We start from the raw sequence: 56,789 nt of genomic DNA, 5'->3' as shown, positions 1-56,789 counted from the left end.
CAGCCGATGACGGCGCGCGGGCCGAAGAGCTCCTCGCGAAGCTGCTCGGACGTGGCCTTGCAGTGGGATTCGAGTCGCTCGTAGCGGGCGAGCGCATGAATGAGGCCGCATACGACCTCGACGTCCTCTTCTCGGACGGGGCGGATTTCCAAACTCATGAGGGAAAGCAATTCCTGCGATAGAAAAATGCGTCCGCGCCCGCTCGAAGGGGCTTGGGACATGCAGGAACATTCTAGAGGAAGGCGGAGGCGGGGTGACAAAAAAGGCGCGATTCGCCTTGAACCACGCCCGAACGCGTCCGCCACAACGGAGGCGGAGAAAAAATGAAAATGGCGAGCCTTGTCCTCGGCACTGCTGCTGACCAGTATGGCTGCTTCGTTCCCGACCTGACCAGGTTCCTGGGGACAGCATGCGAGGGGACCCGCCAAGCCCGATAGTCTACAGAAAGAAGCAGATTTTTGCAAAATATCCTTTTTCCGCCGTCCGAAGCCCCCTGCACGAGCGGCCTCTTGGTGCTACTATAGGTACACTTTCCGGCGCGGATTCCAATCCGCCGCCCTCATCCCTGGCACGGATTCGTTCTGCAGTCCTTCAAGTGCCGCTTTCCCGAACACAACATCTTGCACTCAGTCCTGCGGCATTTATGCCTGCTCCCCCGTGCGGCCCAAGGTCGACGGTCACATGACAGGCCCGCAGTCCGTCAGGACAGTTTCTCACACCGGAGTCATCATGAGCGAAATCATTCACGTCACCGACGAAAACTTCGAAGAAGTCGTCTCCCAGCCCAACGTCACGGTCCTCGTCGACTTCTGGGCTCCGTGGTGCGGTCCCTGCCGCATGCTCGCCCCGCGCCTCGAACAGGCTGCCGAAACCTTTGACGGCCGCGTCGTGATCGCCAAGTACAACTGCGACGAAGCCAGCCGCTTCGCCGGCGAGTACAACGTGCGCGGCATCCCGACCGTGATCGCCTTCAAGAACGGCCAGCACGTCGGTGAACGCACGGGCCTGTGCGATCAGGAAACGCTCAACGCCTTCATCGAAGCTCACCTCTAAGCCGCTTTGCGGCAGGCGGAGCCGCACGCCTCATGCGGCTCCATGCATTTCTCCCAACACGCCCCTCCGACGGGCCGTCTTCTCGGGCCGTCAAAATCCGCTATGCATCTTTCCGACCTCAAGTCCCTTCACATCTCGCAGCTGCTCGACATCGCCTACGCGCTCGAAATCGACAACGCCCAGCGCATGCGCAAGCAGGAGCTCATGTTCGCCATTCTCAAGAAGAAGGCCAAGAGCGGCGAGCAGATCTTCGGTGACGGCACGCTCGAAGTGCTTCCCGACGGCTTCGGCTTCCTTCGCAGCCCTGACACCTCCTATCTTGCGAGCACGGACGACATCTACATCTCGCCCTCCCAGATCCGCCGCTTCAATCTTCACACCGGCGACTCGATCGAAGGCGAGGTCCGCACGCCCAAGGACGGCGAACGCTACTTCGCACTCGTGCGCGTCGACTCCGTCAACGGCCTGCCGCCCGAGAGCATCAAGCACCGCATGCTGTTCGAGAACCTGACGCCGCTCTTCCCGAACGAGCATCTCGTGCTCGAGCGTGACATGCGCGGCGACGAGAACCTCACGGGCCGCATCATCGACATGATCGCCCCGATCGGCAAGGGCCAGCGCGCCCTGATCGTTGCTCCTCCGAAGTCCGGCAAAACGGTCCTGATGCAGCACATCGCCCACGCGATCATCGCCAACCACCCCGACGTCACTCTCTTCGTCCTCCTCATCGACGAACGTCCCGAGGAAGTGACCGAAATGCAGCGCTCCGTCAAGGCCGAGGTCGTCGCCTCCACCTTCGACGAACCCGCCGCCCGTCACGTCCAGGTGGCCGAAATGGTCATCGAGAAGGCCAAGCGCCTTGCCGAAAGCAAGCGCGACGTCGTCATCCTCCTCGACTCCATCACGCGTCTCGCCCGCGCCTACAACACCGTGATTCCGTCTTCGGGCAAGGTGCTCACGGGCGGCGTGGACGCCAACGCCCTGCAGCGCCCGAAGCGCATCTTCGGCGCCGCCCGCAACCTTGAGGAAGGCGGCTCGCTCACGATCATCGGCACCGCCCTCGTCGACACGGGCTCCCGCATGGACGACGTGATCTACGAAGAATTCAAGGGCACGGGCAACAACGAAATCCACCTCGAGCGCCGCATGGCCGAAAAGCGCGTCTACCCGGCCATCAACCTCAACCGCTCGGGCACCCGCCGCGAGGAACTCCTCCTCAAGCCGGACGTCCTGCAGAAGGTCTGGATCCTGCGCAAGTTCCTCTACGACATGGACGAACTCGAGGCAATGGAATTCCTGCTCGACAAGATGAAGGCCACGAAGAACAACGTCGAGTTCTTCGAGCTCATGAAGAAGTAAGTCCCGGAGGGACCGAAAACAAGAAAGGCACCGTCAAGATGGCGGTGCCTTTTCCTTTTCCGACTCAAGCCCGTCGGCCCGCGCCGAAGTTCACGTCAAAATTTAAGTCGACTTATGCAAAACCTTCCGTCAGGGCAGGTCTGCGCGGATGTGGGAGGCGACGACCTCGTCGTCCGTGCAGGTGACCTCGATGTGGTGGAAGCCCGCCTCCTGAAGTCGGCGGACGATGCGCGGATGGAGCGTGACGGCGACGCCGTTCGTCACCCAGTCGCGAACCTCCGAAACGGGGCGGATCGCATGGAAGAGCGCGTCGACGGCGTCCGTGCTCGTGATGTAGATGATCGGAGACGGACCGTGAGCGGCCATGAGGATGTCGCTGCGCTGTTCGGGCGTGAGCTCGAGCGGCACGCGGACGTAGATGCACATCGTGATGACGTCTGAGCCGATGCTCCTTAACTGCTCGGGCAGCCATTCGCGGCCGGTCTGGCCGCGCAGGAAGAGCACGCGCGAAGGAGCCCCCCTGTGCTTGAGGATCTCCCAGAGCGCCTCGCTGCCGGAATCCTCGGCGTCGCCCTCGGGGTAGATGAGCTTCACGTCGTCGCCCCAGGCGGCGCGGATCACCTTTGCGGTGCCCTCGCCTACCGTGGCGAGCGTGATGTGCTCGGGCCATGCCTTCACCCAATGGGCTGCGGCGGCAACCGATGCGGGGCTCGGAAGAATGACCATCTCGACGTCGTCAAGGTTGTCCAGGCGCTCCTGAACAAGATCGCAGTCCTCCTTGCCGGGCAGCTCGATCCTGAACGCCGGCCAGCGCCAGCACTCAATCCCCTCCTTGAGGAGCACGCCGGCGAGGCGGTTGTTCGCTTCGCCGGGTCGCATCAGAATGACGGGCCTTTGTAAAGCCATAAATCCCTCTTGACCTGAATTAACCGAGAACAGCCTTCAGTATAGCGTCTGCGCCCTGACGGCGGAGGTCCTCAACCACGCGCGCCGCAAGCGCTTCAGGCTCCGTCCAGGGACCGCGGGCCTCGCTGCGGATGGCTTCGCCGGTCTTGTGGTTGCCCACGAGGGCGCGCAGGTAAAGCTCCCCGCCCTCGATGATGCCGTAGGCGGCGAGCGGAACCTGGCAGGAGCCGCCGAGCGCGCGGGAGACGGCGCGTTCGGCCGTGCAGCAGGCGCGGGTGTGCGGGTCATTGAGGAAGGCGAGAGCCTCGTGCATGACGGCGTTGTCGGAGCGGATCTCGACGCCGAGGGCGCCCTGGCCCGGAGACGGCAGGCTCACTTCGGCCGGAATGATCGAGCGGATGCGGTCGTGGAGCTCAAGACGCTTGAGGCCGGCGGAGGCCATCACGAGGGCGTCGTATTCGCCGGCGTCGAGCTTGCGCAGGCGCGTGCCGACGTTGCCGCGAACGGGAAGCACTTCAAGGTGCGGATAGTTCATGCGGAGCATGAGCTCGCGGCGAAGGCTGGCAGTGCCCACGCGGGCGCCGGCGGGCATGTCGTCAAGGCTCGCGTACTTCGGGGAGACGAAGGCGTCGCGCGGATCCTCGCGTTCGCTCACGGCGACGAGGTCGAAGCCCTCGGGAAGCTCCATCGGAACGTCCTTGAGGGAGTGCACGGCGAGATCGGCCTCGCCCGCCTCCATGGCGACTTCAAGCTCCTTCACGAAGAGCCCCTTGCCGCCCACCTTGGAGAGCGTGCGGTCGAGGATCTGGTCGCCTCGCGTCGTCATGCCGAGGAGCTCCACGCTCGCGGACGGATAGCGGGCGCGCAGCACGGACTGGATGTGAAGGGCCTGCCACATGGCAAGGGGGCTTTCGCGGGTGGCGATGACGCAGCGTTCGAAATTGGACATGATGATGAATCTGAATGTCTGTGAATGTCCGTCGTCCAGACGTTGGCGGACGGCTCTAATAAAGGGAAAACCGAAAAGCGGCGGGCGCCTTCCGGTCATTTTCCTGATTGTAACAGTCGAACTTTGCTCGACGCTTAACAAGATCCGCCGTTCGTCCCGCACGGGACTCGAAAACCTCTCCCGCACGCTTGCACGCGACGGCGGGACGTGACATAATTTCGTCCTTTCCCAGTTGGCACGTGGACAGGCATGCCTGTCGTAAGACCCGACGAATTCGGGCGGACTCGCAAGGCCGTCAGGGCGACCGACAACCAAAACTAGGAATTACCTTAAAAATGAAGAAAGGCATTCATCCCGAATACCGCGAAGTCGCTTTCGTCGACCTCTCCATCAACCAGACGTTCATCATCCGTTCCGCCGCTCAGACGCGTGAAACGATCGAAATCGACGGCGTGACCTACCCGATGTACAAGCTTGATACGTCCTCCGCCAGCCACCCGTTCTACACGGGCGCTCAGACGCGCATCGTCGAAGCCGGCCGCGTTGAAAAGTTCCGCGCCAAGTTCGCCGCCAAGCAGCAGGCCATGAACGCCGCCGCCGAAGCCGCCAAGGCCGCCAAGTAATATTGCCGGTTCAGGCCCGTGCGGCCCGTCCGCACGTCGCTTCCAGAAAGGGCAGTCTCCGATTCGTCGGACTGCCCTTTTCATTTGCCCCGAAAAAACGGACAATGTCCGCAATGTCCGAAACGTCAACTTAGGAGCCCTCCGTGCTCAGCCAGCGATCCACTCCCGTCAAAATGTCCCAGGAAGCCGCCCGCAAGCTCCCTCGCTGGAGCCTTCTCGCGCTTCTGACCATCTTCGCCTTCAGCGGTTTCTGGGCGACAGGGCTCTGGACGCTTCGCGACGCACTGAGCTTCGGCACGGCCTCCGCCATGCTTGACGGCGGCGCATCCGCCTGGCTCATGCCCATGATGGCCGACTCTCCGATCACGGAGGCGGGTCCGCTCGCGGGCTGGCTCACCGCCGTCATCATCGCCTTCGGCCGCCTCACGGGACTCATGGGCGACATCGCCGCGGTGCGCTTCGCCGCGTGCCTTCTCTTCGCGCTCACCACGGCCGCCCTTTGGTACGGCACCTGGCACCTCGCCCGACGCCCTGAGGCGCAGCCCATCGCCTTCGCCTTCGGCGGCGAGGCGAGTCCTCGCGACTACAGCCGCGTCGTCGCCGACGTCGCCGTACTGCTCTTCGTCGCAACCTTCGGCATCCTCACCCGCCAACACGAGGCGCTTCCAGACACGACGCTCCTCACGATGGCCGCGCTGAGCTTCTACGGCCTCACGCTCGGCATCAGGCGCCCCGTTCCCGGCGCCTTCACCGCAGGTCTCGCAGCAGGTCTGGCCGTCGTCTCCTCGACGCTCTTCGCGAGCTGCTGGCTCCTCGTACTCGCCCTCATCACGATCCAGTGCCTCAAGGCCTTCTCGCACCATCGCCCGAAGCGCCTTCTCATCACGATCGCCGGCGCGCTCGCGGGCTTCCTGCCCTGGCCCCTGCTCGCCTTCGCCGTCGACCCCGCGCAGGCCGCGGTCTGGTTCGGCGAATGGCTGCCCGCCCAGCTCGCGCACTTCTCGCTGGCGGGCTCCGACACCTATCTCTGGTTCGCCCGCAACGCCCTCTGGTACCTCTGCCCCATCTGGCCCTTCGCCATCTGGGGACTCTACGTCTGGCGCCATCAGATCCGCCAGACGCACATCCTGCTGCCTGCGGCCGCGCTCATGGCAGGCATCCCCGCCGTGGTCTTCTCCTCCTTTCAGGCCTACGACACGGTCTTCCTCGCCTTCCTGCCAATGCTCTCCGTCACTGCGGCCTTCGGTCTCGTAACCGTCCGCCGCGGCTACGAGAACGTGCTCGACTGGTTCTCGCTCACGATCTTCACGCTCGGCCTGCTCGTGCTCTGGGCCTACTGGTTCGCCTGGCTCACGAGCTTCGCACCGAAGATGGCCGAGTCCCTGCAGATGCTCGCCCCCGGCAGCGCCCCCGTCTTCGACTCGGGCCTGGTGCTCGCCTGCCTCGTCTCCCTCGTCTGGTTCGTCTTCGTCGGCTGGCGCCTCACGCACCGCCCCGTCGTTGCATGGCGCGGTCCGTGGCTCGCCGCCGCAGGCATCACCGCCTTCTCCGCCTCGCTCGTGGGCCTCTACCACACGGCGCTCGACGTCAACCGCTCCTACGAGCCCGTCGTCAAGGCGGTCGCCCGCAACCTTGAGGCCAAGGGCATGCAGCCCGGCGACGTCGTATGCGGCACGGGCATGAACCACGGCCTGCAGGCGGTCTTCAAACACTACGCGGACCTCGACGTCCTCGTGCGCGCCCGCCTCGACGAGTGCCGCTTCACGATTGACAGGTCCAGAAGCGGCGCCCTCCTGCCCGACAGCTTCCGTCGTCCTCACACCGATGAAGCCTTCACCGTCATCCAAAACCGCTGAACTTAGCCCCTCATGACGACACTGACGCCTCCCAAGACATCGTTCGCAGCGCTCATGCGCCTTGCGGGCCCCATTTTCGTCGCCAACATCGCCATCGTCGGCAGCGGCACGATCGACACGATCATGGCCGGCCAGCTCGGCAAGAACCACCTTGCCGCCATCGCCGTCTCCATCGCCGCCACAATCTCCGTGGTGATGGGCCTTGCAGGCATCCTCCAGAGCCTCTCCCCGATTGCGGGCCACCACTACGGCGCCCGCAACTACAGGGCCGTGGGCGAGGAACTCGAGCAGAACTTCTGGCTCGGCGGCTTCCTCTGCCTCTTCGGCGTTCCGCTCCTCATGTACACGGACCTCTGGATCTCGCTCGGCAAGGTCGAGGGCGAGGTCGCGCGTATGGCCGCCGAATTCCTCTTCTTCACCGCGCTCGCGCTGCCCGCCTGCCTCTTCGCCCGAACCTTCATCTCGGTCAACGCGGCCCTCTCGCGCCCGCGCATCACGATGTGGGTCTCGCTTGCCATGCTCGCCCTCAAGGTGCCTCTCAACGGCATCTTCATGTACGGCTGGCTCGGCTTCCCCGCCATGGGCGGCTCGGGCGCAGGCGTCTCGTTCTGCATCCTCAACTACCTCGCCTTCCTCTGCTACCTCGCCATCTGGAAGCGCGACGCCTTCTACCGCACGATGCACGCCGAACGCATCTTCGGCCCGAGGTGGGCGCTGATGAAAGAGCAGCTCCACGTCGGCATTCCGATCGGCCTGAGCACCTTCTTCGAGGTCTCGAGCTTCACGCTGATGGCAATCTTCGTCGCACGCTTCGGCTCCGAGGCCGTTTCCGCCCACCAAATCGTGGCCAACATCACGAGCCTCTGCTACATGCTGCCCCTCTCGATCGGCATCGCCTCGTCCGTACTCATCTCCCAGTGCCTCGGTGCACGTTGGCCGGCCGTGGCCTACACGGTGCTCACGCGCACGCTCAAGGTCTCGGTGGCGAGCGCGACCTGCATCGTCACCATCCTCTTCTTCGCGCGCCACTGGCTCGTGACGCTCTACTCGTCCGACACGGGCGTGTGCGCGATGGCGGCCTCGCTCCTCATCTTCGGCTGCCTCTACCACGTCTTCGACGCCATGCAGTCCGTGAGCTCGTTCGCCCTTCGAGGCTACCGCGTCACGCGCCTGCCGATGATCATCTACGGCGTCATGCTCTGGGGCGTGGGCCTCGGCGGCGGCTACATGCTCGCCTTCGGCAACCCGATCACGGGCGAGCCGATGGGCGCCTACGGCTTCTGGAGCGCCACGGCCGCAGGCCTCTGGCTCACGGGCATCTCGCTCGCCTGCATGGCCATCTGGGTGGGCCGGCAGTTCGCCCGCGACGACAACCACACGCCCGAGGAGATCGAGGAGGCCGTCAAGGTCTCCAGAGCCTGACGACGGACTTCGGGTACACGGCACTGACAAAGGCGCGGGAGGCGGCTCCCGCGCCTTTTTTCCTGCCCGCAGGCCTTGCGCTATGATTGACGATCAGGTCCCCCCGTCAGGAGTTCGGCATGTCAACCATCCTCTTTCCCAGCCCGATTTTCGGTCCCGTGCACAGCCGCCGTCTAGGCGTTTCGCTCGGCGTCAACCTGCTGCCCGCCGACGGCAAGCTCTGCAGCTTCGACTGCATCTACTGCGAATGCGGCCTCAACGGCCAGCACCGTCCCGAGTTGAGGATGCCCACGCGTGAAGCCGTGCGCGAAGCCCTTCGCGCCAAGCTCGAGAGCATGAAGGCCGAAGGCGTCCTGCCCGACACGATCACCTTCTCGGGCAACGGCGAGCCCACCTCGCACTCCGACTTTGAGGGCATCATCGACGACACGCTCGCGCTTCGCGACGAGTACGCGCCTAAAAGCCAGGTGAGCGTCCTCACCAACGCCACCCACATCGTCAGGAACGGCGTCTTCCGCGCGCTCCTCAGGGTCGACAACGCGCTCCTCAAGCTCGACACCGTCGACGAGGACTACATTCACCTCGTCGACCGCCCCACGAGCCGCTACGACCTGCCGAAGCTCATCGAGCGCATGAAAGCCTTCGAAGGCCGCTGCATCATCCAGACGATGTTCATGAAGGGCGAATGGGAGGGCCGAAGCGTCGACAACACGGGGGACGAGTACGTCGACCCCTGGCTCGACGCCCTCAGGGAGATCGGCCCCAGACTCGTGACGATCTACACGCTCGACAGGGAGACGCCTGGCAAGAACCTCCTCAAGGCGCCCCGCGAGCGTCTCGACGAGATCGCCGCACGCGTGAACGCGCTCGGCATCCCGACCACCGTGAGCGGCTGAGTCCACAAAGCGCGAACAAAAAAACTCCGCCAGACCAGAAGTCGGCAGAGTTTTTTTTCATTGCTCGAGGAGCCGTCGCGGAGGACGGCCCTCAGAAGCTGCATCAGTAGCGGCGGCTTTCAAGCGCAGCGATGCGGTCCTCAATGGACGGATGGGTCGCGAAGAGCGAGCCGATGCCGCCCGAGATGCCGAAGCCCTTGACGGCCCCCGGAAGCTCGTTCTGGGCCTCCATGCCGCCAAGGCGGCGCAGGGCGTTGATCATGGGCTGGTTGGACTGCATGATCTCGGCGGCGCCGGCGTCGGCGTGGTATTCACGCCAGCGGGAGAAGTAGGCGACGACCATGCCGGCAAGGAAGCCAAGGCAGATGTCGAGAACAAGGCTCGTCACGTAGTAGCCGACACCCGGAGCATCGTCTTCGTTGCGGAGGATCTGACGGTCGACCACCCAGCCGATGATGCGGGAGAAGAACACGACGAAGGTGTTCATCACCCCCTGAAGCAGGGTCTGCGTGACCATGTCGCCGTTCTTGACGTGGGAGATCTCGTGGGCGAGCACGGCCTCGACTTCGTCGCGGTTCATGATGTTGAGAAGCCCCGTGGAGACGGCCACCATGGCGCTCGAGGCGGAGGCGCCGGTCGCGAAGGCGTTGGGCTCGCCTTCGTAGATGCCGACTTCAGGCATCGGGATGCCGGCCCTTTCGGCTTCGTGGCGCACGACGCCGACGAGGTAGGCTTCAAGACCGGGCTGGGGATTGTTCGTGTCGATCATCTGCACGCCCATGCTCATCTTGGCCATCTGCTTGCTCATGAGCAGCGAGATGATCGAGCCGCTGAAGCCGACGACCATCGAGAAGATGAAGAGGGCGGAAAGGTTGAGGGACGAGCCCGCCATGGTGCCGAAGTTGACGCCGAACACCATCTGCACGACCGTGAGGATCACGCTGAGCATGATGAAGACGGCGAGGTTGGCGAGCACCAACAGACCAATGCGCTTAAACATACTGTTCCAATTTCCTTTTTTTTCTGCGTGGACAGAATGAGCGATGCATGTTCAGGGAACGGCGGACGTTCCATCGCTCATGCAGCCGCCGTTCATTCATTGCTTAATTGTATGAAGACGCGACGTTCAATATGTTTGGCGTCATCACGACAATTGTAACAAAGGTCTCAAAATCACTTGGAGAAAGGCCTTGATGACCGATTCCCGTGCAGGATGCATGCCTCGCGCACGCACGAGGACTACTTGACGTCCTCGATGCGGCGCGGCGGGAAGCTGTCCCAGGCGCCGCAGCCGAGGCAGTGCCAGGAGAAGGACGAGGCAAGGAAGCCGCAGTTCGAGCACTGGTACTTCGTGAAGCGGCGGCCGTGGCGCTGCAGGAGCGTGGCGAGGAGCTTCGTCTCCTCGTCGTCGGGGCGCTCCTTCTGACGAAGCGTCATCATGGTCGAAAAGGCGGAGAGGCTAGGACGCCTGGCGAGCATCTCGACGACGCTCTCGCCCGCCTTTTCAAGGCCCTCCCAGGCGGCGAGGCGCTTGACGGCCTCCTCCATCACGTCGGCGCCGCCGTTGTCGGCGAGCGCCTTGTGCAGAAGCACGACGGCCTCATCCCTGCGGCCGAGCGCGTCGAGCGCATCGGCGACGCGGCCGACGACGAGCGGCAGGTAGGCGGGCGTGCGCTTCATGACGCCGTTCCAGCAGCGCAGGGCACGTTCGGCGTTGCCGAGCGAGAGCGCGACGGCGCCAGCGGCAATGCCCGCACGCGGAGACTCGGGGCACTTTTCAAGCGCATGACGAACGTGGTCGTCGGCAAGCTCGAAGTCCTTGCGGCGGACGGCCTCCTCGGCGAGCTCGCAGTAGTAGTGGGCGATCTCGGAAGCGAGATTTTCACCCGCCTGTACCTCGAGTTGGCGCGAGACGTCGATGGCGGAGGTCCACTCGTGCTCGATGCAGTAGATCTTAAGGAGCGCGCGCAGCGCGTCCAGATGTTCGGTGGGGTTGCGCAGGAGCCTGCGGTAGGTCTCCTCGGCGCGGTCGAAGAGGCCAGCGGTCATGTAGTCCTCGCCAAGAGCCTGGAGTGCCTTGACGCGGTCCTCCTCGGGGATATCCTCGCGGTTGACAAGGTGGTTGTGGAGCTTGATCGCGCGCTCGAACTCGCCGCGGCGGCGGAAGAGCGTGCCGAGCACGTGGTGGAGCTCGATGAGCTCGGGGTCGAGCCTGACGACTTCGATGAAGGGATCGATGGCCTTGTCGGGACGGTCGCTCATGAGCATGGCCACCCCGCGCGAATACGCCTCGGGGAGCCGCCTGGAATTCCGCTCGCGCTCGCCTGCGTCGAGCCCACGGGCCCACCAGCCAGCGGCGAAGAGCACGGGAATGAGGACCAGATACCAAAGTTCGGATTCCATAAAAGGCCTTTTCTTGTCGTTAGTCAGGATTCGGTGACATTGTGGCACGCGATGCGGGCTCGGGACAAATCCCGCGCTGTCATCACGAAAAAAGGCTGCCGGCATTTTCATGCCGCAGCCTTTTTTGTGTTCCTCTGGGGACCGTCGGACCGGAGCCCTTCGATCCCCGCGGATCAGCTTCGTTCAGAATTACCTCTGTTCGAGCTTGGCCTTGAGGAGAGCGCCGAGGTTGGTCGTGCCGGAGGCAGCCGTGGCATCGGCGTTGAGACGATCGAGAGCGTCACGGGCTTCAGCAGCGTCCTTCGCACGGATGGAGAGCTGGATGGAGCGGTTCTTGCGGTCGATGTTCGTGATGAGAGCTTCGACTTCGTCGCCGGCGGCGAGACGCGTCGTGGCGTCTTCAACGCGGTCGGCGGAGATTTCAGCAGCGCGGAGGTAGCCTTCGACGTCGTTGCCGAGGTCGATGACGGCGCCCTTGGCGTCAACGGACTTCACCGTACCCTTGACGAGCGTGTTCTTGTCGTGGGTGGAAGCGAAGTTGGAGAACGGATCGCCGCCCATCTGCTTGATGCCGAGGGAGATGCGTTCACGTTCCGTGTCGATCGCGAGAACGACGGCTTCGAGTTCGTCGCCCTTCTTGTACTTGCGAACGGCTTCTTCACCGGACTCATTCCAGGAAAGGTCGGAGAGGTGGACGAGACCGTCAATGCCGCCCGGGAGACCGATGAACACACCGAAGTCGGTGATGGACTTGATCTGGCCGGAGACCTTGTCGCCCTTCTTGTGGGACTGGGCGAAGTCTTCCCACGGATTCGGCTTGCACTGCTTCATGCCGAGGGAGATGCGGCGGCGTTCTTCGTCGATGTCGAGAACCATGACTTCGACTTCATCGCCGAGCGTGACGACCTTACGCGGATCAACGTTCTTGTTCGTCCAATCCATTTCGGAGACGTGGACGAGACCTTCGATGCCGGCTTCGACTTCAACGAAGGCACCGTAGTCGGTGATGTTCGTGACCTTGCCGAAGAGGCGGGTGCCCTGCGGGTAGCGGCGGGCGATGCCGACCCACGGGTCTTCGCCGAGCTGCTTGAGGCCGAGGGAGACGCGGTTCTTGTCCTGGTCGAACTTGAGAACCTTGGCTTCGAGTTCCTGACCAACCTGAACGACTTCGCTCGGGTGGCGGACGCGACGCCAGGCGAGGTCCGTGATGTGGAGGAGACCGTCGATGCCACCGAGGTCGACGAAGGCGCCGTAGTCGGTGATGTTCTTGACGATGCCCTTGACGATGGCGCCTTCCTTGAGCGTTTCGAGGAGCTTGGCGCGTTCTTCGCCCATGTTGGCTTCAACGACGGCACGGCGGGAAACCACGACGTTGTTGCGCTTGCGGTCGAGCTTGATAACCTTGAATTCGAAGGTCTTGCCTTCGTACGGCGTCGTGTCCTTGACCGGACGGGTGTCCACGAGGGAGCCCGGGAGGAAGGCGCGGATGCCGTTGGTCATGACGGTGAGACCGCCCTTGACCTTGCCCGTGACCGTACCGGTGACGAGTTCACCGGATTCGAGAGCCTGTTCGAGGTTCATCCAGGCGGCGAGGCGCTTGGCCTTGTCGCGGCTGAGGATCGTGTCGCCGTAGCCGTTTTCGACGGATTCGATGGCGACGGAGATGAAGTCGCCCGGCTGGACGGTCACTTCACCACGGTCATCCTTGAACTCTTCGATGGGCACATAGGCTTCGCTCTTGAGGCCGGCGTTGACGACGACGAAGTTGTAGTCGACGCGGACGACTTCAGCGGTGATGACTTCACCCTGACGCATTTCCTGGTGAGCGAGGCTTTCGGCAAAAAGCTCAGCGAAGGATTCGGGCTTGTTGGTTTCGTTGGTCATTGTTTGAAATAAAGATACACACCCGCAGCAGAAGGCCTTGGGCGGAGTTGATGAAAATGCAAGACGCCCCTTCGGGCGACCTGCGGAAAAAAATGAACGCTTATTCTACGACAACTTTTTGGTCTCGTCCCACCACTCGAGGACTTTTTTTACGACTTCCTCGATGCCCATGTAGGACGTGTCGAGAAGGCGTGCGTCCTCGGCGGGCTTCAGAGGCGCCGTGGCCCTCTGGCTGTCGCGACGGTCGCGCTCCTCAAGATCGGCAGTAAGCGCCTCGAGGTCGGCCGTTTCGCCACGTTCGAGCAGCTGGCAGTACCTGCGCTCGGCGCGGACCCTGGCCGTTGCGGTCATGAAGACCTTGAGCGGAGCCTCGGGGAAGACCACCGTGCCCATGTCCCTGCCGTCGGCGACGAGACCGGGCAGGCGGGCGGCGTTCTTCTGCAGCGCAAAGAGCGCGGCTCGAACGCCGGGCACCACGGCCACGCGGCTCGTGGCGGAGCTCACTTCCTCGGCACGGATGGCCGTCGTCACGTCGCGACCGTCGAGAAGGATGCGGCCGCCCTCGAACACGGGGGAGAGCCCTTGGGCCGCCGCCGTGAGCGCCTGCGCGTCGTCAAGGTCGATCCCCTTCGAAAGGGCGTCGAGGGTCGCGATGCGGTAGAGCGCGCCGCTGTCGAGGTAGTGGAAGCCAAGCGCGTCGGCGACTCGGGACGCGATCGTGCCCTTGCCGCTCGCGGCGGGGCCGTCAAGCGTAATAACCGGAATGCAGTCTGTCATGAAATCTCTCGTCTGTTGGCTCGCCCAGCGGATCTCTTCGCGCTGGCGAGGCCATCAGTCTACAACAGGGTAAGATCCGAGAAGGCGCCAGTGCTCGGTCCTCGCCTCCATGGCCGCAAGCGCTTCGCGAACGCCGGGGGTCTCGACCGAGCCCTCGACGTCGATGAAGAAGTTGTAGTCCCAGAAGCCGTTGCGGGCGGGACGGCTCTCGATGCGGACCATCTGCACGCCGTTCTCGGCCATCGGCGTCATCATGTCGTAGAGCGAGCCCGGCACGTTGGGCACCGAGAAGACGATGCTCGTCTTGAAGGCCTTCGGAGTTTCGAGGATCATCTCGGGCTCGCGCGCCATCACGAGGAAGCGCGTGCGGTTGCCCTCGCCGTCCTGAATGCTCTTGGCTGCGGCGCGCAGGCCGTAGATGTCGGCCGCCACGATCGCGGCAATCCCCGCCGCGCCCCGCTCGATCGAGGCCCTGCGGGCCCCTTCGGCATTGGACGAGACGGCGATGCGCTCGGCGTCGGGCATGTGACGCGAGAGCCACCCCCTGCACTGCGCGAGCGCCTGCGCATGCGCGTAGACACGCCTGACGTCCTCGAGACGCTTCTCGAGCGTGAGCAGATTGTGGACGACGGGCACGGACACCTCGCCCACGATGCAGAGGCGGCGCTCGAGCAACAAGTCGAGCGCGTGCGTGACCGTGCCGTTCGTGTTGTTTTCAATCGCAATGACGCCGAAACGCGCCTCACCGCTCTCGACCGCATCGAGAACGGCGTCGAAGTCGGGTTCGGCGATCGCCTTCGCCTCACGTCCGAAGACGGCCCTGACGGCCTGCTCGGAGAAGGTCCCCGCAGGCCCGAGAAAGGCGACGACGCCGTCAGTGACGCTCGACATGGCGCCCCGCGAAGTCGCGCATGAAGGCGGTGAGCCTCTCGACGCCCTCCATGGGCATCACGTTGTAGAGCGACGCGCGCAGGCCGCCCACGGAGCGGTGGCCGGCGAGATTCGTCAGGCCCTGCGCCTCGGCCTCCTTCACGAAGACGGGCAGGAGCGTCTCGTCGGCGAGCGTGAAGACGACGTTCATGCGGCTGCGGGCTTCGGGCGCGATGCGGCTCACGTAGAAGTCGCCCATGCTGTCGATGGTGTCGTAGAGAAGGGCCGAGCGCTCCTTCGCGCGACGGTCCATCTCGGCGACGCCGCCCTGCTCGTCGACCCAGCGGGCCATCAGCATGGCGGTGTAGAACTGAAGCACGGGCGGCGTGTTCTGCAGACTGTTGTTCCTGGCGTAGACGCTCCAGTCGAGCATCTGCGGCACGGTTTCGGCGGCGCAGCCGAGCTGGTCGCGGCGCACGATCACGCAAGCGAGGCCCGCGGTGCCGAAGTTCTTCTGAACGCCGGCCCAGACGGCCGCATAGCGGGTCCAGTCGACGGGACGGCTCATGAAGTTACTCGACATGTCGGAGACGAAGAGAGCGTCGTTGTCGTCAACGGCGGGCAGGCCCTTGAATTCGGTGCCGTCGACCGTTTCGTTGTCGCAGAAGTAGACGTACTCGACGTCGCGCGGAACATGGATCACGTTCGCCGGCAGCTCGCGGTTGTTGCCAGCCCAGAGCGTCGTCTCGCGGGAGACGCGGCGGCACTCCTCGCTCGCCATGCGCGACCAGGTGCCCGTGACGACGTAGCCGCCGCGGCACCCCTGGGTGACGAGGTTGAGCGGCACCATGGCGAACTGCGTCTTGCCGCCGCCCGGGCAGAAGAGGATCTCGAAGTCGTCGGGCACGGCCAGAAGCGACTTCACGCGGCTCTTGAGCTCGAGAAGGATCGCCTCGAAGGGCGGCTTGCGGTGCATCATCTCGAGAATGGAGTAGCCGTGCCCCTCGTAGTCGATGACGGCGTCGGAAACGCTTTTGAGAACGGACTCAGGCAGCATGCTCGGACCGGCGGCGAAGTTGAAGGGACGACCCATGACTATCTCCAGACAAAAAAACGGCGGAACCATGAAAAAACGGATGCGCTGCAAAAAAGCGGCGCATCCGTTTATCTTAGGCGATCTCGTCAGCAATTGCCGACTGCAGAATCCTGCATCAGTTTTGATCCTGATCATCTCCGTCGACATCGACGGCGTTGTCGGAATCGGTCTCGGGAGTCTCGGACTCGTCGTCGGCGGGATCCTCATCAACGAGCAGGTCCTCGTCGGAGACCTCGATGTTGAGCTTCTCGAGTTCGTCGTCGGCGCTCTTGACTGCGACTCGGCGCACCGAGGCGAGCGTGTCGTCGCCGGGGTTGATGAGACGCACGCCCATGGCTGCGCGGTTCACGATGCTGACTTCACTGGCGCTCGTGCGCACGACTTTGCCGCCCGTGGTGAGCATCATGATCTCGTCGTCGGGATCCGTGAGGACGGCGGAGACCATGCGGCCGTTGCGCTCCTTCGTGGAGATGGTGATCACACCTCGGATGCCGCGGCCCTTGCGCTGATACTCGCTAACGAGGGTGCGCTTGCCGTAGCCGTGCTCGGTGGCGGCGAGCACGTACTTCTGCTCGTCGTTCGTGACAATGAGGGAGATGACGGACTGGCCTTCGTCGAGACGCATGCCGATCACCCCGTGGGCCGCACGCCCCATCGGACGGAGGACGCTCTCGGAGAAGCGGGCGCACTTGCCCGCATCGCTGAAGAGCATGATGTCGTCGCCGCCGTCGGAGACGGCCACGCCGACGAGCGTTTCGCCCTCGTCGAGCGTCGTGGCGATGATGCCCTTGAGGCGGGCGTTCCTGAAGGCGGAGAGCGGCGTCTTCTTGATCGTGCCGCGGTTCGTGGCCATCACGATGTAGTGCTCGTTGTCAAAGCCCTGAATCGGCAGCATGAAGGAGATCTGCTCGCCCTCTTCGAGCGGAAGCAGGTTGACGATCGGACGTCCGCGGGTGTTGGACTTGCCCTCGGGCAGCTCGAAGACGTCGATAGGATAGACCCTGCCCGCCGTGGAAAAGCACATGATCACGTCGTGCGAGTTGGCGATGAAGAGCTCGGCGACCTCGTCATCCTTCGTCATCTCCTGAACCTTGCGGCCCTTGCCGCCGCGCGTCTGGGCGTCGTAGTCGGCGAGGTCCTGGCTCTTGATGTAGCCGCCGCGCGAGAGCGTGACGACCATGTCGCGGCGCGGAATCAGGTCGCGCTTGTTGAAGTTCGGATCGCCCATGAGGTCGATCGTCGAGCGGCGCTCGTCGCCGTACTCCTCGCGGATGTTCTCGAGCTCCTCGCCGATGATCGCGTTGACGCGTTCGGGACGGGCGAGAATGTCGAGGCAGTCGGCGATGTTGGCCATCATGGCGGCGTAGTCGGCGCGGACCTTGTCCTGCTCGAGGCCGGTCAGGCGACGCAGGCTCATCGCAAGGATGTTGTCGATCTGAACCCTGGTGAGGTAGTAGAGACCGTCCTGCTGGATGCCGCGGACGGGGTCCATGTCCTCGGGATAGTAGCGGTGCATGTCCTCAACGCTGCGGCTGGCAAGCTCTTGGGCCATGGCCGTGGGCCAGCCGCGGCCGTAGAGCTCGTCGGCGGCGTCGGCCGGCGTTTTGGCGTTGCGGATGATGCGGATGAACTCGTCAAGGTTCGAGAGCGCAACCGTCTGGCCTTCTAGCAGATGGCCCTGGGCGCGGTACTTGCCGAGGCGGAAGACCGTGCGGCGCGTCACAACTTCGCGGCGGTGCGACAGGAAGTGCACGATCATCTGCTGCAGGTTGAGCAGCGTCGGCTGGCCGTCCACGAGGGCGACCATGTTCATGCCGAAGCTCTCCTGCATCTGCGTCATCTTGAAGAGGTTGTTGAGCACGACCTCGGGCATGGCGCCCTGCTTGAGGTCGATGCAGATGCGGATCTCCTTCGAGGACTCGTCGCGCATTTCGGCGATGCCCTCGATCTTCTTCTCGCGCATGAGCTCGTGCATCTTCTCGTACATGACGCGCTTGTTGACCATGTACGGAATCTCGTCGACGATGATGCGGACGCGGTCGCGGCCGAATTCCTCAAGATGCGTGCGGGCGCGCATGACCACGCGGCCGCGGCCCGTGCGGTAGCCCTGATGGACGTCGGAGATGCCGAAGATGATGCCACCTGTCGGGAAATCGGGAGCGGGCATCAGGCGAATGAGGTCCTCGATCGAGCACTCGGGATTGCGGAGCTGGTGCAGGCAGGCGTCGATCGTCTCGCCGAGATTGTGCGGCGGGATGTTCGTGGCCATGCCCACGGCGATGCCGGAGGAGCCGTTGATGAGAAGCTGAGGCAGACGGGTCGGCAGGACGACGGGCTCCCTTTCGGAGTTGTCGAAGTTCGGAACGAAGTCGACCGTGTCCTCGTTGATGTCGGCGAGCATTTCACCGGCGATCTTCTCAAGGCGCACTTCCGTGTAACGCATGGCGGCGGGGCTGTCGCCGTCGATCGAGCCGAAGTTGCCCTGACCGAAGATGAGCGGATAGCGCAGCGAGAAGGGCTGGGCCATGCGCACGATCGTCATGTAGGCGGCGGAGTCGCCGTGCGGGTGGTACTTGCCGAGCACTTCACCCACAACGCGCGCGGCCTTCTTGGTCGGGTTGTTGTGGGTGTTTTTGATCTCGTTCATGGCATGAAGAACGCGGCGGTGCACCGGCTTCAAGCCGTCGCGCACATCGGGAAGCGCGCGGCCCACGATCACGCTCATGGCGTAGTCGAGATAAGAGCGCTTCATTTCCGATTCAAGCGAAATCGGAAGGAGCTCGTGCGCGACGCTCAGGGCGGATCCCTGAAGCGGGGCGTCGTCTTCCGCATCCTCGGCGGCTTCCGGGCCCTGCACCTGCGGCTCTTCCTTATTGTCTTTTTCGTCCATGCCGTTTATTCCTCTGGGTAAGGCCGGCGCCCCGTCCCTGATCCCGGACGAAGCCTTCCGGCTCTTCTTTCCTTAAGTCTGTCTGACTGATGCGCGCAGGGTCCGGAGACCCGCCGCGACGACCGCTTCGCTGCCCGCCCTCTCGTGCGTGACCGCGTCGGTCCAAACAATCTATTTTACCAGTTATTCGCCGATTCAAACCCGAATACAATTGGCTGAAGTCCCGCACGGCGACAGGTTCCCGACACCGTCCGAAACCCTGTCGGCCCGCGCCGTTTTCGAGTCAAAAATCATGAGGTTGCGCATGACCGCCGACACGCTCGTCGAGGCCCGCTGGGTCATTCCCGTCATTCCCCGAAACACCGTTCTGAAGAATCACACCGTCGTCTTCTCGGGCGGCCGCATCGCAGACATTCTTCCGACCGAGGCCGCCAGAGTCCGCTACGCGGGTCTCGAGGCGAAGACGATGCGCCTGCCCGCAGGCGTCGTCATGCCCGGCCTCATCAACCTTCACACGCACGCGGCCATGAACCTGCTTCGCGGCAGGGGCGCCGACCTTCCCCTCATGGACTGGCTCACCAAGGAGATCTGGCCCGCCGAGGGACGCCTCATGAGTGCGGAATTCGTGCACGACGGCAGCCTGATCGCGGGCGTCGAAATGATCCGCTCGGGCGTCACCTGCTGTTCGGACCTCTACTTCTTCCCCGAAGCCGCCGCTGAAGGCCTTCGCGAGGCGGGGCTGCGCTGCGCGACCGCAGGCATCGTCATCGGCTTCCCGTCCGCCTGGGCCGCGAACGACGACGAGTACATCAGCAAGTGCGAGGCGCTCATCGAGCGTTACAGCGGCGACCCGTTCGTGCGCGTGACCGTCGGGCCGCACGCGCCCTATACGGTGAGCGACGCCTCCCTTGCGCGATGCGCCGCCCTGAGCGAGCGCCACGACCTGCCCGTGCACATCCACGTCAATGAAACCGCAGGCGAGGTGGAGACCTCCCTCAAGGACCACGGCGAGCGCCCCGTCGCCCGCCTTGCCCGCCTCGGACTTCTCAACGAGCGCCTCATCTCCGTGCACAGCGTGCACACGAGCAACGAGGACATCCGCATGCTCGCCGAGGCACGCGCATCCGTCTGCCACTGTCCGTCCTCCAACCTCAAACTCGCCTCGGGCTTCGCGCCCGTCGCGAAGATGATGAAGGCGGGCATCAACCTCGGCATCGGCACCGACGGAGCGGCAAGCAACGACAAGCTCGACATGCTCGGCGAGACCCGCCTCGCGGCCATGCTCGCCAAGGCCGTCGCGGGCGGCACCACCTGCGCGAAGGTCTTCGACATGCTCGAGGCCGCGACGCTCGGCGGCGCGCGCGCCCTTCACTGGGACGATGAAATCGGTTCTCTGGAAATCGGAAAATGCGCCGACATGATCGCGGTCGACCTCTCGGGCATCGAATGCGGTCCCGTCACCGACCCAGCCGCCCAACTTCTTTATTCGGCGGGCCGTGAACACGTGACCCACGTCTGGGTTGCAGGCAGGCTTGCCGCAGGCGAAGGCACGGAGCCGAGAGACGACACTGCTCGCACGCTGCTCGAAAAGTGGGCGCCCCTCATTTGAGTCCCCGCGCGGTCACAGCGGCGACCAGGCGTTTTTTTTCCCTCCCCGATAAATCGGCTTTAGGTGTAATACGGGATGTCCAGCGGTGGAAATCGTTGCGGAAATCTGACAGAATGAACCTAGATATTTAGCCATTTGACCCCGCAGGACAGCACTGACCTTCGCACGCTTGACGTGTTCGGTGTATCCTGTCCGAGTTAACGGGCAAGACATCTGGGTGATCTGTTTGTAGCCGGCAGTCCTGTTGGTGACAAATCGTCCATCCCGTTTAAGCTTCCTGAACTTTTTGAGGATAACAACAATGAAGACTTCTCTGAAGATTGGCGGCCTTGTGGCCGCTATGATGCTGGCGGTGTCGGGCGCTTCCTTCGCTGCCGACCAGGTCAGCCCTTATGTCCACTCCGCTGACGGTCAGATCGTCAAGAGCGGCTTTGGTCTCTGCTGGCGCACCAACTTCTGGACGCCCGCTCTCGCCGAAGCCTCCGGTGAAGGTTGCCAGTGCGACGCCGATGTTCTCCCTGCCGAAGCCTGCCAGCCGAAGCAGGCCGCCGCTCCGGTTGCTCCCGCTGCCGAAAAGGTGACCTTCTCCGCCGACATGCTCTTCAACTTCGACAAGTCCACCCTCAAGGATGAAGGCAAGGCCGTTCTCGACGACCTCGTCTCCCGTCTCGCCGGCGTGAACGTTGAAGTCATCCTCTCCACCGGCTATGCCGACCGTCTCGGCAAGGACGCCTACAACGAAAAGCTCTCCGCTGCTCGTGCTGAATCCGTCAAGACCTACCTCGTCTCCAAGGGCGTGGACGCCAACCTGATCCAGACCGAAGGCCGCGGTGAGGCCGATCCGGTTGTTGACTGCCCGAACCCCTCCGCCAAGGGCCAGGTCAAGAACTTCCGCGAACTCGTTCAGTGCCTCGCTCCGAACCGCCGCGCCGTGGTTGAAGTCGTCGGTACGCGTCAGTAATTCCTGACTGAAGTTCCGTGAGGGCGCGCTCAAGCGCCCTCGGCAAGCCCTCGAATGCCAGACGTTCGAGGGCTTTCTTTATTCCTCCTCTCAGGACAGCACGACCATGACCATCAGGCTTTTTCTCTTCGACCTTGACGGCACCCTCGTCGACACCGCACCCGACCTTGCGCTCGCCGTCAACATGGTGAGGACCGCCAGGGGCATCGCCCCGCTTCCCGAAGAGGAGCTCCGTCCCTACGCGAGCAGGGGCGCCCCCGGCCTTCTCGGCAAGGCCATGGGCATCGGCAGGGACGATCCCGCCTTCCTCGCCCTCAGGACCGAATTCCTCGACAACTACGCCGCCCACATGACGGACCGCTCCCGTCCCTTCGAGGGCGTCCCCGTCATGCTCGAGGCTCTCCGGGCCGCAGGCATCCGGACGGGCGTCGTCACCAATAAGGTCGAGCACCTTGCACTCAGGCTCACGGACAACCTCGGACTCGACGGACAGCTTGACGTCGTGCTCGGCAGCGACTCCGAAGGCTGCGCGATGAAGCCTGCGCCCGACTCCCTGCTGACGGCCGCCCGACTCACGGGCGTTCACGTCACGGACATCCTCTACGCAGGCGACGACCCGAGAGACGTGGCAGCGGCGCATGCGGCGGGCATGCCCTGCGCGGCCTGCACCTGGGGCTATGCAGTCACGCCGCCCGAAAGCTGGGGTGCGGATCTTGTTGCACATTCGCCCGCCGAACTCGCGACATGGGCCGTGCAGCTCAACGCTCATGCGTTATAATGGTCATCCTTCATACAGGGGGCGCCTTGGCTTCGACGGGGACGCGGACGCTGTATGGGGCATGTCGAGGTGCAGTCACCTCGTAAATCCGCTGCAAACAATTAAACGCCAACAACAAGCGTTTCGCTCTCGCTGCTTAATGCGAGATGCTGCACCGGTTTGTCTCTGGGCCGGGTCGAGCAATCGACAGCAGTATCATTTGACAGAGTCTAGGATGTGCGGGCGTCACCGACGCGCTTCCGAAATCAAGGTGACTGGCTGGATGCCGGCCCGCCGCTCGGCAGGGCATCCGGTGAGATTCAAATCATGCGGCTAAGCATGTAGACCCAACAGAAAAAGGTTTCCGGACGCGGGTTCAACTCCCGCCGCCTCCACCATATTCAGGGCCTGAGATTGTTCTGCACGATCTCAGGCCCTTCTGCTTTCAGGCACCCCGCTCCGCCGTCCCTTCCTGCGCATCACACCCCGCCCTTTCGCTTCCCTACGTCGTGCACGGCGCCCCGCGGAAACAAAATGTCGAAATATCGCAAAACCCGCTGAACTTCCTCGGGCAGAAGCGTTGGCGGTGTTTTCACCCCCATCGTGCCAATCGGAGCCTCTGAACTGGCACCTATAATGTACAGAACAGGGGAACCTAGTCAGGGAGGGCAGGACATGGCCAGCATTTTCAAGATCACGGCAGGCGCGGCCGTCGTCGCCACGGCGCTTTACGCAGCCGCCGGCTATCTCGCGGTGCCCACGCTCGTCAAGTCGACGCTCGCCGACACGCTCGGCAAGCAGCTCGGACGCAGCGTGACCGTCACAAATGTCGCCTTCAATCCGTGGACCTGGGAGTTCACGCTCGAGGGGCTCACGGTTGCAGGCAAGAACAACAACCCTCCGCTTCTCTCGCTCGACCGCTTCTACGTGAATGCGTCGGCCCAGACGCTCGTCGAGCTTGCGCCCGTCATTGACGAAGTGACCGTCGACGGGCTCAACGCCGTCGTCGCACTCGATGACGAGGACATGCGCAGGCTCATGAACGGCCACGGTTCGGCCGAAGGCGGATCGTCGGAAAAGGCCTCCTCGGAAAGCAGCAGCCTTCCCTCCTTCGCGGTCTACAACATCAGCGTCAAAAACTCCTCCCTTCAGGTCCTCGACCGCGCACGCGCCATCGACCAGTCGGTCACCGACTTCAACCTCGAGCTTCCGTTCGTGAGCACGCTCGCCAACTCCAAGAGCAGCCTCGTCACGCCCAAGCTCTCCATGAAGCTCAACGGCACGCCGATCTTCGCCACGGGCTCCACGCAGCCCTTCGGCACCACGCTCTCGGCGCGCCTCAACATGAAGATCTCGAATCTGGACCTCGCCCCCGTCTTCAAGCTCGTGCCCGCGCTCAATACGCCGAGCCTCATGCTTGAAAACGGCCGTCTCTCGACCGAGGTCAACGTCGTCTTCCGCAATGCTACGAGCGGCAAGCCCGGCAAGATGCTCGTCTCGGGCACCGTGAACGTCAACGACCTCACCGCCGTCCAGCAGGTCAGCAACCGCGTCCAGCCGCTCGCCTCCTTCAAGAAGGCGAGCCTGCAGCTCACCGAGTTGGACCTTCTCGAACATCAGGCCTCCGTCGGCAGCATCGTCATTCAGGATCCGAAGGTCCACTTCGTCAACACGCCCTCCGGCCTCAACGTCTCCCAGACCGCCCAAGGCTTCTCGTCGGGCGCCGCTGCGGACTCGGGCAAGGATTCCGGCAGCAACTCCGGCTGGCACTGGCGCGTGGACTCCGTGCAGATCCGCAACGGCAACGCCACCTGGAACGACTCGACCGTCAGGCCCGCCGCCAAAATCAACGTCACGGCCCTCAACGCCACGGTCACGGGCCTGACGAACGCAGCGAACGCCAAGCCCGCGAAGGCCGAAGCGGGCGCAAAGGTTTTCGGCGGCATGCTCTCGCTTGCGGCGGACGTCACGCCTGCACCGCTCGTGGTCAACGCCACCCTCAAGGCCAGCGGCCTGCAGGCCGCACAGCTCGCCTCCTACATCAGGAACGCAACGGGCTTCGATGCCTCGGGCGCCGTTAGCCTCAACGTCAAGGCAGCCGTCAAGGGCTCCGCCGTCACGGGCAGCGGCACCGCCTCCCTTACCAACCTTCAGGTGAAACAGGGCAAGTCGACGCTCGTCTCCGCCAGAACCGCCTCCGTCAAGCTCGGCAGCCTTGACACGGCGAAGCAGTCCGTCAACGTCGACAGCATCCTGCTCGACACGGCCGTCGTCAACGCCGTCATGACCTCCGCCGGCCTCAATCTCATGCCCTCCAAGGCAGGCGCAGCCAAGAAGGCGGCCCAGAAGGACGCCGATGCGAAGACCACCGAAAAGGCGGGCAAGCCCTGGCAGTGGAAGGTCGCTTCGGCCGACGTGAAGAACTCCAGATTCAACTTCCGCGACACGAGCGTCAAGCCCAACGCCGCCATCACGGTCTCCGACATCAACGCCTCGGTGAAGAACCTCTCCTCGGCCGAAGGCGCTGCCGCCACCGTGAAGATGTCCGCAGGCACTGCGGGCGGCACCCTTGCGGCAGACGGCACCGTGACGCTCTCGCCCATGACCGCCGACGTCTCGACGACGCTGTCGGGCATCAACATGAAGTCGCTCTCCTCCGTCATGACGGCCTACGCCGGCATCGGCGCGCAGAGCGGCACGCTCGAGAGCAAGGGCAGGTTCGGCCTTGCGTCCGAAAAGGACAAGCAGGTTGCGAGCTGGGCGGGCGACATCAGCATGGCGAAGTTCAACATGCTCAACGCCAAGGGCCGCAGCCTCATGACATGGAACAACGCCGCCCTCACGGGCCTTGCAGTCAAGACGACCGACCCGGTCACGCTTTGCGTCAAGAAGGCCGAAATCGACCAGCCCGGCACCAGGGAGACGAAGGCCATACGCGAGCTTTCTGGCCTCGCCAGCCTGTTGACGGGCAAGGACAAGTACGCCAAGAAGACCGAGAAGTACCTCGGCGGCAGCATCGTCCTCAACGGCGTGCGCTATGAAAACGGCAGGTTCTCCGCCGAAGGCATTGACGGAAACGCCGTCGCCACGGCGCTCCTCACCAAGCTTTCAGGCGCCATGAGCACGAAGCTCCAGTGATCGCCGCCCAATCGGATAGGGGTGAGGACTTTTGATCCTCAGCCCCTTCCACACCACCCACCGTGCGGATCCGCAGTGGGCGGTTATCAATAACCTCAGAGAACTTCCTACTTGTAGACGTCCCCCAGGCACGTCCATCCCAATTCTCGGAGTCAGCCATTTGTCAGCGAGGTCGAGAGTATCCAACTGTTTGCCGTATGCCAGTACGACTTGCGGGTATTGGCCCACTTCCAAGTCACCTTGTCGTCTAGGCCCAGTTTCCTGAGCTCCGCAAACTTTGTCCGAACCTTCTTCCACTGTTTCCAGTAGATCTGTCGGATGCGTCTGCGCAACCATTCATCGGTGCTTCTGACGAATATCGCCATCGACGACTCCGCGAAATAGTTGGCCCATCCGCAGACGAAAGCCTTCAGCTCCTTCCTGTACGCTTCAAGGCTTCTGCCTCGACTGCGTGAGGTAATGGTCTTCAGGCGCTGTCTGCATTTGGCCTTGGACTTCTGATGCGGTCGTGCTTTCACGATGCCTCGGCTTTGCCAAAAGCCAACCCCAAGGAACTTCAGGTTCGGATCCGTCATGCGGCAGATCTTCGTCTTCTGTTCGTCGAGTTTCAGAAACAGCTTTCCCTCCACGTAGGGCTTGAGGTGTCTGAGAGTCCGCTCCGCCGCCTTCCTGCTCCTGCAGAAGATCATCATGTCGTCGGCGTACCGAACGAAACGGTGCCCTCTGCGTTCGAGCTCATGGTCGAGCTCGTTGAGCATGATGTTGGCGAGAACGGGGCTGACCGGACCGCCTTGCGGCGTTCCTATTTCGCATGGCGTGATCTTGTCCCCTTCTTGTATCGGTGCTCTCAGGATCTTGTGGATGAGTGAGACTACTCGTCCGTCCTTGAGCTTGTCCGACAAGAGTTGCAGGAGCTTGGAGTGGTTGACCGTGTCGAAGAACTTCGACAGGTCGAGGTCCACGACCCAGACGTAACCCTGATTTGCGATATCGAGGGCCTCGTCAATGGCCGTCCGGCAACTCCTGCACGGGCGAAAGCCATGACTGTGCAAACTGAATACTGGTTCGTATTCGTCGCTCAGTTTCTGCGCTATCGCCTGTTGGATGACTCGATCGACAGCAGTTGGAATTTCCAACGGTCTGAACTTGCCTTTCTCCTCCTTCGGGATCATGACTCGGCGTACGGGCTGAGGTTTGTATTTCCCCGCCTTCACGGTTTCCACTATCTCGACGGCGTGCGCACGCAGATAGTCCAAGAGCTCGTCTACGGTCATGCCGTCGACGCCCGGACCGCCTCTGTTTGCCTTGACCTGCTTATAAGCTCGGTTCAAGTTGTTCCGTTCAAGGATGGCTTCTAGGGTTACCATTCGTTGCCTTCGCATGTGGCGGCGTTTGTTCTTTCTCGTCCTTCTTCCCTTTGCTCCCCTCCGATCCTCCCCTGTTCCGCAGGGGTCCCCCTTCGGGATTTTTCAGCAATAAACGGGTTGTCGGCTACGTCGGACGCCTCCTGTTATTGATTTCAGCCCTTCCCGAGCACCATCCCGCTCGGTACTATGGCCTCTGCTGACTTCTCACGACAAGCTTTACTCCGACGCTCCGAATGGAACGGCATCCGTGAGACCTCCTCGGGTAAGAAACACGCTCTTTCCCCTCATGTAGCAGCCTCATTTACACCAACGGCTCCGTGCAGTTATCGGACTTCACTCTGCCTTGCGAGCTTATCCGCCGTCGTATGCCTGATGAGGTTCTTGTTCATCAGCTCAAGGGTTTGCCTCCAGCTTCTTTCAGCCTACGCCTCGCGACGCACACCTTGCTTTTGGCTATGAGGTTGCCACTGCCGGCCCCTCTCGGAACTCTCACCCGTTAGAACGTGCCCATGCCGAGCACACAAGGAAAAGGCCCGCAGATCGACATGATGTGCGGGCCTTTTTCCGTACCTTTCCCGAGCCCTCCCTGCATTGAGGAAGGTGGCGCCCGGCCTACTTCGGCATGCCGACCACGACGTTCATGATCGGCACGGCTCCCTTCGGGAGCGAGAGCGCCTGTGCAAGTCCGTCCACGTTCATCGTGGCGCGCGGCACGCAGGCAAGCCCCGCCGCAGAGCAGTAGAGAAGTGCATTCTGAACGGCAATGCCCGCGTCAACTGCGGCCATCTGGGCGCCGCGCTCTCCGGGCAGCTTGGTCAGATCGCCCACATAGACGAGTGCCAGCGGCGCCGTGTTGACGAAGTCCTGCTGCATCGCGACGAGCGGCATCAGGTTTTTGTCCGTGAGCTTCACGAGCTCGTGCCCTTCGTGCCTGTAGGAAAAGGCCCCCTTGGCGGTCACGACGTAGACGCCGATTTCCTGGAGGTTGAGCGCCGTGGGCGCCGTTCGGCGTCCGTCGGGACGATTGACGCCCGCCGTCGCCCAGAGAAGATTGGAGAGATCCGCGCCCGTCAGGTCCTTCGCCGCGTACTCGCGAGTCGAGTGACGGTTCTTGAGCGCCGTCATCAGCGAGCCCTCCATGGCGAGGTCGGGTTCAGCGAGCCTGACCGTTTCGGACGCCTGGGCCAGTGCGGGAAGCATGGCCGCAACCGAGCCCAGCACGATGATGCCCGTCTTTTGCATAATTCGGTTCCTCCTTTGCAAGAGAGATGTTTTCACCGAATGAGACTAGCACCGCGCCCCGTCCGAGCGCAAGATTCGAAGCGGTCAGGCCGCCTGCCGGAACTTGAAAAAAGGCCGGCGGAAATGAAAAAAGGACCTGTACAATGCTGTACAGATCCTTTCTGAATTCTCGTGGTGCCGGAGAAGAGATTCGAACTCCCGACCTTCGCATTACGAATGCGCTGCTCTACCAGCTGAGCTACACCGGCCACCATCTGTCAGTCGATCGGAGCAAGTCGCGTTCGACTGAGGATTTGAATTATGAGGGACTTCATTCGCTTTGGCAAGAGCGAATTACATTTCGTTACATTATTCCGCGGAAGGCTGTTTTTGGCTTGCATGCCGCAACGATTCCCTCGTCCGAGCAGGCTCCCGTCATGGGCTAAAATCAAAGTTTTGGCTCCACGGCTCAGAAGGACCGACATGGCATCCCTTACTTTTGAAGCGTCTCTTCCCCATCCCGACGACACCGACAAGCTCGGCGCCCGTCTTGCCGACGCCGTCTCGAAGGAAGCGGGCGCGGTTGCCGGGCACGGTCTGGCCGTGCGCCTTGAGGGCAACCTCGGTGCAGGCAAGACGTCGCTCGTTCGCGCCATGCTGCGCCGCCTCGGCTTTGCCGGCCCCGTGAAGAGCCCCACCTTCTCGCTCGTCGAGACCTATCCCGTCGCGGGCCTCACGCTCAATCACTTCGACTTCTACCGCTTTGAGGAGCCCGAGGAGTTCGAGGATGCGGGCTTTCGCGACCTCTTCGGTCCGGGCTTCGTGTCCGCGACCGAATGGACAGAAAAGGCGTCGCCCTACGTGCCCGACGCGGACCTCGTCATCGAGCTCGCCCTCGAGGGTCTCGGCCGCCGCGCCGTCCTGAAGGGACTCACCCCGCTCGGCGAAGCGCTCGTCGCCCACGTTTTGGAGGCGGGCGAATGATCGACCGACGCCGCCTCGTGCTCGGCTCTGCGAGCACGCTCCTTCTCAGCCTTGCGCCGTGGCAGATCGCCAGAGGCGCCCGCATGGTCGACGTTCGCATGTGGCCCGCCGAGGAGTACACCCGAGTCACGCTCGAGTACGACTCCCCGCTCAACTTCAAGTACTTCTTCGTCCGCTCGTCGAAGCCGCTGCGCCTCGTCGTCGACATCAAGGGGCTCGAGCTCACCGTCGCGCTGCAGAAGCAGATTGCCGCCGTCAAGCCCGACGATCCCTACATCGCCGCCATGCGCATCGGGCAGTTCCAGCCCGACACGGTCCGTCTCGTGATGGACCTCAAGACCGACGTCAAGCCCGAGGTCTTCCAGCTCCAGCCCTTTGCGAACTACAAGTACCGTCTCGTCTTCGACATCTATCCCGCGCATCCGACCGACGAGATCAGTCGTCTGCTCAACGGCCTCGAGGAAGGTAGCGAGGCACCCGACGGCGACCCGCTCGGCTCACTGCTCGCAGGCCTCGACAAGGGCGCGGCCGAATCCCCCGTCAAGCCTCCCCTCGAGGAGCCTGAGCCGAAGGAGCCCGTCCGCCCCTCCAGACCATCCAAGCCGAAGAAGCCCTCGAAGTCCATCAAGCCCAAGCTCATCATCGTGGTCGACCCCGGCCACGGCGGCGAGGACCCTGGCGCCATCGGCCGCGGACGCAACCGAGAGAAGACGGTCGTGCTCCAGATCGCCAAGCGCCTCGCCGCGCTCATCAACGACGATCCCGGCATGAAGGCCATCATGACCCGCAACACGGACCACTTCGTGAGCCTCGGCGGCCGCGTGGCCATCGCCCGCCGCGCCAAGGCGCACCTGCTCGTGAGCATTCACGCCGACGCCTGGATCAAGGCCAGCGCCCGAGGTTCGAGCGTCTTCTGCCTTTCCGAACGCGGCGCAACGTCCGCCGCCGCCCGCTGGCTCGCCAAGAACCAGAACGAGTCCGACCTGATCGGCGGCGTCAACATCGCCAGCGTCGACCGCCAGGTAGCGAGCGTGCTCGTCGACATGACCTCGAGCTGGACCATCAGCTACAGCCTCGGCCTTGGCGCCTCCGTCCTCAATGAGATGAAGAGCGTCAACCGCCTGCACAAGAAGCACGTCGAACAGGCGGGCTTCGCGGTCCTCAAGGGTCAGGGCATTCCGTCGATCCTCGTCGAGACGGCCTTCATCTCGAACCCGACCGAGGAAAAGCTCCTCATCAACGGCAGGCACCAGCAGAAGATCGCCCAGGCCATCTACGATGGCATCCGCAAGCAGGTGGCCGCGAATCCGTCCCTGCTGACGGGCTGACGGGAGGACGCGTTTTTTGTGTCCCTTCGCCCCTCAGGCAGGGATAAACCTCTTTCCCTAGACGCATTGTCCCTATACAATGCATCTGATCAGTTTCGGGCGGCCCGAAGACGGCCCGCAAGGCCTGCGCCGCCCTTTTGTTTTTCCCTTTCATCAGATTCGGAGTTCATCGTCATGGCACTCGTCTCCATGCGTCAGCTGCTCGATCACGCCGCCGAAAACGGCTACGGCGTTCCTGCTTTCAATGTCAACAACCTCGAACAGGTTCAGGCCATCATGGCCGCCGCGAGCGAAGTCGGCGCCCCCGTGATCATGCAGGCCTCCGCCGGCGCCCGCAAGTATGCCGGCGAGCACTTCCTTCGCCATCTGATCTCTGCCGCCGTCGAGGCCTATCCGGACATCCCCGTGTGCATGCATCAGGACCACGGCCAGAGCCCGTCCGTCTGCCAGGGCGCCATCCGCATGGGCTTCACCTCCGTCATGATGGACGGCTCCCTCATGGCCGACGGCAAGACGATCTCCACCTACGACTACAACGTCGAAGTCACCCGTCGCGTGGTTGAAATGTCCCACTGCATCGGCGTCTCCGTCGAAGGCGAACTCGGCTGCCTCGGCTCCCTCGAAACGATGAAGGGCGACAAGGAAGACGGCCATGGCACCGACGCCGTCATGACGCGCGAACAGCTCCTCACGGACCCGGATCAGGCCGCCGACTTCGTCAAGGCCACGCAGCTCGACGCCCTCGCCATCGCCATCGGCACGTCCCACGGCGCCTACAAGTTCACGCGCAAGCCCACCGGCGAAACGCTCTCCATCCAGCGCGTCAAGGAAATCCACGAACGCCTGCCGAACACCCATCTCGTAATGCACGGCTCCTCCTCCGTTCCGCAGGAATACCTCGCCACGATCCGCCAGTTCGGCGGCGACATGCGCGAAACGTACGGCGTGCCCGTCGAGGAAATCCAGGAAGCCATCAAACACGGCGTGCGCAAGGTCAACATCGACACGGACATCCGTCTCGCCATGACGGCCGCCACCCGCCAGTACCTCTTCGAGAACCCCTCCAAGTTCGACCCGCGCGACTTCCTGAAGGTCGCCCGCAAGGCCGCCACGGAGCTCTGCAAGCAGCGCTACCTCCAGTTCGGTTGCGAAGGCATGGCCTCCCGCATCAAGCCGCTCCCGCTCGACGTCGTGGCCGCCCGCTACGCCGACGGCACGCTTCGCCAGAACGTGCTCTAACCGAGAGTCCGAATTGATCGGCTGAACCACACGTCGCCCGCCCGACCACGCGTCAGGGCGGGCGCGCTTTTACCCAATTGCGGCGTAAAGCTCCGTTCAGGGCGGAGATATAAGAGCGCGGACGAAGCTCGTTAGCCTGTAGGGATTCTGAGAAAAACTCTCAGGCTCAAGTGAATTCGGAACGATCTAAAAAAGCTGGCGCCGAATCAGCAGCAGGAATCCACCGAAGTGATCAGCAGCGCAAGCTGCTGACTCAGTAGAGAATCTCTGTCGTTCACGGCGGAGAGAACGTCAACTGCATCATGACCACACCCAACTCCCAAGACAAGAACGCCACGGACCTCAAGGGCAAGAAGGGCCTGCGCCGACTCATCAACGCCACGGGCTACTCCATGAAGGGCCTCTCGGCCGCCTACAGGAACGAGGCCGCCTTCCGCGAGGAGGTACTCCTCGCCTGCGTGCTCATTCCCTGCGCGCTCCTGCTCGGCCTACCCGCCGTCGAGACGGTGCTCCTCATCGGCTCCGTCCTTCTCCTGATGCTCGTCGAGATCCTCAACTCCGCCATTGAGGCGGTCGTGGACCGCATCGGCCCCGAGCTTCACCCCTTGAGCGGACGCGCCAAGGACCTCGGCAGCGCAGCGGTCTTCATCGCGATGATCATCCTCGGCGTCACCTGGCTTCTGATCGCAGCGCCTGCGCTCTGGGCGTTTTTGGCAGGCTGACCAAACATTGCCGATCCTCATGCCGACCTAGCCAAATCTACTAGTCAAAAAGCGTAGTGAACGGATGATCGGCATTACAATGACGGCACCACATTTCAGTTAACCATCTCTCAAAGGGAGATTTCAACATGGCTGGTCTTTCCCAGATCAACATTCCCTCCTTGAAGAAGCTCTACTCCGGCAAGGTGCGCGATACGTTCGCCGTCGGCGATGACAAGCTGCTCATCGTCGCGAGCGACCGCATTTCCGCATTCGACGTCATTCTGGGCGACCCGATTCCGGGCAAGGGCAAGGTGCTCACCTCTCTCACCGACTTCTGGTTCAAGCAGCTCGAAGGCGTCTGCCCGAACCACCTCACCGGCATTGATCCCGAATCCGTCGTCAAGCCTGAGGAAGTGCCTATGGTCAAGGGCCGCTCCTGCGTCGCCATGCGCCTCAAGCCCATCCTGATCGAGTGCGTCGCCCGAGGCTACCTGATCGGCGGCGGCTGGAAGGACTACTGCGCCACCGGCTGCGTCTGCGGCATCAAGCTTCCCGAAGGTCTCCAGATGGGCCAGAAGCTCCCCGAACCGATCTTCACGCCGGCCGCCAAGGCCGAAGTCGGCACGCATGACGAAAACATCTCGTTCGAACGCGTCGTCGAGCTCTACGGCGAGGAAATCGCCGAGAAGATCCGCAGCTACACGCTCGAGCTCTATCGCCGCGCCTCCGAATACGCCGCCACGAAGGGCATCATTATCGCCGACACGAAGTTCGAGTTCGGCATTGACGAGGAAGGCACCATCCGCCTGATGGACGAAGTGTGCACGCCCGACTCCAGCCGCTTCTGGCCGGCCGACCAGTACAACGTCGGCGTCTCGCCCCCGAGCTACGACAAGCAGTTCATCCGCGACTGGCTCGAAGCCCAGCCCTGGGACAAGACCCCGCCCGCTCCGAAGGTTCCGGACGAAGTCATTGAAAAGACTTCCGACAAGTACCGCGAAGCCCTGCGCCGCCTTGCCGAAACGGACATCGAACAGTAATCCGCATCCCCTGTGATGCCCCTGAAAGGACCGACAGTCTTCATGCCTGCCGGTCCTTTCTTGTCTATACTCATAGATTCTGAGGAACGAGAGGAAAGCACGGCTTTCCTGTCGTTCTTTTATGTTTTTGTTTTTTGATTTTTACAGCGAGGTTTTCCAATGACTGACGCCGTTAAGCCGATCGTCGGCATCGTGATGGGCAGCAACTCCGACTGGGAGGTGATGAAGAACGCCGCCGAAATGCTCAAGGCATTCGACATTCCGTTCGAAGCCCGCGTCGTGAGCGCTCACCGCATGCCCGACGAAATGTTCGACTACGCCGAAACCGCCCGTGACCGCGGCATCCGCGTCATCATCGCGGGCGCAGGCGGCGCCGCCCACCTGCCCGGCATGATCGCCGCCAAGTGCACGATCCCCGTCTGCGGCGTGCCCGTTCCGTCCAAGTACCTCCGCGGCCAGGACAGCCTCTACTCCATCGTCCAGATGCCCAAGGGCGTGCCCGTCGCCACCTTCGCCATCGGCGAAGCGGGCGCCGCCAACGCCGCGCTCTACGCCGCCCAGATCCTCTCCGTCACGGACGCCGGCCTCGCCCAGAAGCTCGCCGACTTCCGCGCCGCCCAGAACGCCAAGGCCCGCGCCATGGAACTCCCGCTCTAACGAGGAAATTCCGTCATATGAACGCCAATGAAGTGCTGATGCCGGGCGAAACGCTCGGCCTGATGGGCGGCGGCCAGCTCGGCCGCATGTTCGCCCAGGCCGCCGCGACGATGGGCTACCACGTCGCCGTGCTCGAACCCGGCAAGGCCTGCCCCGCGGGCGAAGTCTCCCGCGAGCAGATCGAAACGAAGTACGACGACGTGGCCGGCCTCGCCGCGCTCGCAGGCAGGGTGAAGGCCGTCACGACCGAGTTCGAGAACGTCCCCGCCCCCTCGCTCGAATACCTCGAGAAGGCGGGCCTGCGCGTCTGCCCGCCGTCCGCCGCCGTCGCCGTCACCCAGGACCGCAACGTCGAGAAGCACTTCGTCTCCGAAGTGGCCGGCGTGCCCGTCGCCCCGCATGCCGCCGTGCGCAGCGAAGCCGACGTCGACGCCCTCGACGCCTCGCTCCTGCCCGGCATTCTCAAGACCGCCCGCCTCGGCTATGACGGCAAAGGCCAGGCCCGAGTCGCCACGATCGAGGACGTCCGCAAGGCCTTCCGCGACTTCGGCGGCGTGGACTGCGTGCTCGAAAAGCGCCTCTCCCTCAAGCTTGAGGTCTCCGTCATCGTCGCGCGCAACTCGCACGGCGAAACGGCCACGTTCCCCGTTTCCGAGAACTTCCACCGCAACGGCATCCTCGCGGTCTCCGTCCTTCCCGCCCGCATCGACGAGGATACGGCCTCCCGCGCCCGCGGCTATGCCGCCAAGATCGCCCAGGCGCTCAACTACGTCGGCGTCCTCTGCGTCGAGCTCTTCATCCTTGAAGACGGCACGATCCTCGTCAACGAGCTTGCTCCCCGTCCGCACAACTCCGGCCACGCCACGATCGACGCGTGCGTCACGAGCCAGTACGAACAGCAGGTCCGCACGATGGCCGGCCTTCCGCTCGGCTCCACGGAGCAACACTCCCACGCCGTGATGCTCAACATCCTCGGCGACGAGTGGTTCGACGAGGAAGGCGTCAAGCGCGAGCCCGACTGGGCCGGCGTCACCGCCATTCCCGGCGCCAAGCTCCACATCTACGGCAAGGCCGACGCCCGCCGCGCCCGCAAGATGGGCCACGTGACCTGCATCGGCAGGACCGCCGAAGAAGCCATGGAGCGCGCCCGCGAAGCCGCCCGCATCCTTCATCTTCCGGAACCGAACTGAGATGACCCAGACTCCTCCCGTCGACGAAGTCAGAATCGCCGAAGCCGTCCGCGTCCTTGAGGCGGGCGGCCTCGTCGCCATGCCGACCGAAACTGTCTACGGCCTCGCCGCCGACGCCGACAACGAATCCGCAGTGCTCTCCACCTACGCGGCCAAGGGCCGCCCGGCGGACCATCCGCTGATCGTCCACGTCGCAGGCATCGACGCCATCTCCCACTGGGCCGAGGACGTTCCGCCCGAAGCCTGGCTGTTGGCCAAGAAGTACTGGCCGGGCCCGCTCACGCTCGTTCTCAAGAAGAAGGCGCGCTGCGGACTCTGGGTGACGGGAGGACAGGACACGGTGGCGCTCCGCTGCCCGTCCCATCCCTGGGCTCATGCGCTCATCTCGGCCTTCTCGGGTCCGACCTGGCGCGGCCTCACGGCGCCTTCGGCCAACACATTCGGGCGCATCAGCCCGTCGTGCGCCGCACACATCGCCGAAGACCTCGGCGTCAAGCCCGAAGGCAAGCTCGACATGATCCTCGACGGCGGCAGCTGCGAGTTCGGCATCGAGTCCACGATGATCAACCTCTCGCAGGGACGCCCCACGCTCCTGCGCCACGGCGTCGTCACCCGCGAGATGCTCGAGGAGACGCTCGGCTTTGCAGTGCCCGACGCAGGCAAGGATGCGCCCCGCGCCTCCGGCCGCCTCAAGAGCCACTATGCGCCCCGCACTAAGCTCGAGCTCGTGTCCGCCGAAGCCCTGCCCGCCCGATTCGCCGAAATGGGCGCCGCTCCGGTCGCCGTCATGGCCTCCGGCGAGGTGCTTGACCGCCTCGAGGGCACGCCCGTCCTCGCGATCAAGGCCCCCGCCGACCTTCACGGCTACGGACGCGACCTCTACGAAAACCTGCACAGGCTCGACCGCGCAGGCGCCGAACGCATCCTCGTCGAACTGCCGCCCCAGTCGCCCGACTGGGCCGCAGTCAACGACCGCCTCGGCCGCGCCGCAGCCTGAGGAGAACGCGACATGAACAAGATCTACGGCATCAAGAACTGCGGCTCCGTCAAGAAGGCCCTCGAATGGTTCGTCGCCCGAGACCTCCCGTTCGAGTTCCACGACTTCAGGAAGGAGGGGATCGATCCCGTCCTCCTTGACGAGTGGATCGCGAAGACCTCCTGCGACGTGCTCCTCAACCGCAAGGGCCTGCTCTGGCGCAAGCTTGACAAAGCCAGACGCGAGGCTGTGTGCGACAATCCCGAAGGCATGCGCGCCCTGATGCTCGAGAACCCCGTCATCATCAAGCGTCCCGTGATCGTCCATCCCGACGGCAGCGTGACCGTCGGCGTTGACGAGGAAGCCTGGGAAAGGCTCGCCGGCTGACGCGAGCCACCGACAATCCGAACGACGGCCGCCGGCAACAGCGGCCTTTTTTCTGAAAGATGCATAAGTCGACATTGGAAACCCACCACCAGCCGATCATGCCCGTGCTGGCGCTCGTCCTCGCCACCTTCTTCTGGGGGAGCTCCTTCATCACGGTCGGCTCCGCGCTCGAGTACACGAACCCGCTCACGCTCGTGATGCTCAGGTTTGGCGTGGCCGCCTTCTTCGTCCTGCTCATGCTCAAGGGGCGGATTGCGGACATTCCCAAGCGCACCTGGAAGGCGGGGGCGGCCTGCGCCTTCCTCATCTATCTGGGCTACACGACGAACGCCGCGGGCCTCATGACCCTGCAGAGCTCCGAGTCTGGCTTTCTCACGGCGCTCTACGTGCCGATCACGCCGCTTCTCGTCTGGGTGGTCTTCGGCAAGGCGCCCACTAAGGGAGCCGTCTTCGGCGTGATGATGGCGTTTGCGGGCCTCGTCCTGCTCGCCAACCCCTTCACGCTCAGCTTCTCGAACAACTGGGGCGAGTGGGTCACGATTCTCTCGGCCCTCATCTCCGCTGTCGAAATCATGGTGGTGGGCCGCGTCGCGCCGGGCACTCAGGCGAGGCAGCTCGCATTCACCCAGCTTTTCTTCACCGCCGTCTTTGCAGCCGTCGGCCTGGCCGTCGCCACAGCGGCAGGCGTCCCGCTCAAGGAGACGACCTTCAACACGACGGTGGTGGGCGGCATCCTCTGGCTTGCCGTCATCGTCGCCTTCGTGCAGGTGCTGCTCTCCTGGGCGCAGCGCTACGTACCTGCGAGCCGCGCGGCCGTCATCTTCGCCATGGAGAGCGTCTTTGCCGCCATCATCGGTTGGTTCGCAGGCGAAAGCCTCGGAACGGCGGGCATCATCGGCGGCGTCCTGATCGTGGGCGGCATTCTCTGCGGCGAAATCAGGCCTCCGCGCAGGAAGGCCGCACCCAAGGAGCTTTCGTCATGACGGACACCCGTCCCGTCGGCATTCTCGACTCGGGCTTCGGAGGCCTCTCCGTCGCCCGCGCCGTCGCCGAGCTGCTTCCGCAGGAAAACCTCGTCTACGCCGCCGACTGCGGCTTCGCCCCCTGGGGCGACAGAACGGACGACTTCATTCTCGAGCGCACGCATGCGCTCGTCTCACACCTTCTCAGGAAGGACGTGAAGGCCATCGTCATCGCCTGCAACACGGCCACGGCCGTCTGTGCGGAAAGCCTGCGCGCCGAGCTCTCCATGCCCGTCGTGGGCATCGAGCCCGCCGTGCTTCCCGGCGCCCGCACGACCAGGACGGGCATCATCGGCGTGATGGCGACGACGAAGACGCTCGCAAGCGCCAAATACCGCCACCTCAAGTCCATCGCCCCCAAGGAGGTCAGGATCATTGACTGTCCGTGCCCCGGCCTCATGGACTGCGTGGAAGCGGGCGAATTCCGCACGCCGCACACGATGGCCCTTCTCAGGGAGTACGTGGAGCCGCTCGTCGAGGCGGGCGCCGATACGCTCGTTCTCGGCTGCACGCACTATCCCTTCCTCTCCGATGCCATCCGCCTCACTGCGGGACCGGGCATCAGGCTCATCGATCCCGCCCCCGCCGTCGCGCGTCAGCTCAAGCGCCGCCTTGACGAGCCGGGCCTCCTCAACGACACGAAAAAGGCGCCCGCGCGCATCTTCTGCACGACGGACGCCAATGAGGCGCGCGAGCGCATTCTCAGGCTCCTCTGGACGGACAACGCCGTCCTGCAGAAGCTCGACGGGAGCGTCAGGCCCTGAGGGCCAGCTCCGGAACTTCAGGCGCCTTGAGATACTCCTCGAGGCGCCCTCTCATTTCGCCGGGAATCGGACGCTTGACGACGGCGTCGCCCTCGCGTGCGGCGCAGACCGCCGTCTCGATGCAGGCGAGCCTGCATTCGTCGCCCGCGTGGATCGTCATGGCGAAGCGCACGGACGTCGTGCCGATGCTCTCGATCCACATGCGCAGCACGCAGTCATCCCCGCATCGGCTCGGAGCGCAGAAGTCGCACCGGATCCCCGCGATCGGGAACCCGTAGCCCTCGACGAGGCTCTCCTCGTAGCTCAGGCCCGCACACTCGCGGAAGAAGTCCTCCATGGCGTTGTTGAGCATCACGAAGTACTGGGGATGGTAGACGATGCCCGCCGGATCACAGTGGTTCCAGCGAATGCGAAGGGGCTGCTCAAAAACCTTTCCGCTCATGACGCCACCTCATCGATGTGCAACGGAGCGCAGGACGGCGCGCACGGGACTGGCCTCGACGCCCTCGAGCTTGAGGGGCAGCGCAATGAGCTCGTAATCGCCCGCCTCGACCTGGCTCAGGTCGAGGTTCTCGATGATGGAGATGCCGCCCTGAAGGGCCACGCGGTGCGAAAGCAGGAGCGTGCTGTCGGCGGGGTCGATGCTCGGGGTGTCGAGCCCTATGAGCATCACGCCCGACTCGAGGAGCATGCGCACGGCGCCGGGAGAGACGGACCTGAAGTCCTCCGTCCAACGCTCGGGCGCGGTCCTGCGGGTCTTGATGAGGACGCGCTCGTGGAAGCAGGCGCTCGAGAGTTCCTCGCGGCTGACGGGCTCTGTCGTGTCCGCACCGCTCAGGTCGATGACGCGGCAGCGGCCGATGAAGCGCTCGAGCCTGAGCGTGGCGACGTCCACGGCGCCGCTGTCGAGATGCATCGGGGCGTCGACATGCGCGCCCACGTGCGGCGACATGTGGATCGTCGAGATGTTGGCAACTCCGCCGTCGTTGATGCGCTCGTTCCAGAGGACCTGGAACGGCGTGTCGCCCGGGAATACGGGCGCTCGGGTGCTTACGGAAGGGGAAATGTCCCAAAGGCTGCGCATGCAGTGGCCTCCTGAATGTTCTTGTCTTCATAGCATAATATTCTGCGTGTCCGGCCGCACGTTTTCCAGCCGGCAATGTCGGAGATTTACGCCGTGAATGAAAGTTTCTTCAAAATGATCCTGTCGCGCCACTCCCTTGGCGCCAAGCATCTCGTCATTCCCGCCCCTGACGTGGGCGCCCTGCGTCTGGCCGTGACGGCCGCCTGCCGCGTGCCCTGCCATCAGGAGACGCTTCCCTTCCGCTGGGTCGAGATCTCCTCCCGCGACCGTCTCGCCGACCTCTTCGAATCGGTTCTGCCTGCGGACGCCGACGAGGAGATGCGCGCCAAGGCCCGCGGCAAGGCCCTGAAGGCGCCGATGTGCATGGCGCTCGTGGGCACGGGCCTCTCCCCCGACTCCCAGGACCGAGACGCCGACGAACGCCTGATGACGGCAGGCGCCTCGCTCATGAACTTCCTTGCAGGCCTGCATGCCCAGGGCTTTGCCGCGAAGGCAGTCTCCGCCAAGGACTTCCCCGCCCCCGACGGCCTTTACGATCCGACCTGCGAGCGCCTGCTCTGCTTCGTGCTCGTGGGAACGCCCGACACGCCCGTCAACTATCAGGACATCGGCATGGGCAACGACGAACGCCAGCCGCTCTCCCGCTGGTAGGACGTCAGCGCCTGAGCCCGGCGGCGCGCATGCCGTCGAGCGAGGCCAGGATGTCCAGAAGCGTGCGCGGCGCATCGCCTTCGGCATCGTCGCCCGCCAGCACGTAGGCGGGCACGCCGCTGCGAACGGCGCGCATGACGAGGGATGCAATCAGAGTGCGGGTGACGGGGTCGCCCGCACTTTTGCTTTCCGGGTCCCTCACGAAGACAGGCGAAAGCGGGCCCGAACGATGCCAACGCACGAAGAGCGGCCCCGAAAGCCTCCAGTCGGGATCCGAGGGATCCTGCGCGTCGCAGGCGGCAAGCGCCCGCATCTGGCGCTGCAGTCCGGGCATGCCCTCATTGAGTCCCATCACGGGCCTGATGCCGAAGTTTCTCAGGAGCGCCATGAGGCGCGGCGTGAGCAGCGTCGGATTTCTCACCTCGAAGGCGAGCACGGGGGCGGCGTCCGCAGAGCCCAGCTCCCGCACCAGCCCCTCTGCGAAGGCACCCAGCTCCTCCACGGCCTTCTGCCTGCCCTGAAGCGTCTTCATCTGCGAGGACGGATAGGGCCCGAAGTCGAAGAGCACGCCGCCGAGCTTCTCGCCGAGTCCGTCCGTGCAGCTTCTCACGAAGGCTGCGGCGGCCGCCACGTTGAGGAACTCCCTGTTGAGGCCGCCTGCACGGCCGCGTCTGTCGTGCACGAAGACGCTCGTCACGAGCGCGGGCGCGCGCACGATGAAGCGGAAGTCGGCGGGAACGGCGGACGCCAGAACGGCAAGCTCCGCCTGTGAATGGGGATGGAGGTATCCGCGCTCGAGGCAGACGCAGCCCAGCCAGGGCGTTCGCGCGAGCACGGACAGGCCGTCTAGTCCCTTCATGCGGAGCGCGCCGCTCGAGGCCGAGTATATGGTGCCGCGCCAGTACGGCCGCCCGAAGCCGAGCGTGCCCAGACGCACGAGCCTCGAAAGACGTGCCGAAGCCTCGAGCACGCTCCTGCGGGGCGGCTCGCCCGAGACGGGCGCGTCCGGACGCGGCGCATCGTCAAAGAGCGGCTCCCTGCTTCTCTCAATCATCGGCTTGCCCTTCATCATGGCGTTTTCGTCCTGACATGCTCTCGCGTACGTGCGTCCTGACATCGCAGGCATCCCAGCGAGGGCACTCAGACGACCTCTTTTTTGGTAGCATTGAATGATATTCGCGGCCGCGTTCGTCTCCCGTACATCCGTACGCCGCAGGCCTGCTCAAGCGATATTAATTGAAATATGCCCATCACTGATAGTTCCGAAGAGAAGGCCATGAAGAAGGACCTGACGCAGGAGGAAATCCCCGTCTGGGTCGTCGACGACGACGAGGTCCGCTATTCGATCCGCTTTGCTCTTGCGACGCACGGCATCGATGCACGCACCTACGCCAGCGGCGAAGACTTCTTCAACCTCGTCGAAACGGACCAGCCCGGCTGCCTCGTCGTCGACCTGACCATGCCCGGCATGAGCGGCATCGAGGTTCTGAAGCGCCTTCGCGATCTCGACAGCCCCATCAAGGTCATCGTGCTTTCCGGCCACGGCACTATCCGCACGGCCGTCGAAGCCATGGAGAACGGCGCGATCTCCTTCATGGAGAAGCCCGTCGATCCTGACGACCTTCTCGTGAAGATCAACGCCGCACGAGACGCCTCCCTTCTCGAGGTCTGCAAGACGCGCGTGCGCCACATGCTCCGCCAGTTCTCCAAGCGCGAGACACAGATCTTCGATCTGGTCTGTCAGGGCCTGAAGAACGGCGAGATCGCCGAAAAGCTCTTTCTTTCGACGCGAACGGTCGAATCTCACCGCGCCAACATCACGAAGCGCCTTGAAGACCGCGCGCCGATCGGCATCCTCTACGAACTCGCGCGCACCAAACTCGACACGAGCCCCGTGCAGTTCTGCAAGCTCCAGCCCGCCCGCGGTAAGCAGAGCAAGAAGAGCGAAGAGAAAAGCGAGAAGAAGGCCAAAGAGAAGACCGAGGACTAACCTCCCCCCTGCCTCACAGAGGTTTTTGCGCCAAATTTCCATGAAAAAACGGGAGTCCGCAAACGGACTCCCGTTTTTTTTTCATTCGCGGCTGCCCCGCTCCGATCAATCCTTGAAGAGCTCGTGCGCGAGCTTCATCGGACAGAACTTCGGGCCGCACATGCTGCAGAAGTGAGCCTTCTGGGCGGCGGCCCCGGGAAGCGTCTCGTCATGGAAGGCACGGGCCCTGGCGGGATCCACGGCAAGGGCGAACTGGTCGGGCCAGCGGAATTCAAAGCGGGCCATGCTCATGAGGTGGTCGCGCAGGATCGCACCGGGCACGCCTCGGGCGATGTCGGCCGCATGGGCCGCGATGCGGAATGCGGCCATGCCCTCGCGCACGTCGTTCGCATCGGGAAGGCCGAGATGCTCCTTGGGCGTCACGTAGCAGAGCATCGCCGTGCCCGCCCCCGCGATCATGGCGCCGCCGATGGCGGCCGTGATGTGGTCGTAGCCCGCACCGACGTCGCTCACGAGCGGCCCGAGCGTGTAGAAGGGCGCGTCATCGCACCACTCGCGCTCATTGAGCTGGTTGAGCTCGACGCCGGGCATCGGAATGTGGCCGGGCCCCTCGATCATCACTTGCACGTCGCGAGCACCCGCCCTGCGGTTGAGCTCCCCGAGCGTCCTGAGTTCGGCGAACTGCGCCGCATCGTTGCCGTCGTAGAGGCTGCCCGAGCGCAGGCCGTCGCCGAGCGAGAGCGTCAGGTCGTAGTGCGCCGCAATGTCGAGGATCTCGTCAAAGTGCTCGTAGAGGAAGTTCTCCCTGCCGAAGGCCTTCATCCACCTGGCCATCATGCCGCCTCCTCGGGAGACGATGCCCGTCAGGCGGCTGCGCGTAAGCTCGACGTGGGGCAGGAGGAGCCCAGCGTGGATCGTCATGTAGTCGACGCCCGCCCTGGCCTGGTCCTCCAGGACGTCCCTGAAGATCTCCCAGGAGAGCGCGAGCGGATCGCCGCCTGCGCGCTCGAGCGTTTCGTAAAGCGGCACGGTGCCGACGGGCACGGGCGAGCCGCGCAGGATCATCTCGCGGGTCTCGCGGATGCACCTGCCGGTCGAGAGGTCCATCACGGTGTCCGCGCCTCTGGCGAGCGCCTCCTGCATCTTGCGGCCTTCCTCGCGCCAGTCGGAGGACGAGGCGGAAGTGCCGACATTGGCGTTGACCTTGGTGGCGAAGTGGCGGCCGATGACGGTGGGCTCGACCTCGGGATGCGTGAAAGCGGCGGGGATGACGGCCTGTCGGGCAGCCACGCGGGCCCTGACGCGCTCGCCCGTCCAAGGCTCGACGCGTTCGAGAAGCGGCATGAGCCTGTCGCGCACGCGCTCAAGTCCCGGCTCGGAGAGCGAGGCGGCGAAACCTTCGAGATTGGCGTTTTCGCGTGCGGCCGCATAGGCCATTTCAGGCGTCACGACGCCCGCTCGCGCGGCGGCGAGCTGCGTGGGGCTGCCAGGTTCGGGGCGCTCGCGGCGCACGAGCTCGACCGTCTCGCCCGCATCGGCGGCGCCGTAGCCGCCCGTGACGTCGGTCATGAAGAAGTCGGGATTCCTGCCGCCGCCGAAGCATTCGGGCGTGTCGGAAAGCCTGATGCGGCGCAGAGGGACGTCCTCGCCCGCCTCGCTCCTCACGAAGAAGCGTTCGCCAGCGGGGCGCAGGTCGGGATTGGAATGGAAGTGGTTGTGCATAATCGCGCTCCAGAAGAATTGAAGTGAGGGCGCGACCGGCGAAGAGAACGGTGCCGTGGGCCTTCCTTCGAAGGCCGGATGTCGATTTGTCCGCAGCGTTTCCCGACGCAGGTCTGAACCTGATCCGGTGCGACGGGTGTTTCTCAACCGGCCCCTGAAAGGCCGATACCCCGAACGCGCAAGTCCGATTGTAGGGCAAAAAGAGGCGTCATCCCGCAGGAACACGCCTGCTGAGGACACTTTTCCCTGCACGGTGCCCCCGTGCCGAAGACGGCCCGTCGGGAAGACGCACGCGAAACGGACTGCTAAAATACAAGGATTGCCTTTTGTCCGTTCCGCCCGCCGCTCCCTGCGGCCCCTCCTGCGCAGCGGACGCCGTTTTTTCTTTTTTCACCCGAGGTTTTCCGACATGGAACTGAATCCCCTTACCGCCCTCTCCCCGATCGACGGCCGCTATGCCCGCCAGACCGACGCGCTTCGCGACATCTTCTCCGAATGCGCCTTCATGAACGCCCGCGTTCGTGTCGAAGTGGAGTGGCTCATCAGTCTTTCCGAAGCCGGCTTTGCTGAACTTCCGCACCTCAGCGACCACGGCAAGGCCTTCCTGCGCGGCCTCGCCGACAACTTCTCGCTCGCCGACTGCGAAGCCATCAAGGAAATCGAAAAGACGACGAACCATGACGTGAAGGCCGTCGAGTACTGGATCAAGAACCAGGTCGCCCACGACGAAGAGCTCAAGTCCGCCTCCGAGTTTGTGCACTTCTCTTGCACGTCCGAGGACATCAACAACACGAGCCACGCCATCATGCTCAAGCGCGGTCGCGAAGCCCTCGCCGACTACCTCCAGCAGATCCATGACACGATCGCAGGCTTCGCCCACCAGTGGGCCGAAATCCCGATGCTCTCCCGCACGCACGGCCAGACCGCCTCTCCGACGACGGTCGGCAAGGAATTCGCCAACGTCGCCGTGCGTCTTGAACGCGTGATCGAAGCCATCCGTGCCGTCAAGATCTACGCCAAGATGAACGGCGCCGTCGGCAACTACAACGCCCACCTCGTCTCCTATCCGGAATACGACTGGGAAGCCCACTCCCGCAAAGTCGTCGAGGAACGCCTCGGCGTGACGTTCAACACGCACACGATCCAGATCGAGCCGCATGACTACATGGCCGAGCTCTTCCACCAGATCGAACGCGCCAACACGATCCTCATCGACTTCGACCGCGACGTCTGGGGCTACATCTCCATGCACTTCTTCAAGCAGAAGCTGCGTGAAGGCGAAGTCGGCTCCTCCACGATGCCGCACAAGGTCAACCCGATCGACTTCGAAAACTCCGAAGGCAATCTCGGCCTCGCCAACGCCGTTCTCGATCATCTCGCCGGCAAGCTCCCGATCTCCCGCTGGCAGCGCGACCTGACGGACTCCACCGTCCTGCGCAACCTCGGCGTCGCCTTCGGCTACTGCTTCATCGGCTACAACGCCCTGACGCGCGGCCTCGGCAAGCTCCAGGTCAACGAGCAGGTCATCGCCGCCGACCTCGACAACGCCTGGGAAGTCCTCGCCGAAGCCGTTCAGACCGTGATGCGCCGCTACGGTGTGCCGCATCCGTACGAGCAGCTCAAGGCCCTCACCCGCGGCAAGGACGGCATCACCAAGGAAACGATGCGCGAATTCATCTCCAACCTCGACATCCCCGCCGATGCCAAGGCCTCCCTGATGGAACTCACGCCCGCCACCTACATCGGCAAGGCCGTCGAACTCGCCCGCCGCTGCTGATCCGCTTGAGATCCGCCTGCCAAGGGACCGTCCCTTCGGACGGCTCTAAATCCTCAGGCAAAAGCCCCGCTCGTCTGATCTGGACCCCGAAACTTGGACTACAAAATAAACTCCAAGTTGAGTGCGGCCGATTTTAACGCTCGCCGCTTGGCATAGCCGGGACAAGCAAGTCCCGGCTACGCCGATAGCGTATTTTATCTGGGGCGCGTCAAGGGACGACCGAACAACTTAGATCCTCCCAAAGGGCCCCTCCAACTTCTTCGGTCAACCCTTGACCCGACTCATCGCTCTCAGACCGCTGAGAACGCTCTTATTCCGCTTTAACATAACGCTGACGGTACTCGGATGGTGCGTATCCATCCAAACGCTCCTGAGGTCTCTTCGTGTTCCAATGGGCGATATAAGCCGTCAGATCGCTCTTGAAGGCGTCAAAGCTATCCCAGCACTGCCCCCTGAAGAACTCGTCCTTCATATGGCCAAATGCCTGCTCTGTTGCCGCATTGTCCAAACAGTTACCCTTGCGAGACATGCTTCGCGTGACGTTGTGCTCCTTGGTCCATTTAATCCAATCAGGATTCTGATATTGCCATCCCATATCGCTGTGAAGGATGGGACTAGCCCCAAGGGGTAACGCCTTCACCAACGCGTCGAACATCTCTTCTTGCTGATCCATGTTGGGCGATCGACTGATGGAGAAAGCCAGAATCTCATTGGAGTAAAAGTCAACGACCTGAGCGAGGTATACCTTACCGAAGGACAAAGCGAACTCTGTCACATCGGTACCGATCTTCGTGAAGGGGCAGGCTGTTTTGAAATCGCGTGCCAAGAGATTGGGAACGGTACGATTGTCGCCTTTATAAGAGCTGTACTTTCCAAACCCCTGTCGCCTAATCTTACAGATCAACCCCAATTCTCGCATTACCTTCAATACCGTCTTTTTCGCGATGACGATGTTGAACTCACGACGTAAACGCATGAAGATCTGGCGATGGCCGCAACCATTTGACGTGCGGTTGAAGATTTCCTTGACCTTCTCATGAACGTCCGGGCGTGTAGCTGCCTTCGGATGTTTACGGGCATAGTAGTAGCTCGACCGGGGCAACCCAATGATCTTCAACAGAAGATCAAGATCATGTTGCCCTGAAAGAGAATAAACGATCTCTGCTTTCTCTCGATTGCTCAGTTTCGCCAATCTTTCAGGGCCGCGACTTTTTTTAAGATGGCATTCTCCGCTTCAAGTTGCTTGATACGAAGTTCCAGCTTCTCCATGGGGGTCAACTCTTGCACGGGCTTCTGCTTGGCCCCTAACTGACGTCCCCTTTTCTTCGGTTGCAGACCTGCTTCGCCATGTTCACTATAAATCTTGCACCAACGTCGAAGAAGCTTGGGAGCAACGCCATATGCAGCCAAGATGTCTTGGTACGAGACCTGATCTTCAATGCGAGCTTTGACTGCTGCCAGCTTGGTTTCGTAGGAATGTGTCGTTTTGACGGTATGTGACATTAGAAATCGAGAAACGCCCAAAATACGAATTGTAGCGCGCCAATCCCTAAGATCATGCTCATCCAGCCCAAGCTGGGTCATTATCTCTTGATAGCTTGCGCCATCCTCATAGAGCTCGAGAAACCTCAGCTTTCTAGCTTCAACTGTTCCCTTCCATTTATGTCCTATACAGATGGTCCCCAATTCTTTGTCCAAGAATCGGGGACCACATCAGTCATTGAGCGGGGCTTTTCTTTTCATGCGCGCCCATCCGACAAGAACGCGAAAGCCCCGCTCGATTGAACGGGGCCTTGCGCGCTGTCTCTCAGGTCGTTCGAGGGTTCTTATTCGACACGGCCGAGCAGGCAGTATTCCATGATGGCCTTCTGGGCATGCAGGCGGTTTTCTGCCTCGTCCCAGACGACGGACTGCGGACCATCGATGACGTCGGCCGTGACTTCCTCGCCGCGGTGGGCGGGCAGGCAGTGCATGAAGACGGCGCCCTGATTGGCGGCGGCCATGGAGTCGGCGTTGACCTGCCACTTGGCGAAGGCCTCGCGGCGCACCGCGTTCTCCTCCTCGTAGCCCATGGACGTCCAGACGTCGGTCGTCACGAGATCGGCGCCGCGGCAGCATTCGACGGGATCGTCGAAGACCTTGAGATGGTCGCCCGCAAGCGTCAGGGCGGGATCAAGCTCATAGCCCTTGGGGCTCGAGAAGTGGAGCTTGAAGCCGAGCAGCTTGGCGGCCTCGATCCAGGTGTAGGCCATGTTGTTGGCGTCGCCCACCCAGGCGACGGTCTTGCCGGTGATCGGACCGCAGTGCTCCTCGAAGGTGAGGATGTCGGTGAGGATCTGGCAGGGATGGTATTCGTTCGTGAGACCGTTGATGACGGGCACCCGACTGTGAACGGCCATGTCGTCAAGACGGTCCTGGCCGAAGGTGCGCATCATGATCAGGTCGCCCATGCGGCTGATCACGCGGGCCGTGTCGGCGATGGACTCGGAGCGGCCGATCTGGGAGCCCTGGCTCTGCAGATTGACGACGTTGCCACCAAGCTGGTAGAAGCCCGTCTCGAAGCTAACGCGGGTACGCGTGCTCGCCTTTTCGAACACCATGATGAGCACCTTGCCTGCGAACGGTTCATATCGCTTGCCCGCCTTCAGGTCCGCCTTGATGACCTTGGCGCGGTCGATCATGTAGCGAAGGGTTTCACCGGAAAAGTCGCTGAGCTTCAGAAAATGGCAGGGCACGTTGCTACTCCTAAGAAAAATGTACGTTGCGACATCGTCGCAGCGCACATTCTTGCAAGAAGAAGCGGGGCCTTCAAATTTAAGTGAACGCCTCTTGAGGATTCGCCAACCGATTAGGGGGTTGCATATAGCGGGCGTTCTTTTGGCGACAAAAGCACCCCTCGGGGCGCCCTGCGGGCGCTAGACGATGATGGCCGCAGCCTTCACCTGCGCATAGAGGCGCGTGCCGACGGCGATGCCGAGTTCGTCCGCCGAGCGACGGGTGATTCGCGAGAGAATGCGGCAACCGCCCGCCTCGAGCGTGAGCATGACGTGGCTCTCGCCCTCAACGCCTCGCATCCCGATGACGACGGCGGGCAGCACGTTTCGGATCGAGGTGTCCCTCGGTTCGCTGAGCGCCACGCTCACGTCGCGCGCAAGAATCCTCAGGCGCGCAGCCTCGCCCACGTTCCTGCCCGCATCGGGCACTTCGAAGGCCGTCTCACCCGCCGTCACGACCGCCGTGCACCACATTTCGCTCCGCTCGGTCACGACGCCCGAAAGGACGACGGAGGAGCCCTGCTCGCCCTGTCCGGGCCAGCGCTCGAGAAGCACCTCCTCAAGCGACCCCTCGGCGACGATCCGCCCATTTTCAAAGCAGATCACCTGATCCGCAAGGCGGGCCATTTCGTCGGCCGAGTGAGTAACGTAGAGCATGGGAACGGAGAGCTCGTCGCGAAGACGCTCGAGCCACGGCAGGATCTCCTGCTTGCGGTTCCAGTCGAGCGCCGCGAGCGGCTCGTCCATGAGAATGAGATCGGGCGTCATCAGCAGCGCACGCGCGATGGCCACTCTCTGGCGTTCGCCGCCGGAGAGAAGCTGCACGCGGCGCCGGAGAAGATGCCCGATGCCCAGGAGCTCCACTGCTTCCGAGAAGCGGGCGAGCCCCCCACGGGCATCCTTGTGTCTGAGGCCAAAATGGAGATTGCCCTCGACATTCAGATGCTCGAATAAACTCGCTTCCTGAAAGACGTATCCCAAGCGGCGCTCCCAGGCCGGGACAAAGATATTCCTGGCATCGTCCTGCCAGACTCGGTCGGCGACGACGACCCTGCCGCCCGCACGCTCAAGGCCCGCCGTGCATCGCAGCACGGTGGTCTTGCCGCAGCCCGAGGGTCCGAAGAGCACCGTGATGCCCTTGTCGGGAATCTCGAACGAAACGTCAAGGCGGAAGTCCGTTCCGCGGTCCAGATTCAATGTGATCCTGCCGCTCATCGGGTCCTCCCTTCCTTGCGGTTGAGCAAGTTGAGGGACAGAAGAACGAAGAAGCTGAAGACCAGCATGCCGCCCGCAAGAACGTGCGCCTTGCCGTACTCCATCGCTTCAACGTACGTGTAGATTTCGGTTGAGATGACCTGCGTCGATCCAGGGATGTTGCCGCCGATCATGAGCACGACGCCGAATTCGCCGATCGTGTGTGCAAAGGTCATCAGGGTGCCCGTGATGATGCCGTGGCGCGCCAGCGGCAGGATCACGCGGAAGAAGGCTTCGAAGGGGCGGCAGCCGAGCGTTGCCGCCACCTCCATCGGCCTTGGGCCTATGGCCTCGAAGGCCGTGACGACGGGCTGGATCATGAAGGGAAGCGAATACACCACCGAACCGATCACGAGACCGGTGAAGGTGAAGTTGAGCGTTCCCAGCCCCAGGGCATCCGTCACCTGCCCGATCGGCCCGTTGGGCCCGAGGGCGATAAGGATGTAGAAGCCCAGGACGGACGGCGGCAACACCAGAGGCAGGGTCACGACCGCATTCATCGGCGCGCAGAGCGCGCTCCTGCCTTTCACGAGCCACCACGCAAGCGGCAGTCCGATGATGAGGAGAATGACGGTCGTGACGGCCGCGAGCCTCAGGCTCAGCCACACGGGTCCGAGTTCAGTCCATGTCAGCATGACTTACCTGACCGTGCCGTAGCCATAGGCTTCGCGGATGGCGGCGGCTTCATTGCTCGTCTTCAGGTAGTCGAGGAAGCGCTTGGCGCCGGCGTTCTTCTCGCCTGCCTTGAGCTGGACGGCATCCTGAAGGATGGGCTTGTAGAGGTCCTGCGGAACGACCCAGCCGGAGCCGCCCGTGAAGGCGCCGTTCTTGAAGCACTGGGAAAGCGCAACGAAGCCGATCTGGGTGTTGCCCGACTCCACGAACTGGAAGGTCTTGCCGATGTTGTTGCTGACGACGAACTTCGGCTCGACGGCCTCCTTCATCTTGAGAGCGTCGAGCGCCTGAAGGGCGGCCTCGCCGTACGGAGCGAGACGAGCGTCTGCGACGGCGACCTTCTTCACGGCGGGATGGAGAAGGGCCTTCTGGTCCTTGACGAGTGCGGCGTCGGAGGACCAGAGGACGAGCTTGCCCACGGCATACGTGAAGGTGGTGCCGGCAACGCCGTGGCCTTCCTTGACGGCCTTGGCGGGTGTCTTGGCGTCGGCGGCGAGTAACACGTCGAACGGGGCGCCGTTCTTGATCTGTGCGTAGAAGGCGCCCGTGGCGCCGTAGGACACGACGAGCTTGTCGCCCGTGGCCTTTTCATAAAGCGGAGCAAGCTCCTTCATCGGAGCCATGAAGTTGGCGGCAACGGCGACGCGGACTTCTTCGGCGGCAACAGCGCAGGCAAGGCCTGCGAGCATGAGGGCGGCGGCAAGCTTCTTCATCTGCATGATTGTTTCTCCATGGGCGGTGTTGAACCGCATTAAGCTAAGATTGAGTGTAGGCCTTGACGGCTCCGCTATTCCGTAGAAGAATAGCGGGACTTTCCTCATTTTTCAAGTAGTCCATTCGGAGACAAGCATGAGCAAAACGATTGCCGACCCGACGCTTTTGGCGACTCACATGGCGGAGCTCGCCGACAAGCGCATTGACATCCTGAGGCGCATCGGCGACGTCGGCTCCATCTCCGAAGCGGCCCGTCGCGCAGGCGTGAGCTACAAGGCCGCCTGGCAGGCCATCGAGACGCTGAACAATCTGGCGGGCGCCCCTCTGGTCGAGAAGGTCGTGGGCGGCAACAAGGGCGGCGGCACCAGGCTCACGGCCACGGGCGAAGAGGTGCTGAAGCTAGCCGACGAGCTGACCCGCGCCCGCGCCGAGGTGCTCGTACGCTTCCGTCTCAAGGACTCTCCCGCGCTCAAGAACGTCGGCGTCAGCTCGCTGAGGACCTCGATGCGCAACCAGTTCCCCGCCGTCATCGAGAAGCTGAAGATCGGCTCGGCGCAGGTTCGCCTCATCCTCTCCATCGACGATACGCACTACATCCGCGCCTCCTGCACGAAGGAGTCCGCTCAGCTCCTCGGCCTTCGCGAAGGCAAGCACGTCCTCGCCCTCTGCAAGGCCACCGCAGTGGACATCTCCGCCGACAACCCCGCCCTCGTCGAAAGCCGCGACAACCAGATCGTGGGCGCCGTGCTTCGCAGCGAGCGCGAAGACAAGGGCGGCGAATGCACCATCCAGCTGCCCTCGGGCCTCACCATCGTGGGCTTCGCCAGACCCAGTCACGGGCTTCACATCGGCATGCGCGCCGTCGCCACCGTTGCGCCCGAAGCCGTGGTCATTGCGCTGAACTCCTGAAACTGATGGAAGGAAAGGGCCAAGCGCGTCTCAAGGCCATGAAAGCGCGCCTTTGTTGACGGCAATCAAGCTCACCTCACCCTTCCTTACATAAACCTTAATAAGATTACACACGTGCAGACTCTGCTTCCCTAGGCATAGTCTGCCCTTTTTCACCCCTAAACAGCGCCGGATGGCTCCCCCTGGTACGCACACCGCCCCCGGCCGCTCTTACAAACAGGTTCCAGCAAAATGGCCAACAACAGCAAATGGTATGTCGCCGGCGTCCTCCTGATCGGCGCCGTCATCGGCATCGTCTTCGTCGGTATCCTCACGAGCGTCGTCCACTGGGCGGGCAGCCCGAAGTTCTGCGGCGAATTCTGCCACTCCATGGATCTCACCTACGCCGCCTACAAAAAGGGCCAGCACTACATGACCGGCTCCGGCGCCACCGCCGGCTGCTCCGACTGCCACCTTCTGAACCACTCCAACGAACACGTCGGCCCGCTCGACTACACGGCTCTTCTCTTCGACAAGGCCCGTGCCGGCTCCATCTCGCTTCTCGGCCAGATTCAGGGCTCTCTTAGCACACATGAAAAGCAGCTCGAAAAGCGCAAGGAAATGGCTGAAGCCGTTCACAAGCAGATGATCGAACGCAACTTCTCCGCCTGCCGCGGCTGCCATGACCTGTCCCGCATGCACAACGCCAAGAAGCCGTTCATCGCCAAGATGCACCAGAATCTCGACAAGGATCCGAAGAAGCCTGCCGACTGCCTGGCCTGCCATCCGAAGGCCGGTCACGACTACGCCGCCGCTGACGCCGAAATGGCCAAGGCTCAGGAAACCGCTGCGAAGTAATCCCTTCGAAAGCCTGATTTCCTGAAAAGCGAATCATCTGGACCCCGACGCCCGAAAGAGCGCCGGGGTCTTTTGCATTTTGCCTTTCCCGCATCGGGCGGACGCGGGCGGCAGGTCCCCGCCGATTTGTCTACAATCGCTAGAAACCCATTGCTTTGTCAGCGGCGGACGTGCTCCGCCGCGTCCACATATTGCGAGCACAAATGGCAGAAACCATCTTCCGCGCCGACTACCGCGCGCCGTCCCATCTGATCGACACGGTGCATCTGGAGTTTGACCTTGACGCCGACAGCACGAGCGTCATCAACACCATGCACGTGCGTCCGAATCCCGATGCACAGCATTCCTCCGATCTCATTCTCAACGGCGAAACCCTGACGCTCGTCAGCGTCGCCGTCGACGGCCTTCCGCTCGACGAGTCCCGCTACACGCTCGGCGACGACCTGCTCACCATCCACGGCATCGACCGCGAGTGCGACGTCATCGTCGTCAACCGCTTCAGCCCGTCCGCCAACAAGGCGCTCTCGGGCATCTACACCTCGGGCCAGAACCTGATGAGCCAGTGCGAGGCCCAGGGCTTCCGCCGCATCACCTACTTCCTCGACAGGCCCGACGTCCTCTCCCGCTACAGCGTCGTGATCCGCGCGTCGAAGGAGCAGTACCCCGTGCTGCTCTCCAACGGCAACCGCATTGAGGAGAAGGACCTTGACGACGGCCGCCACGAGGCCCGCTGGGAGGATCCGTTCCCGAAGCCCTGCTATCTCTTCGCGCTCGTCGCCGGCAGGCTCGAGGCCCTTCGCGACACGATCGTCCTCAAGGACGGCCGCACCGCCAGCCTTGAAGTCTGGGTCGAGCCGCAGGACATCGACAAGACGCAGCACACGATGGACAGCCTCAAGAAGTCCATCCGCTGGGACGAGGAGCGCTGGGGGCTCGAGCTTGACCTCGACGGCTTCCGCATCGTGGCGACGAACGACTTCAACTTCGGCGCCATGGAGAACAAGGGCCTCAACATCTTCAACGCCCGCTACGCGCTCGCCAATCCGAAGGTCGCCACCGACCAGGACTACGCCAACATCGAGTCCGTCGTCGGCCACGAGTACTTCCACAATTGGACGGGCGACCGTGTCACGCTCCGCGACTGGTTCCAACTCACGCTCAAGGAGGGCCTGACGGTCTTCCGCGATCAGGAGTTCTCCGCCGACATGCTCGGCGACGAGTCCGCCCGCGCGGTCGAGCGCATCCGCAACGTCAAGGCGCTACGTCTGGCCCAGTTCGCCGAGGACGCAGGCCCCATGGCCCACCCGATCCGTCCCGACAGCTATCAGGAGATCGACAACTTCTACACGAGCACCGTGTATGAAAAGGGCGCCGAAGTCATCCGCATGCTCCAGACGCTTCTGGGCAAGGACACCTTCCGCAAGGGTTTCGACCTCTACATCGCCCGCAACGACGGCCACGCCGTGACGTGCGAGGCCTTCCTCGAAGCCATGGAGGAGGCCTCGGGTCGCGACCTCCAGCAGTTCCGCCGCTGGTACTCTCAGGCAGGCACCCCGCGCGTCGCCGTCTCCACGCAGTGGAACGCCGAGGCGGGCCAGCTCGTCATGACGGTCGAGCAGACCACGCCGCCCACGCCGGGCCAGCCCGCCAAGGAACCGATGCTCATGCCCTTCCCCGTCGCGTTGCTCGACGCCGAGGGCCGCGAGATGCCCGTTCTGCTCAAAGGCGAGTCCGAAGGCTCCGCCCAGCTCACGCGCATGTTCGAGCTCAAGGACGCACGCCAGACCTGGGTCTTCTCGGGCCTTCGCGAAAAACCCGTTCCGAGCCTCAACCGCGGCTTTGCCGCGCCGGTCATCCTCGACGTCAGCCTCGACGCCGACGCGCTTGCGCTGCTTGCCCGCGCCGACAGCGATCCCTTCAACCGCTGGGAGGCCATGAACCGCCTGATGATGAAGGCGATCCTCGAGCAGGTGCGCGCCGTTCTCGCCAACGACCAGGCTCCCGTCAATGCAACGCTTCTCGAGGCGTTCGGCGCCATCATCGACGACGTCAACCTTTCGCCCGCCTTCCGTGCGGTCGCGATGGAGCTCCCGAGCGAGCGCGCCGTCGCCGACGCCATGCCGATCATCGATCCCGCCGCCATCCACCGTGCGCGCGAAATCGTCCGCGAAGCCCTCGGCATCCGCTGGCACAGCAAGCTCGTGAGCGTCATCGACGGCTGCAGGCTTGAGGGTGAATACTCTCCCGACTCGACGAGCGCCGGCATCCGCGCCCTGAAGAACACCTGCTACTACTACGGCGTCGCCGCAGGCAACAAGACGATGGTGCTGCGCGTTCGCGACCAGTTCAACACGGCCAACAACCTGACGGACCGCCTCGCCGCGCTCAACATGATCGCAGGCTCGAGCACGCCGACCAAGAACGACACCATCGTCTCGGCGCTCAAGGAGTGGTACTCCGAGCCGCTTCTCGTCAACAAGTGGCTGACGATTCAGGCGACCGCCCCGTGCTTTGCGGGCGAGGCCCCCGTCGTCACCCGCGTCTCCGAACTCGCCAACAGCCCCTTCTTCTCCATGGCGAACCCGAACAACGTCTACGCGCTGCTCGTGGCCTTCTTCATGAACAACCCCGCCGAATTCCATCGTCTGGACGGCGAAGGCTACAAGTTCTGGGTCGAGTGCGTGCTCAAGCTCGACGCCCTCAACCCGCAGGTTGCCTCCCGCGTCGCCCGCAGTCTCGAAAACTGGCGCCGCTACACGCCGCAGCTCTCGAACCTCATGTTCCAGGCGCTCAAGCATCTGGAACGTCAGGAGAAGCTCTCCGTGAGCGTTCGCGAAATCGTTGAAAAAGCTTTGAACAATCCCGCATAAGAGGAAATTGCATCGTGTCCACCCTTTCTCTCAGTCAGTATCTCTGCCGTGAACAGCAGCTTCACGACCTCGACCCCGTTCTCTCCCGCCTGATCGTCAGCGTCTCCGAAGCCTGCAAGACGATCAGCTTCAAGGTGCGCAACGGCGCCCTCGCCGGCGTGCTCGGCATGGCCGGCTCCGAAAACGTCCAGGGCGAAGACCAGAAGAAGCTCGACATCATCAGCAACGACATCTTCGTCGAGGCCGTCGCCCTTTCGGGCTCCGTCTGCGGCATGGTGAGCGAAGAGATCCCCGAGGTCATTCCCGTTCCCGAAGACCTGCCGATCGGCCCGTACCTGATCTGCTTCGACCCGCTCGACGGTTCCTCCAACATCGACATCAACGTCTCCATCGGCTCGATCTTCTCGGTCCTTCCCGCCGTTCGCCCGAAGCGCGAGCCCGTGGCCGAGGACTTCCTGATGCCCGGCACCAAGCAGGTCGCCGCAGGCTACTGCATGTACGGTCCGCAGACCCAGCTCGTCCTCACGTTCGGCCGCGGCGTCGTGATGTTCACGCTTGACCCGACGACCGGCACCTTCATGCTCACGGCCGAAGACGTCCGCGTCGACCGCTCCGCCAAGGAATTCGCCATCAACTGCTCCAACATGCGCCACTGGGAGGATCCGGTCAAGCGCTACGTCGCCGAGCTCCTCGAAGGCAAGACCGGCGTTCGCGGCAAGGACTTCAACATGCGCTGGGTCGCCGCCATGGTGGCCGAAGTGCACCGTATCCTGCAGCGCGGCGGCATCTTCATGTACCCGCGCGACCACCGCGACCTCACGAAGCCGGGCAAGCTTCGCCTGATGTACGAGGCCAACCCGATGTCCATGCTCATGGAAAATGCCGGCGCCGCCGCCACGAACGGCCACCAGCGCATCCTCGACATCGTTCCCGAGAAGATCCACCAGCGCGTGGCCGTCTTCCTCGGTGCGGCCGATGAAGTCGAGCGCGTGACGTCCTACCACGCCGAATAATCCCAGCCTCCGCCCAGGCGGGATACACACCGAAAAATCGGGGCGCCTCCCGGAAAGGAGGCGCCCCGATTGCATTATGACGGTGTCGTCAGGAGACTTAGTATGAAAGCGGAAGCGCCGGAAACCAAAAAGAAAAAACACCCCCGGTAGGAATACTCGATTCCTATGTTGATGGGGCATTACTATGGACT

50 protein-coding genes, 1 tRNA gene, 2 other RNA genes and 1 riboswitch (1 of these 54 running past the window's edge) are annotated in these 56,789 nt (G+C 63.2%); of the genes, 29 read left to right on the top strand and 24 right to left on the bottom strand.

Annotated features, from left to right (window positions below):
• Both HMPREF9465_RS11850 and ffs read right to left on the bottom strand, forming a co-directional pair.
• Positions 1-158, bottom strand: the beginning of a protein-coding gene (locus HMPREF9465_RS11850) for a GNAT family N-acetyltransferase (protein ID WP_005437314.1). The gene continues 340 nt to the left of window position 1, outside the view; the window shows 158 of its 498 coding nt (coding positions 1-158); its start codon is at positions 156-158; its stop codon lies off the left edge, out of view.
• Positions 159-328: 170 nt separating this feature from the next.
• An RNA gene (gene ffs / locus HMPREF9465_RS13005) (signal recognition particle sRNA small type) lies at positions 329-426 on the bottom strand.
• 303 nt (positions 427-729) lie between these two features.
• Here ffs and trxA point away from each other — a divergent pair.
• Positions 730-1,053 (top strand): thioredoxin, encoded by a 324-nt coding sequence (gene trxA / locus HMPREF9465_RS11845; RefSeq protein WP_005437312.1) that lies wholly within the window; start codon positions 730-732, stop codon positions 1,051-1,053.
• Positions 1,054-1,155: 102 nt separating this feature from the next.
• Positions 1,156-2,412 carry a transcription termination factor Rho gene (gene rho, locus HMPREF9465_RS11840; RefSeq protein ID WP_005437311.1) on the top strand — a complete coding sequence of 419 codons (1,257 nt, stop codon included), beginning with the start codon at positions 1,156-1,158 and terminating at the stop codon, positions 2,410-2,412.
• 129 nt (positions 2,413-2,541) lie between these two features.
• On the opposite strand, the gene HMPREF9465_RS11835 is transcribed toward rho, so the two are convergent.
• Positions 2,542-3,318: a uroporphyrinogen-III synthase gene (locus HMPREF9465_RS11835; protein ID WP_005437310.1), complete on the bottom strand. Its 777-nt coding sequence runs from the start codon at positions 3,316-3,318 to the stop codon at positions 2,542-2,544.
• A gap of 19 nt (positions 3,319-3,337) precedes the next feature.
• Positions 3,338-4,267 (bottom strand): hydroxymethylbilane synthase, encoded by a 930-nt coding sequence (gene hemC, locus HMPREF9465_RS11830; RefSeq protein WP_005437308.1) that lies wholly within the window; start codon positions 4,265-4,267, stop codon positions 3,338-3,340.
• A gap of 335 nt (positions 4,268-4,602) precedes the next feature.
• Here hemC and HMPREF9465_RS11825 point away from each other — a divergent pair, with 335 nt between their 5' ends.
• From HMPREF9465_RS11825 to HMPREF9465_RS11810, 4 genes are all read left to right on the top strand, one after another.
• Positions 4,603-4,890 (top strand): type B 50S ribosomal protein L31, encoded by a 288-nt coding sequence (locus tag HMPREF9465_RS11825; RefSeq protein WP_005437306.1) that lies wholly within the window; start codon positions 4,603-4,605, stop codon positions 4,888-4,890.
• Positions 4,891-5,033: 143 nt separating this feature from the next.
• Positions 5,034-6,746 carry an ArnT family glycosyltransferase gene (locus HMPREF9465_RS11820; RefSeq protein WP_005437305.1) on the top strand — a complete coding sequence of 571 codons (1,713 nt, stop codon included), beginning with the start codon at positions 5,034-5,036 and terminating at the stop codon, positions 6,744-6,746.
• A gap of 12 nt (positions 6,747-6,758) precedes the next feature.
• Entirely contained in the window at positions 6,759-8,168 is a 1,410-nt protein-coding gene (locus HMPREF9465_RS11815) for an MATE family efflux transporter (RefSeq protein ID WP_005437300.1), read from the top strand.
• 119 nt (positions 8,169-8,287) lie between these two features.
• Complete coding sequence (locus HMPREF9465_RS11810; RefSeq protein WP_005437299.1) at positions 8,288-9,064, top strand: radical SAM protein; 777 nt, start codon at positions 8,288-8,290, stop codon at positions 9,062-9,064.
• Between the two features lie 103 nt (positions 9,065-9,167).
• Here HMPREF9465_RS11810 and htpX read toward each other — a convergent pair whose 3' ends face one another.
• The 7 genes from htpX to gyrA all read right to left on the bottom strand — a co-directional run bounded on the left by htpX (position 9,168) and on the right by gyrA (position 18,984).
• Positions 9,168-10,064: a protease HtpX gene (gene htpX / locus HMPREF9465_RS11805; RefSeq protein WP_005437298.1), complete on the bottom strand. Its 897-nt coding sequence runs from the start codon at positions 10,062-10,064 to the stop codon at positions 9,168-9,170.
• A 239-nt stretch (positions 10,065-10,303) separates the two neighbouring features.
• Positions 10,304-11,467 carry a lipopolysaccharide assembly protein LapB gene (locus tag HMPREF9465_RS11800; RefSeq protein WP_005437297.1) on the bottom strand — a complete coding sequence of 388 codons (1,164 nt, stop codon included), beginning with the start codon at positions 11,465-11,467 and terminating at the stop codon, positions 10,304-10,306.
• 189 nt (positions 11,468-11,656) lie between these two features.
• The gene (gene rpsA / locus HMPREF9465_RS11795) at positions 11,657-13,351 is read right to left on the bottom strand and encodes a 30S ribosomal protein S1 (protein WP_005437296.1); all 1,695 of its coding nucleotides are present in this window, start codon (positions 13,349-13,351) and stop codon (positions 11,657-11,659) included.
• Between the two features lie 105 nt (positions 13,352-13,456).
• Positions 13,457-14,128 carry a (d)CMP kinase gene (gene cmk / locus HMPREF9465_RS11790; RefSeq protein WP_005437295.1) on the bottom strand — a complete coding sequence of 224 codons (672 nt, stop codon included), beginning with the start codon at positions 14,126-14,128 and terminating at the stop codon, positions 13,457-13,459.
• A gap of 54 nt (positions 14,129-14,182) precedes the next feature.
• Positions 14,183-15,019 carry a prephenate dehydratase gene (gene pheA, locus HMPREF9465_RS11785; RefSeq protein WP_005437294.1) on the bottom strand — a complete coding sequence of 279 codons (837 nt, stop codon included), beginning with the start codon at positions 15,017-15,019 and terminating at the stop codon, positions 14,183-14,185.
• Positions 15,003-16,091 (bottom strand): 3-phosphoserine/phosphohydroxythreonine transaminase, encoded by a 1,089-nt coding sequence (serC, locus tag HMPREF9465_RS11780; RefSeq protein ID WP_005437293.1) that lies wholly within the window; start codon positions 16,089-16,091, stop codon positions 15,003-15,005. The genes pheA and serC overlap by 17 nt, the downstream gene beginning before the upstream one ends.
• A gap of 118 nt (positions 16,092-16,209) precedes the next feature.
• Complete coding sequence (gyrA, locus tag HMPREF9465_RS11775) at positions 16,210-18,984, bottom strand: DNA gyrase subunit A (protein ID WP_005437291.1); 2,775 nt, start codon at positions 18,982-18,984, stop codon at positions 16,210-16,212.
• A 304-nt stretch (positions 18,985-19,288) separates the two neighbouring features.
• On the opposite strand from gyrA, the gene HMPREF9465_RS11770 reads away from it, so the two are divergent.
• The 5 genes from HMPREF9465_RS11770 to HMPREF9465_RS11755 all read left to right on the top strand — a co-directional run bounded on the left by HMPREF9465_RS11770 (position 19,289) and on the right by HMPREF9465_RS11755 (position 25,449).
• Positions 19,289-20,593, top strand: a complete 1,305-nt coding sequence (locus tag HMPREF9465_RS11770) for a TRZ/ATZ family hydrolase (protein WP_005437289.1) — start codon at positions 19,289-19,291, stop codon at positions 20,591-20,593.
• A 301-nt stretch (positions 20,594-20,894) separates the two neighbouring features.
• Complete coding sequence (locus HMPREF9465_RS11765; RefSeq protein WP_005437287.1) at positions 20,895-21,554, top strand: OmpA family protein; 660 nt, start codon at positions 20,895-20,897, stop codon at positions 21,552-21,554.
• Between the two features lie 106 nt (positions 21,555-21,660).
• Positions 21,661-22,332, top strand: coding sequence for an HAD family hydrolase (locus HMPREF9465_RS11760; protein WP_005437286.1), 672 nt, complete (start codon positions 21,661-21,663; stop codon positions 22,330-22,332).
• A 17-nt stretch (positions 22,333-22,349) separates the two neighbouring features.
• Positions 22,350-22,709, top strand: a transfer-messenger RNA (tmRNA) gene (gene ssrA, locus HMPREF9465_RS13000).
• Between the two features lie 277 nt (positions 22,710-22,986).
• Entirely contained in the window at positions 22,987-25,449 is a 2,463-nt protein-coding gene (locus HMPREF9465_RS11755; protein ID WP_005437284.1) for a DUF748 domain-containing protein, read from the top strand.
• Between the two features lie 152 nt (positions 25,450-25,601).
• Here the strand turns inward: HMPREF9465_RS11755 and ltrA are convergent, their stop codons facing one another.
• From ltrA to HMPREF9465_RS11740, 3 genes are all read right to left on the bottom strand, one after another.
• Positions 25,602-26,816: a group II intron reverse transcriptase/maturase gene (gene ltrA / locus HMPREF9465_RS11750; protein ID WP_005437283.1), complete on the bottom strand. Its 1,215-nt coding sequence runs from the start codon at positions 26,814-26,816 to the stop codon at positions 25,602-25,604.
• A gap of 612 nt (positions 26,817-27,428) precedes the next feature.
• A complete protein-coding gene (locus tag HMPREF9465_RS11745) occupies positions 27,429-28,058 on the bottom strand; it encodes a nitroreductase family protein (RefSeq protein WP_005437281.1) in 630 nt (209 codons plus the stop codon).
• 172 nt (positions 28,059-28,230) lie between these two features.
• Positions 28,231-28,306: transfer RNA gene (locus HMPREF9465_RS11740), tRNA-Thr, on the bottom strand.
• Positions 28,307-28,520: 214 nt separating this feature from the next.
• Between HMPREF9465_RS11740 and tsaE the strand changes: the two genes are divergently transcribed.
• The 11 genes from tsaE to murI all read left to right on the top strand — a co-directional run bounded on the left by tsaE (position 28,521) and on the right by murI (position 38,328).
• A complete protein-coding gene (gene tsaE, locus HMPREF9465_RS11735) occupies positions 28,521-29,021 on the top strand; it encodes a tRNA (adenosine(37)-N6)-threonylcarbamoyltransferase complex ATPase subunit type 1 TsaE (protein WP_005437274.1) in 501 nt (166 codons plus the stop codon).
• A complete protein-coding gene (locus tag HMPREF9465_RS11730) occupies positions 29,018-30,349 on the top strand; it encodes an N-acetylmuramoyl-L-alanine amidase (RefSeq protein ID WP_005437272.1) in 1,332 nt (443 codons plus the stop codon). The genes tsaE and HMPREF9465_RS11730 overlap by 4 nt, the downstream gene beginning before the upstream one ends.
• 174 nt (positions 30,350-30,523) lie before the next feature.
• Positions 30,524-31,588, top strand: a complete 1,065-nt coding sequence (gene fba / locus HMPREF9465_RS11725; RefSeq protein ID WP_005437271.1) for a class II fructose-bisphosphate aldolase — start codon at positions 30,524-30,526, stop codon at positions 31,586-31,588.
• Between the two features lie 302 nt (positions 31,589-31,890).
• Positions 31,891-32,310, top strand: coding sequence for a diacylglycerol kinase (locus HMPREF9465_RS11720; protein WP_005437270.1), 420 nt, complete (start codon positions 31,891-31,893; stop codon positions 32,308-32,310).
• Between the two features lie 128 nt (positions 32,311-32,438).
• Positions 32,439-33,332: a phosphoribosylaminoimidazolesuccinocarboxamide synthase gene (locus HMPREF9465_RS11715; protein WP_005437269.1), complete on the top strand. Its 894-nt coding sequence runs from the start codon at positions 32,439-32,441 to the stop codon at positions 33,330-33,332.
• A gap of 159 nt (positions 33,333-33,491) precedes the next feature.
• Entirely contained in the window at positions 33,492-33,989 is a 498-nt protein-coding gene (purE, locus tag HMPREF9465_RS11710; RefSeq protein ID WP_005437268.1) for a 5-(carboxyamino)imidazole ribonucleotide mutase, read from the top strand.
• A gap of 17 nt (positions 33,990-34,006) precedes the next feature.
• A complete protein-coding gene (locus tag HMPREF9465_RS11705; RefSeq protein WP_005437267.1) occupies positions 34,007-35,179 on the top strand; it encodes a 5-(carboxyamino)imidazole ribonucleotide synthase in 1,173 nt (390 codons plus the stop codon).
• Between the two features lies 1 nt (position 35,180).
• A complete protein-coding gene (locus HMPREF9465_RS11700; RefSeq protein WP_005437266.1) occupies positions 35,181-36,176 on the top strand; it encodes an L-threonylcarbamoyladenylate synthase in 996 nt (331 codons plus the stop codon).
• 12 nt (positions 36,177-36,188) lie between these two features.
• Positions 36,189-36,542: a Spx/MgsR family RNA polymerase-binding regulatory protein gene (locus HMPREF9465_RS11695; protein WP_005437265.1), complete on the top strand. Its 354-nt coding sequence runs from the start codon at positions 36,189-36,191 to the stop codon at positions 36,540-36,542.
• Positions 36,543-36,601: 59 nt separating this feature from the next.
• Positions 36,602-37,525 (top strand): DMT family transporter, encoded by a 924-nt coding sequence (locus HMPREF9465_RS11690; protein WP_005437258.1) that lies wholly within the window; start codon positions 36,602-36,604, stop codon positions 37,523-37,525.
• Complete coding sequence (gene murI / locus HMPREF9465_RS11685) at positions 37,522-38,328, top strand: glutamate racemase (RefSeq protein ID WP_005437249.1); 807 nt, start codon at positions 37,522-37,524, stop codon at positions 38,326-38,328. Before HMPREF9465_RS11690 ends, murI begins: the two co-directional genes overlap by 4 nt.
• Here the strand turns inward: murI and HMPREF9465_RS11680 are convergent.
• Positions 38,318-38,770, bottom strand: a complete 453-nt coding sequence (locus tag HMPREF9465_RS11680) for an acyl-CoA thioesterase (protein WP_005437247.1) — start codon at positions 38,768-38,770, stop codon at positions 38,318-38,320. The two genes, murI and HMPREF9465_RS11680, sit on opposite strands and share 11 nt — an antisense overlap.
• Before the next feature lie 9 nt (positions 38,771-38,779).
• Positions 38,780-39,412 (bottom strand): cyclase family protein, encoded by a 633-nt coding sequence (locus HMPREF9465_RS11675; protein ID WP_005437246.1) that lies wholly within the window; start codon positions 39,410-39,412, stop codon positions 38,780-38,782.
• 93 nt (positions 39,413-39,505) lie between these two features.
• On the opposite strand from HMPREF9465_RS11675, the gene HMPREF9465_RS12610 reads away from it, so the two are divergent.
• Positions 39,506-40,063: a hypothetical protein gene (locus tag HMPREF9465_RS12610; protein ID WP_147645397.1), complete on the top strand. Its 558-nt coding sequence runs from the start codon at positions 39,506-39,508 to the stop codon at positions 40,061-40,063.
• Positions 40,064-40,067: 4 nt separating this feature from the next.
• Here the strand turns inward: HMPREF9465_RS12610 and HMPREF9465_RS11665 are convergent, their stop codons facing one another.
• Positions 40,068-41,135, bottom strand: coding sequence for a DUF72 domain-containing protein (locus HMPREF9465_RS11665; protein WP_005437243.1), 1,068 nt, complete (start codon positions 41,133-41,135; stop codon positions 40,068-40,070).
• Positions 41,136-41,339: 204 nt separating this feature from the next.
• On the opposite strand from HMPREF9465_RS11665, the gene HMPREF9465_RS11660 reads away from it, so the two are divergent.
• Positions 41,340-42,053, top strand: coding sequence for a response regulator transcription factor (locus tag HMPREF9465_RS11660; protein WP_005437241.1), 714 nt, complete (start codon positions 41,340-41,342; stop codon positions 42,051-42,053).
• Positions 42,054-42,158: 105 nt separating this feature from the next.
• Here HMPREF9465_RS11660 and thiC read toward each other — a convergent pair whose 3' ends face one another.
• Positions 42,159-43,775, bottom strand: coding sequence for a phosphomethylpyrimidine synthase ThiC (thiC, locus tag HMPREF9465_RS11655; RefSeq protein ID WP_005437239.1), 1,617 nt, complete (start codon positions 43,773-43,775; stop codon positions 42,159-42,161).
• Positions 43,776-43,858: 83 nt separating this feature from the next.
• A riboswitch (TPP riboswitch) is annotated at positions 43,859-43,958 on the bottom strand.
• Positions 43,959-44,184: 226 nt separating this feature from the next.
• Between thiC and purB the strand changes: the two genes are divergently transcribed.
• A complete protein-coding gene (gene purB / locus HMPREF9465_RS11650) occupies positions 44,185-45,552 on the top strand; it encodes an adenylosuccinate lyase (RefSeq protein ID WP_005437238.1) in 1,368 nt (455 codons plus the stop codon).
• 310 nt (positions 45,553-45,862) lie between these two features.
• Here purB and HMPREF9465_RS11645 read toward each other — a convergent pair whose 3' ends face one another.
• From HMPREF9465_RS11645 to modA, 6 genes are all read right to left on the bottom strand, one after another.
• Positions 45,863-46,744, bottom strand: a complete 882-nt coding sequence (locus HMPREF9465_RS11645; protein ID WP_147645179.1) for an IS3 family transposase — start codon at positions 46,742-46,744, stop codon at positions 45,863-45,865.
• Positions 46,732-47,250 carry a helix-turn-helix domain-containing protein gene (locus HMPREF9465_RS11640; protein WP_038007964.1) on the bottom strand — a complete coding sequence of 173 codons (519 nt, stop codon included), beginning with the start codon at positions 47,248-47,250 and terminating at the stop codon, positions 46,732-46,734. The genes HMPREF9465_RS11645 and HMPREF9465_RS11640 overlap by 13 nt, the downstream gene beginning before the upstream one ends.
• A gap of 128 nt (positions 47,251-47,378) precedes the next feature.
• On the bottom strand, positions 47,379-48,287 hold the full coding sequence (gene argF, locus HMPREF9465_RS11635) for an ornithine carbamoyltransferase (RefSeq protein ID WP_005437237.1): 909 nt from the start codon (positions 48,285-48,287) through the stop codon (positions 47,379-47,381).
• Positions 48,288-48,467: 180 nt separating this feature from the next.
• Positions 48,468-49,541: a molybdenum ABC transporter ATP-binding protein gene (gene modC, locus HMPREF9465_RS11630; RefSeq protein WP_005437236.1), complete on the bottom strand. Its 1,074-nt coding sequence runs from the start codon at positions 49,539-49,541 to the stop codon at positions 48,468-48,470.
• Entirely contained in the window at positions 49,538-50,215 is a 678-nt protein-coding gene (gene modB, locus HMPREF9465_RS11625; RefSeq protein WP_005437235.1) for a molybdate ABC transporter permease subunit, read from the bottom strand. Before modB ends, modC begins: the two co-directional genes overlap by 4 nt.
• A 3-nt stretch (positions 50,216-50,218) precedes the next feature.
• A complete protein-coding gene (gene modA, locus HMPREF9465_RS11620; protein ID WP_005437234.1) occupies positions 50,219-50,974 on the bottom strand; it encodes a molybdate ABC transporter substrate-binding protein in 756 nt (251 codons plus the stop codon).
• Positions 50,975-51,104: 130 nt separating this feature from the next.
• Between modA and HMPREF9465_RS11615 the strand changes: the two genes are divergently transcribed.
• From HMPREF9465_RS11615 to HMPREF9465_RS11600, 4 genes are all read left to right on the top strand, one after another.
• Positions 51,105-51,878, top strand: coding sequence for a TOBE domain-containing protein (locus HMPREF9465_RS11615; protein WP_005437233.1), 774 nt, complete (start codon positions 51,105-51,107; stop codon positions 51,876-51,878).
• 231 nt (positions 51,879-52,109) lie between these two features.
• A complete protein-coding gene (locus HMPREF9465_RS11610) occupies positions 52,110-52,715 on the top strand; it encodes a NapC/NirT family cytochrome c (protein ID WP_005437231.1) in 606 nt (201 codons plus the stop codon).
• A gap of 203 nt (positions 52,716-52,918) precedes the next feature.
• Positions 52,919-55,585: an aminopeptidase N gene (gene pepN / locus HMPREF9465_RS11605; protein ID WP_005437230.1), complete on the top strand. Its 2,667-nt coding sequence runs from the start codon at positions 52,919-52,921 to the stop codon at positions 55,583-55,585.
• 14 nt (positions 55,586-55,599) lie between these two features.
• Positions 55,600-56,598, top strand: coding sequence for a class 1 fructose-bisphosphatase (locus HMPREF9465_RS11600; RefSeq protein WP_005437229.1), 999 nt, complete (start codon positions 55,600-55,602; stop codon positions 56,596-56,598).
• Positions 56,599-56,789 lie beyond the last annotated feature (191 nt).

The sequence above is a fragment of the Sutterella wadsworthensis 2_1_59BFAA genome (assembly GCF_000297775.1).
Classification (GTDB): domain Bacteria; phylum Pseudomonadota; class Gammaproteobacteria; order Burkholderiales; family Burkholderiaceae_F; genus Sutterella; species Sutterella wadsworthensis_A.
Note: the sequence above shows the minus strand (reverse complement) of the source record. Positions and strands in the feature narration are given on the sequence as shown.

Coding starts and splice junctions, on each gene's coding strand:
- trxA (WP_005437312.1), top strand. CDS start 730: ATGAGCGAAATCATTCACGTCACCGACGAAAACTTCGAAGAAGTCGTC.
- rho (WP_005437311.1), top strand. CDS start 1,156: ATGCATCTTTCCGACCTCAAGTCCCTTCACATCTCGCAGCTGCTCGAC.
- HMPREF9465_RS11835 (WP_005437310.1), bottom strand. CDS start 3,318: ATGGCTTTACAAAGGCCCGTCATTCTGATGCGACCCGGCGAAGCGAAC.
- hemC (WP_005437308.1), bottom strand. CDS start 4,267: ATGTCCAATTTCGAACGCTGCGTCATCGCCACCCGCGAAAGCCCCCTT.
- HMPREF9465_RS11825 (WP_005437306.1), top strand. CDS start 4,603: ATGAAGAAAGGCATTCATCCCGAATACCGCGAAGTCGCTTTCGTCGAC.
- HMPREF9465_RS11815 (WP_005437300.1), top strand. CDS start 6,759: ATGACGACACTGACGCCTCCCAAGACATCGTTCGCAGCGCTCATGCGC.
- HMPREF9465_RS11810 (WP_005437299.1), top strand. CDS start 8,288: ATGTCAACCATCCTCTTTCCCAGCCCGATTTTCGGTCCCGTGCACAGC.
- htpX (WP_005437298.1), bottom strand. CDS start 10,064: ATGTTTAAGCGCATTGGTCTGTTGGTGCTCGCCAACCTCGCCGTCTTC.
- HMPREF9465_RS11800 (WP_005437297.1), bottom strand. CDS start 11,467: ATGGAATCCGAACTTTGGTATCTGGTCCTCATTCCCGTGCTCTTCGCC.
- rpsA (WP_005437296.1), bottom strand. CDS start 13,351: ATGACCAACGAAACCAACAAGCCCGAATCCTTCGCTGAGCTTTTTGCC.
- cmk (WP_005437295.1), bottom strand. CDS start 14,128: ATGACAGACTGCATTCCGGTTATTACGCTTGACGGCCCCGCCGCGAGC.
- pheA (WP_005437294.1), bottom strand. CDS start 15,019: ATGTCGAGCGTCACTGACGGCGTCGTCGCCTTTCTCGGGCCTGCGGGG.
- serC (WP_005437293.1), bottom strand. CDS start 16,091: ATGGGTCGTCCCTTCAACTTCGCCGCCGGTCCGAGCATGCTGCCTGAG.
- gyrA (WP_005437291.1), bottom strand. CDS start 18,984: ATGGACGAAAAAGACAATAAGGAAGAGCCGCAGGTGCAGGGCCCGGAA.
- HMPREF9465_RS11770 (WP_005437289.1), top strand. CDS start 19,289: ATGACCGCCGACACGCTCGTCGAGGCCCGCTGGGTCATTCCCGTCATT.
- HMPREF9465_RS11765 (WP_005437287.1), top strand. CDS start 20,895: ATGAAGACTTCTCTGAAGATTGGCGGCCTTGTGGCCGCTATGATGCTG.
- HMPREF9465_RS11760 (WP_005437286.1), top strand. CDS start 21,661: ATGACCATCAGGCTTTTTCTCTTCGACCTTGACGGCACCCTCGTCGAC.
- HMPREF9465_RS11755 (WP_005437284.1), top strand. CDS start 22,987: ATGGCCAGCATTTTCAAGATCACGGCAGGCGCGGCCGTCGTCGCCACG.
- ltrA (WP_005437283.1), bottom strand. CDS start 26,816: ATGGTAACCCTAGAAGCCATCCTTGAACGGAACAACTTGAACCGAGCT.
- HMPREF9465_RS11745 (WP_005437281.1), bottom strand. CDS start 28,058: ATGCAAAAGACGGGCATCATCGTGCTGGGCTCGGTTGCGGCCATGCTT.
- tsaE (WP_005437274.1), top strand. CDS start 28,521: ATGGCATCCCTTACTTTTGAAGCGTCTCTTCCCCATCCCGACGACACC.
- HMPREF9465_RS11730 (WP_005437272.1), top strand. CDS start 29,018: ATGATCGACCGACGCCGCCTCGTGCTCGGCTCTGCGAGCACGCTCCTT.
- fba (WP_005437271.1), top strand. CDS start 30,524: ATGGCACTCGTCTCCATGCGTCAGCTGCTCGATCACGCCGCCGAAAAC.
- HMPREF9465_RS11720 (WP_005437270.1), top strand. CDS start 31,891: ATGACCACACCCAACTCCCAAGACAAGAACGCCACGGACCTCAAGGGC.
- HMPREF9465_RS11715 (WP_005437269.1), top strand. CDS start 32,439: ATGGCTGGTCTTTCCCAGATCAACATTCCCTCCTTGAAGAAGCTCTAC.
- purE (WP_005437268.1), top strand. CDS start 33,492: ATGACTGACGCCGTTAAGCCGATCGTCGGCATCGTGATGGGCAGCAAC.
- HMPREF9465_RS11705 (WP_005437267.1), top strand. CDS start 34,007: ATGAACGCCAATGAAGTGCTGATGCCGGGCGAAACGCTCGGCCTGATG.
- HMPREF9465_RS11700 (WP_005437266.1), top strand. CDS start 35,181: ATGACCCAGACTCCTCCCGTCGACGAAGTCAGAATCGCCGAAGCCGTC.
- HMPREF9465_RS11695 (WP_005437265.1), top strand. CDS start 36,189: ATGAACAAGATCTACGGCATCAAGAACTGCGGCTCCGTCAAGAAGGCC.
- HMPREF9465_RS11690 (WP_005437258.1), top strand. CDS start 36,602: ATGCATAAGTCGACATTGGAAACCCACCACCAGCCGATCATGCCCGTG.
- murI (WP_005437249.1), top strand. CDS start 37,522: ATGACGGACACCCGTCCCGTCGGCATTCTCGACTCGGGCTTCGGAGGC.
- HMPREF9465_RS11680 (WP_005437247.1), bottom strand. CDS start 38,770: ATGAGCGGAAAGGTTTTTGAGCAGCCCCTTCGCATTCGCTGGAACCAC.
- HMPREF9465_RS11675 (WP_005437246.1), bottom strand. CDS start 39,412: ATGCGCAGCCTTTGGGACATTTCCCCTTCCGTAAGCACCCGAGCGCCC.
- HMPREF9465_RS11665 (WP_005437243.1), bottom strand. CDS start 41,135: ATGATGAAGGGCAAGCCGATGATTGAGAGAAGCAGGGAGCCGCTCTTT.
- HMPREF9465_RS11660 (WP_005437241.1), top strand. CDS start 41,340: ATGAAGAAGGACCTGACGCAGGAGGAAATCCCCGTCTGGGTCGTCGAC.
- thiC (WP_005437239.1), bottom strand. CDS start 43,775: ATGCACAACCACTTCCATTCCAATCCCGACCTGCGCCCCGCTGGCGAA.
- purB (WP_005437238.1), top strand. CDS start 44,185: ATGGAACTGAATCCCCTTACCGCCCTCTCCCCGATCGACGGCCGCTAT.
- modC (WP_005437236.1), bottom strand. CDS start 49,541: ATGAGCGGCAGGATCACATTGAATCTGGACCGCGGAACGGACTTCCGC.
- modB (WP_005437235.1), bottom strand. CDS start 50,215: ATGCTGACATGGACTGAACTCGGACCCGTGTGGCTGAGCCTGAGGCTC.
- modA (WP_005437234.1), bottom strand. CDS start 50,974: ATGCAGATGAAGAAGCTTGCCGCCGCCCTCATGCTCGCAGGCCTTGCC.
- HMPREF9465_RS11615 (WP_005437233.1), top strand. CDS start 51,105: ATGAGCAAAACGATTGCCGACCCGACGCTTTTGGCGACTCACATGGCG.
- HMPREF9465_RS11610 (WP_005437231.1), top strand. CDS start 52,110: ATGGCCAACAACAGCAAATGGTATGTCGCCGGCGTCCTCCTGATCGGC.
- pepN (WP_005437230.1), top strand. CDS start 52,919: ATGGCAGAAACCATCTTCCGCGCCGACTACCGCGCGCCGTCCCATCTG.